Below are 57080 nucleotides of genomic sequence, written 5' to 3'. Positions count from 1 at the left end.
ATTATTCTTAGGGTCAAACATCCTGCATGCCATCTTAAAGGACATAGGGCTTCCCACAAGGCACTCCAAGGCATACGCAAAGCAGAACTCCACAATTACAACGGCCCATATAGGAAGCATCCTTCCAAACATATACACGCCACCCTGAGTTTTAATAGCTCCAAGCACACTATCTGCCCCTGTTATCTCCATAAGTAGTTTCCCGTTTACAACGTATAAGCTGTAAAACACATACCCATGTACAGTAATAATTACTGTAAGTAGGGCGAAGATCATTCTTTGAAATTGATTTCTCGGCATTAGTTATCCTCCCTTTGACATAAAAAAACATGTAGCCATAGCATTATCTAAAACGGCTTGATATGTTCTAACATACGTACCGTGATCAGATTTACGTGCTATGCACTACATGTGTCGTTTATGTTTCTCTGTTTAATTTTCAGATTTTAAAATACCACAATTTTCTCTATATTTTCAAATGATTTTTTCCATTGAACATAGCTAATAAAAAAGATATGCGCCAGGAGAACAAAGTCTCTTGGCGCAGCCACATTATTTTCCGCAATATACCTTTATAGCTTCAAAAACAAACTCTGCAGTTCCTTCTCCCCCCATCTTATTGATGTTATCCGTAAACTCACCGCCTCCGGCATACATCTTTCCAAGGCTTGAAAGGATCTCGTTTGAACACTTATAAAAATGCTCAGTTATAAAGCTCTGAAGTTTCTTTACCTGATCCTGTACCTCAACCGTGGCAGGAGCCTTATCCTTCAAGCCACCAAACTCCTCAAAGATCTTCATGAAATCAGCCATCATATGCTCTTCATCGCTCTTTGATCTGTTCTTATTCTTTTCTTCAAATTCCTTATACTCAGGGGTCTTGCCCCACTGCTCTTTTGCTCTTTTAGCATACTCATCGAGCTTGCTAGAATCAAATGCTGTAAAATCCAAATGTCTCACTCCTCTCAGTTTTAATCCTTTGCACATCTCGATCAGATTTTCGATATGCTCTTTCTTTAGTTCCAAAAGCCCTATCTGCTGATCCAGTGCTTTACTTTTGTCAAAATCAGATCTGGTTATAATATCCTTTATATCTTTTAACGGAAACTCCAGCTCCCGAAACAGTAAAATCTGCTGCAATTTTTCCAGTGCTGCATCGTCATACAGTCTGTACCCGGACTCCGTATACTCTGCCGGCTTAAAAAGTCCAATTTTGTCATAATACTGCAAGGTGCGTATACTCACTCCTGTCAGCTTACTTACTTCATTTACTGTCATCATGGCTCTCATCTCCTTCACGTGTAACTATACCATAAACTATTACGTAACGTAGGAGTCAACACATTTTTTTAAGAACCCCCTAAAAAAAATGAGCCAGGGCAATTTGCCTTGGCTCACACATATCTCTTCCCACGACAGCATAGGCTGTAATCAATGTTAATCAGCTACTTCTTTATTCTTCTTCCACAAATTGGACAATAGTTGACTTTGATAAAAGACTCTCGTTGTTCCGAAGTCCTTGGGTTAAGCACTACAATTCCAAGTTTCTTTGTATCCGGGTCAATCAAAACCCATATATATTCATCCCCACCAAATCCAAGCTCAATCTTAGCTGTCAATAAACTTCCTTCATAGTAATCCTCATGATTATCACAATATTTGCACATAAGCGTCTCTCCTATCACCTATGCCGCCTTAATTGTATTATTGCATCTTACCTGTCCATTAAACCTCGCCTATTAAAGGGCCATCATGAGCTCTCTATTCGATACCTTTGTAATTCTGTTCCTAAGCTTCAATTTCTTCTTCTGATACCTATCGTGACTCATAATCTCTGATACCGCTGGAGCTATATCCTGATCCTTATAGCAGAAATGTACATGATATAATCTTCCATCATGGCTATGATACAATACCAGCCCCGGGTACCCTTCCTTATCAAATTTCTTTATAATCCAATAGTGCCCTGAATCTATACTTATCACCTCGGCACTATCTATATTCCAATTTCTTATCTTAAAATATCCGCATGTCAAAAGGAACTCATCAAATTCTGTAAACATTATTTTTACCTTTTCTAAAAAAACTAGACCTATCATTACATAATACTTTTCTCATATACATCTAAAATTTCCACATAAAATGCGGCTTTTATCGGCTATACAGATTCCAACCAGGATAAGGATCATCTCCACTGTGCCGATTCCATCTTCCTCATTCCAAAATTCAACCATCTTATTCTTTACATTCATCATTAAATTCTTCATTTTTAATTCCTCTCTTTAATTAATCTGCATTATCGCTGGAACCACCAGCACCACTATCACTATAAAAAGCATTCCGCCCATTGGTATAAGAAGCTTTGTAGACGCTTCCTCTCCGGCTCTAACTGCTCTTTGCTTTCTCATTTCAAAGGCATATTTTTCTTCCTTTTCCAATGAATCCAAAAGATCCCTTGAGCCCTTTCTTAAATTCTGTACCAACAGCATGGAAAGCTTTCTGTACTCTTTGCATTCACAACTCTTTCCCAGCTCCTCAAGAGCCTGTATTTCCCCTCGGCCATCGGCTATTTTTCTATATGTTTTCAATAACTCTTCGTAGCCTGCCTTTTGTTTTTCACCCTGCTTTAAAGAAAGCACATACTTACCTGTGATTCTTTCCAGAGCTTTTCTAAAACTCATTCCAGCTCCCATTAAAATGGACAACTGGCTCACAATCTGCGGATAATCTTTTTCAAGTTCTTCTATGTGCATTTGTCTGGCTTTCTTATCATCCTGTTTTTTTCCTATAGCCAGTCCTGCTACCGTAAGAAGTCCCAGCAAAATAATCTGAAGACCTCTGTAATTCATCTTTTTCTTCCAGGTTAAATCCATTCCGGAAATTTCCTTTGGAAGTTTATACTTTGCATTTTCACGAGTACTTTCATCTGTCTCTTTGACTGTCCTGTTTATTGCCTCGAGCTGGCCATCTAAGGTATCCATTCCTTTGCGGTTAACCATCAGGTCAAAGCTGTATATTCTTTCCGCCTCCTCATAGTAAAGAGTGCATTGCACGTCTACTATTTCTCCACCTTCTGGAATGTTTTCTACCTTTAGCTTTCCATCTCTGGAAATAATTCCATAGGGAGATAATTTCCAGCTTGCCTCAATCAAACCATCCACATATTCTGTTCCCAGGACAAGGTCATATGTGACGTTATTAGCTGATTCGTTCTGCCCCAGATAGGTTTCCTCAATTTCTTTAACAGCCTTATCAAAGCTCTTTTCTATTTCCTTTTCTGAAAGCCTTCTATCAGACACCTCTACTTCAAATTCCTTCTTTTGATCTAAAAATTCCAACTGTAGGTCCTCTGAAATACTCCCTGTGCCTGCTTCATTTCTTTCTATGACCCCGTTAAATTCTAAATTCGTATTTACGAAGTCATAAACTAATATTCCCAGTCCCAAAAATGTTGTGACCGCTAATATTTCTATAAATTCTTTTTTTGTTAAATCATGACTCTTTTGCAAGACATCCCGCCTCCCATTTCTCTTCAGACCTTAATATCAATTATTTTTCTACCTAAAACTATCAGGAATCCGTATGCCACAAGGCATCCACTCATTAGTAAAATTCCTAAAAGATTCCCATATAATGGCTCGATAAAACCAGCCGACGTCAATGAAATATAGGTCAATATCAACATGGGCATGACACACATCACTTTTAGCTCAAGTCTTTTCTCAGTTGTGATTGTCTGTATTTCCTGCTTAACAGCAATGTTGTCCTCAATCTTTAGGGCTGTCTCACGAATATGTCTTCCATAATCGCCACCACATCTTTTCGCAAAAGATATGATTTCAGACAAGCTGACAGCTTCATCAAGACCAGTTGCTTTTGCAAATTCATCAAAAGCTTTTTCCACCTGCATATTCATTGCAATTTTCTGATTCATAATATGCACGGAAGACTCCAATATTGAGCCCTGGGGATATAGCTTCTTTAGCTCTTCCTCAGATTGTCTTAATGCTCTTTCAAGGGAATATCCTGTTTGCAGACCGGCCACAATCAGCATCATAAACTCCTTAAACTCCGCCTCCATTTTTCCCTGAAGCTGAGTTTTGTATTCCTCTGATTTAAGTTTTAACCAAAATGGGATAATCAGTATTCCTGAAAAAATTCCAAAGAAAGATCGATAAAAAAGAAATGCAATAGCAATTGTTATTCCAGCTCCCTGAATCCAGGGAATTATGCTTTGCCGCTTGCCAATAATTTTTCTGTATGCATCAAACTGCCTACTTTTTCCCATTGACCTTTTATCCTTCCATTTTCTTCATTTATTTCCCTGAATCTGTACAGGGGGTTTAGCTTTATTTCTCCTGCCTCGATACCTGCCACTTCTGATATTTCCAGCAGTTTTCGGCTCTTGTCCCTGAGTCTTCCCAGCTGGACAATGATATCTATACCTGATGCAATCTGTTGTCTGATTGCTGGAAGTGGAATCTCCGCTCCCATAAGTACCATTGTTTCAAGTCGGGACAACATATCTTTGCAGGAATTGCTGTGTCCAGTAGAAAGGCTGCCATCGTGCCCTGTGTTAAATGCCTGAAGCATTTCTAAAGCCTCGGCTCCTCTACATTCTCCAACTACTATGCGATCTGGTCTCATACGCAGACTGGATTTCAACAAATCCCTTATACTAATCTCATTTTTTCCCTCGAGATTCGCATTCCTTGCCTCCAGGCGAACCAGATTTTCTACATTCTTAAGCTGTAACTCAGCAGAATCTTCTATGGTTATCACTCTCTCATCTTTAGGGATAAATTCCCCAAGTGCATTTAGAAATGATGTCTTACCACTTCCCGTTCCACCTGATACAAAAATGTTGTAGCCACTTTCTACCAGCTTTTTCAAAAAATCAATTTGCTCCTCATCGATTGAGCCAAAATTCTTAAGCCTCTCCATAGTCATCTGTTCCTTTGGGAACTTTCTTATGGAAAGAATGCTGTGATCCACCGCAGCGGGCTTTAAAACTATGTTTATACGTGACCCATCCGGTAGACGGGAGTCCACGATTGGGTTTGACTCATTTACGATTTTGTTGCTCTGGGCCACAATACTTTGGATGATGTCATTGAGCTTTTCTTCCGATGAAAACTTCTCATCTGAATGAATAACCTGCCCATTCTTCTCAATAAAAATATTGTCCGGCCCATTTATCATAATTTCAGTAATTTCCTCATCAGCTAATAAATCTTCCAGTACGTCCAGCTTGCGTAGAGAATTGAAAACATGATTTTCTATCGTCTGACGCTGGCTCAGTGAAATTGGAAAGGATTTTGATTTCTCCATGATTTTTTCTTTTATTAGCTTTAATATTTCCTCATCGGTAACGTCATAGGATAAGTCAATTTCATTCATTACCTCTATACGTACCTGCTCTTCTATGTTAGCCATAATTTTCTAAAACATTTCTCTCATTGCTGTTCATCAGTTTCCTTACAAATACTCCCAGGTTACCTTGGAGCAGCTCTTCTAACTGGTATGTACCGTCAGAAAGATTTCCTGCAGACATAGGTAAAATTACATTTTCTACCGAAATATTCGCTTTAATCCTATCAAGATAATCTAAAAAGTTTTCCTGGCCCTTTTTGAAATAATCACCTGGTCTTCCTAGAACGAAAAGTCTGTTCAACCTCTCTATATATCTGGCAAATCCATTGATAGCTCTTCCAAAAAGAACAACCACTACATCATAATCAGTCTTCACAAGCATCTCGAAGAACCTGTCCCAAGTATCCTCATCGATTTCACTGATTTCATTTGGATTCCAAAATGGCTCAATATAATCAAAGCCCATAAAGCTTCGAACATATTCGGATAAACTATCTTCCATATCTTCAGCATTAGTATTTAATAGATAAAGAAGATCCATAAGATTCCTTTCACAATTTTTGCCAATAAGATTTGGCATTATAGAAATCTCTTCCAGATCCACGAACAGAACTTTTCCACCTGTTCTGTATGCCTGACCCAGCGCCATGGAAAATGGCAGCTGCAATTCATGATTTACTGGAGAATACACTCCAATAAGCTTAGATTTTTCATTAGAATTTTTCTTACTAATACCGCTTTTTGTGACTTCCTTTAATTCTGTGATTTCATCTAAAATCTTATCCACAGCCTGGAACTTATAAATGAAATCATCCGTCACATTTGCCGAATCCTCGGTAAGGAAGTATTTATGTCCAATCATTCCCTTAGGGCGGAATCCCGAGATTTCCTCAAACTCCTCTGTCATAATTGCAACATCAAAATCTGTTTCATCTGAAAAGAAACCTTCTGGTGTTGTAAAAATATGAACGCCCACATTTGCTTTCATCATTAAACGATTGGCGAATTTTAAAACATAATTTGAATCAAGATCACATAATGCGATTTCCAAATTTTTCATTGTTATCTACTCCATTCTTTTTAATCATTTATTATTTGTAGTAAAAAAAACGCAGCCGTTATATAAAAAGAATAGTGTAATCTTCTCTTTAAATTGATGCCCTTCTCATATAGGAAAAGACCAAGCACGGCGATGCCAGCAAGCATCACTGAGGCAACCATCACATCTGTTGTGTACTCAAAACCCACAAGAGTACTCATCACAGAAAATAGTTTGATGTCGCCAGACCCTATGCCCTTAACTCTATACAGCAGATATAGTATAAGGATGGGCAATGCAGCCTTTATTATGAAAAGAACTACCCCGATCAACTGGAAGTTCTGTATATTCAGGAAAAGTCCTGCAGCGTATCCCAGGATGATCAGCTCATTTGGAACTTTGTAATCCCTGGCGTCAAATAGATTAGCCACGGTCAAAATGCTCCACGTAAAAAACGTCTTCGTTTTCTTCACCTCCGTTTCGATTTGGAATTATAGGTCCTGGCGATCCGAAGTAACATAGCATTTCACGCTATAAAAATATTTGTACAAATTTACATTTTGTTTTTTTGTCAGATGTTAATACACAAACGAGGTATAAATCTCAACCTGTTGTATAATTCTCATGATACTTTTTATAACTAAACATTAAAAAAGAGATTCCCTGTTACGGAAATCTCTTTTTCTATAATATTTACTTTGAATTATGCCCAAAAACCACGGCTGGTTTGATTACCCATTAAGCTCTCATTTAGTGCCTCCCTTCCATAGGTAACACCAGCTCTAACATACTGTGTATTCCGCATTATAGGCGCGGAAGAATCTTTCTTAGCCACTTGGTCAAACGCAATACCTAATTCATCCATGACTCTTTTAGCCTCTAATAATCCTTCGGAGTTTGCCTTATATATGGATTTGGATACATTTCGCTGTACATAATCGTATAGCGCGTACAGATTTGAACTTACCTTATATTCAAAATTTAAATCTCTCTGGAGGTGGTTGACCACATCAGCACACTTCTTCAGTGCAACTATTGCTTCATCCACTTGGCCAGCTGCAAATTTATCCAGCGCTTCAGTCTCATATTCATTATAGATATCATAAAGAATTGATATTAATCCGCTGCCATTGCTGGATGCTATTTTCAAGGTAAAAGCTGAAATCTTATCTCTGTTCATTTACTATTTCTCCTATTAAGTGCATATCCAAGGTAGAAAATGAATCTTTGGCTAAGGATGATATACCTTACTACTGTAATAACTGGAGTGCCAACTGAGGTAACTCGTTAGCCTGTGCCAGCGCCGATACACCTGCCTGTTCCAACACATTTAACTTTGTATATTCAACCATTGTTGTTGCCATGTCGGCATCCTCGATTCGAGAAATGGCAGATGTCATATTTTCTTCGGTGGCATCCAAAGATTTAGTGGTATGCTCCAATCTGTTTTCGTAAGCACCAAGCTGAGAACGTACTGATGTAACGTAGCTTAACGCTTCCTCGAGAGCATCCATCGCATCCTCTGGGCCCTCTGCTCTTGTAACATCCACATCATCAATGTACATAAACTCTGTACTTACTGATGCGATTCTAACCTTCATGCTCTGGCCTTCATTTGCACCTACCTGCAATGCCATTGAGCCGATATCTGTTACGTTAAAGGTAATTAATCCGTCATATACAGTCTGACCTGTCGGGTCAGATGGATCAACTCCGTCTTTTTGGAATCCATCGTCTAAAAGGAAGGACATCTCGAATCCTTTTGTATCTGATACGATGACTCTTCTTCCGTCTGTCTTATATGTAGACTGAGTACCAAATAATGATTCTACAGTGTTGCCTGCGTCATCTTTATTATTCTGGAAGAGAACTATTACTGCATCCTCTCCTGTGTCTGCAATTCTCGGAAGAACTGTTCCTGCCTCATCTGTATTCAACACTTCATCGCCGCCATCATTATAAAAACCAAGTGCTCTTGCGAATTCAACGCTGGAAAACTCAATCTCTAATTCAGCGTCTGCACCATATTTGTAAGAAGAAATCCTCAATCCTTCAGGGTCATCAAAATCAGTTATTACTGCTCCACCTTTTTCGCAGGCTTCACGAAGCATTCCGTATACTGTCTCACCAGATGCTCCCTGTGCGAAAGTTACTGGATAACCGTTTATTGAGATTGATCCTGAGATTCCAAGGCCGTCACCCTCTTTTACCGTAGTAACTATTTTTTCTGGATCAGAATAATCTACTTCGGTAGTCTTCCACTCAGTATTATCAATTAACTCCTTGAAGTTAAATCCACCAGAAAATTTACCTGTTTTTACATGTGTTGTGGTTTTTACTTCTGTGTAAGTATTATCAAATACCTCGTCAAATTCATATTCTCCTGATAATGATGTAGAACTTACAGCACGCTTGGCTGCCTTGTCTACTCTAAGCTGATAGATACCTGCCGGCACGCCGTTTGATGTAGCTACTCTGGTACAGTTATTAGCATAGGTTCTACAATCAAGGGAACCATCTAAAAGATTAATCTTATTAAATTCTGTTGTCTGTGATACTCTGTCAATTTCTGATAAAAGAGATTCAATCTCCTTTTGAATTGCTTCACGTTCTTCGTCTGAGTTTGTTCCATTAGCAGCCTGAATTGAAAGCTCTCTCATTCTCTGAATCATATCTGTTACTTCGTTCAGAGCACCTTCAGCTGTCTGTAAAACAGAAATACCGTCGGAACCATTTGTAGATGCCTGGTCAAGTCCATCGATCTGAGCCTGCATTTTACCTGCAATGGCAATTCCAGAAGGATTGTCTGATGCATGATTAATGTTGAAGCCCGAGCTTAACTTTTCCATTACATCTGAGAGGGAACCTTCGGTACCAAGAAGTTTGTTGTTTGTAATCACCGCTGACATGTTATTGTTGATTCTCATAGTCGCCTCCTAAAGCCGTAACAAAAGTCTAGCATCCGTGCGGTGTATTTTTTAATTGATAAAGATCATCCCTGTCCTTACAATTTTAATATCGGTCCTATCCGTTAATAATTAACCGAACATTTATCAGAACATTTCTCCTATAACACTTAAATAGCTTCTGGCTATGCTATATAGGGACTCTGTCTGAATTTCATTTTTTTCATTTTCATTTGCTTCTGCTACCTGGAAATTTCCAAGCTCCCAGTTGTAAACATCATTTACAGATATTCCTGATTCGCGGGTAAATGAGAAGCTAAAGCTAAATCCTGTTTCAGCCTTCATTTTTTCAGAAATTGAATCTGCAAGACCTGCTAATCTGTCTCGCATTTCTGCAGTGTCACATTCTACATTTGCAGTAACTTCCTGTGCCTCATATCGGAAGGTGGTTTCGATAGTTCCTGTAGACTGCAGATAAATGGCCATCTTAACCAGACCTGTCTCTTCCACACCTCTGACGATTCGAAGATTCATATTGCCCACTTCGTTATCTATCATCATTGGAATATGATAGGTCTCTCCGCTATTTGCCATCTCCTGAATGGCCTTTGCCTGCTGAATCACAAGCTTCATATTTTCCAAATCAACAGTACGAACATCTTCCATTTCTACCATTGATTTCATGACTCTTTCGGCCAAATCACCAAGGGCTTCCTCAGCCTCCTTCATGGCTTTTGGACTATGACATGCCTCATCAAATCTTTCTAATGTAAGATTAATCAGATCTTCTATTGTCATATCTTCCTGCTTTGCCGCTCTGCCATATAAATCCTTGATTACAGTAGAATTATTCTGCATCAAAGCCTGGACTGCGTTAATCATATTTGCAGTTGTTGGAATATTAAACTGCTGCAATACAGATTCCACTTCCTGGCTGGCTGACAATGCTTCCTTAAGCTGACTTGTAAGATACTGATTGTACGCCTGCTCCTGAAGCTTGTCTGCAGAAGTGTCTGTAGAAACAGCCTCTGCCTCCATCGCTGCTGCAAATTCATCAGGGTTCATTCCTAAAATGTTCTCTTCACCCAGAATATGCATCTTGGATGGAGTCATTGCTTCCTTAGCATCTCTACATCTATTAGTAAGGAATACTTTTTCAACCTGCTCTGTGATGGACAAATCCCTTACAACCATTTCATCAAGGGAGCCATATTTATCGCTTACTTCATATTCCTTGCCAGTGTGCTTGCTTGAACGCACTGCTGTCATGAGATTTCTAAGAGTTACCTCTGTACCCTGACTTATCAACGCTCCTATGGCTGCGCCATCAGACTTTTCCACTTGGTGAAGAAGTCTGTACACACCCACATATGCTTCACGTTCTTCAGCACTGATTTCAGAATTATGTTCAGCCTTCCAAAGGAATTTTGCGTAGCTTTCCTCATCAGATGTACTTCCCATCTCAGCCTTGATATTCTCGGCCATCTCTTTAAGGTCATTCATGGTCATATCAAGTGGGTTGTTTCCTCGCTTTATCATTTCAGAAACAACTGCCGGAGTCATACTCTTAAATGTACGGTTCACAAGCTCAGTCTGGGCCTTCATGGAAGTAACAGACTCTTGGGTAATTTCCATCTGATTGTATGCCAATATTCTTACTGCCTTCTGGCTGGACTCTGTAGCCTCTATATCAAGGTCTGCCAAAATATCATCCACATTCTGGAACGCCTTATTAATGCTGTCGCCAAGGTCTTTTCTTACCTCTGTGCCAACAGCTTCATATGTCATTTCCATGCGGGAATATTCAGCAGTAACTGATACGCTGACTTCGTGAACATAGGAGAAGGTTTCCATTCCAATATTTGAAAATCTTCCAAAAGCAGCTGCTGGAGCGGACTGAATTTCCGCCATCTCATTCATAACTTCCTTGAAAAGACTTACATTGGAATCTGTCTTCTCACCTGTTTTGTCCTTCATTAATATCTGAAGAAGATTTGTCTCCTGAAGCTTAAGCTTGTCCAACAAATCTGAGAGATCATTGGTATTTACGGAGATGCCATTTTTCATCATTGTAAATGTGGCTTCCACCGTCATGGTAAGCTGAATCTCTGTAAGCTGGCGCTGAGCAGTAACAGATGCCAAATCATTAACATCCATTCTCATTACTTCTTCAAAGGTCTTCTTAGCCTGATCCATTAGAGAATAACCTTCGATTAAGTATGCTTCTGTCGGCTCTTTTCCTTCAGCTAAAATATCTGATATCGCATTTACGATATTTTCTTCCGATGGTTTTTCATACTGCTCCAACTGAACCATGTACTCAAGATGCTCCTTAGTTACAGGAACATCTTGCTTTAACATGGTCGCCACCATGTTCTTTAATTCAACCGGCGGCACAGGGTTTCGCGCAAACCTAAAATCTTCACTTTCAATTTCTTCTATAAGTGAATGTACTTTACCCTCTACTAATTCAATGAGACTAATGATATCTTCATCATTACTCTCTTCTGGAGCCTTGGCTGGCGCCGAATATGTTGCGTTGTAAATATTGGTGATGGTTGGCTCCAATTCATTTTTTACAAGATAGGCCTGTACCTCCTCAGGAAGTGTATCTGAAAGGCCCTTTGTCATAGCAACTGCCTGTGCAATTGAGCCAGACATTGCTTCTATCTCAGCATCAGAGAGACCTCCCATTTTAGAGACGTCTGCTCCTGCCTTTGCTAAATTCATCTTTATTTCGTCTACAACTGTAATAAGAGTCTCAGGCTCCATATCCATTGGGTCATGACCATCTTCCCTGGTTTTTGCAGTAGCCTCTTCATCCCAGGCTCTCTCCACGTTTTTAATCTTATCAACTGTAGACATGCCAAGAGCTGATGCTTCATTCACTTCCTTAGCGAAATCTTCATCAGTCATGACTCCTTTATTGTTATAGTAAGCATTATCCACCGACAATGCCTTAAGCTCTTTATTTAAATTTGGTTTTTTATCGTCCTTGATACCACTGGTTCCTACGCCCATAAGCTGGTCGCTTGCACCTTCTGTTTTGATGTAATCCGTTACCTTGAGTCCTTCTATTTGCATATAGTTCCTCCAGGGTATTTTGTGCTTACATCTTATATTTCGGACGGACATAAAAAAAAGATTACCCCCTCCCATAAAAGGAAAGAGTAATCCTCTTTTAGATTTCCTAGCCAAAGAAAACTGCTAATAACAGGAATAATATCGTGATTAAAAGAATCAGCTTACCTACGTACTTGCCCTTGCCTTTTGGACCGTCAACATCCCCTTCGATAAAGACTGGTGCCTTCTCAAAGTTAGACCAAATATAAGTAGGTTCACCATATCGTTTTAAATAATAATCCAGCTTTTTATTTGCCTCATATGGTTCTGCTACCCTTACAGTTGAGCCTGCGTTATAGGCATAAAAAACAGTCAAATCATCTTCTATCTGATATGCGCTAAACACTGTAGCCGGATAGCAAGATGCATCCTTTGTGATTACAGAATAACAATATAAATCACATAAGGTCGCAAATATAAATAGCAGTAAATAACATGAACCCGGTATAATTATTGCCTGTAAGAAACTTAGAAGGTCTGCCTTTAAAGCTATCATAGCTATAATCAAGGAAATTTGACCTAATACATGGAACAATTTTGCAAATACTAAAAACCTCTTTATGCCCTTATGGTAATCTGAATAATCTATTTCTTCTTCAGGTTCCTCCTCAAGCTTCATTCCCTGGAAAATACCATTTTCAATTATGTAATTATCATCACAAGTAAAGGCATGCTCATCGAGATTTAATAACTCTGGAATCTCCTGCTGGCTTTTCTCTTCAACCTCTTTATAGGTAATCTTTTCATCCTTTGTAAGTGAAAATGGAACACCGTTATCCTGAAGAAATGCTACAAACATATCATATTTTTTGTAGCCTCTGCCAATACGAGATGGAATCTTTACAAGTTCGCCATCAACATAGATGTCCATTTCCTCCACCTGATAGGAACCGGCTTTTGTATTGTATTTATTCTCGTGTGTGTATACGTATGAAATATCTTTTACGTTAAATACACGAGGCTTTCTTATCAGTCCTCGGATTTCAATCTCCTGGCCGTTAATATAAATAAATTGTGTATATCTAAGAATGAAAAATAGCCAAAATGCAGTGTTAGCAATCATAATTACAAGAACTAGTATAAACGTGCCCTGATCCTCAACACCCTCAATTAAGACTTCTGTTAAAGGAATATCAATGGCCAGAATAAAACCGATAAACATTACTATTCCTAAGACATAGGCCTTCTGAACGAGTTTGAAATTATAGCTATTGTTAGTTGTATTTTCGTTGGATTCAAACAAACCTATACTTCTAACTTTAACCTGATTTTCTCTGGCAGCTCTTGTAACATAGTCTCCTGCTTCTTCTGGAAGATGTTGTAAATTTAAAGTAAGTTCCCTGCCCTTTTCATCCATCAGGGTGATATATCTCTCTGAATTTACATAACATATATCAACATTGTTAAATTTGAACTTACGGCCAATCAATCCGTATTTTGCTGATATATATTCAGGTGTGACAACAAATTTTACTTCGCAACAGGAAACGAATAAGCAGGTAATAATAACTCCAAAAAAAATAATAAGCACCGTTGCAGAAAAATCATCATAGTGTCCAACGCCGCTTAGTATTGCAAATAAAATTGTAAGTCCACCAAATAACAAAAAGATAAGGATATAAACCCAGGCTACTCTGCTATCTCTAAAAGAAACCTTATCCCCTCTTTCATGAATTTCATACCTATTTAAAAACATAGTATTCCTTTCTACAAAACATAAGATTTCGATATCATACTACGATTATCCTTAAAAAACTATAAAAAAAGTACTCCCTGAGGAGTACTGATTTTAAACATTTTCTACAATTCCGTTCTTCCGTCTAAAGCGCGAAGAAGAGTAACTTCATCGATATATTCAAGGTTTCCGCCTACTGGAACACCAGAAGCAATACGGCTTACACGAATTCCCGTTGGCTTAATAAGCTTGCTAATGTAGGCCGCTGTGGTCTCACCCTCAAGAGATGAATTGGTGGCTACGATAACCTCCTCCACATCATTCTGCTGCAGGCGAACCATAAGTTCTTTCAGCTTAATATCTCCAGGGCCGATTCCCGCCATAGGAGAAATGGCTCCGTGAAGAACGTGATACACACCTTCAAACTTTCCTGTCTTCTCGTAAGCAGCCAGGTCTCTGGTGTCCTCCACAACCATTATAATATTTTTGTTTCGCTTTGGATTAGAGCATATCGGACAAAGCTCGTCGTCTGTGAGAGTGAAACACTCCTTGCAGTAACGGACATTTTTTCTGGCCTGAATAATGGCATTGGCCAAATCATTTACCTTGTCCTCGTCCATTCCTAATATATGGAAAGCCAGCCGCTGGGCTGACTTACTTCCAATGCTAGGCAAATCACTTAGCTCCGCTATTAAGTTGCTAATTTCTTTGCTGTAATATTCCATTAATTAAAGTCCTAATCCACCAGTAAATTTAGACATAGAAGCTGCGCTAATCTCATCAACCTTACGAAGTGCCTCGTTTGCTGCAGCCATTACAAGATCCTCAAGCATCTCAACATCATCTGGATCAACTGCTTCTGGATCAATCTTAATCTTTGTGATTTCCTTCTTACCTGAAACTGTAACCTCAACAACACCGCCACCTGCAGTACCTGTCATCTCAGTCTCCTCAAGCTGTGCCTGAGCTTCCTCCATCTGACGCTGCATACGCTGTGCCTGCTTCATAAGCTGGCTCATGTTACCTGGCATACCGCCGCCTGGAAATCCGCCTCTTCCTTTACCCATATCTTCTATTCCTCCTAATCTTCGTCTTGTTCAATCTCAATTCCTACACTTGCGAAGAAATCTCTCACATCTGTCTTAGTGTTCTGCGAGCTGACTCCGCTGGAATTAATTTCTACCTTTATATTCACTGTCTTTTGAAGCATCTGCTCAATGACAGCTGAAATCTCTGCTAATACTTCTGGGCGGTTAACAAAATCTCCACCCATTCTTCCTGAACCTTCAGGCTGGTCAAAAATCAACACCAAATCTCCTGATTCGTTGGTGGTGACTGTGGTAACCTCCTTCAGGTACATCTTAATGTTTACAGGAAGCTTTCCCATCACTGAACCCCAGCTCTGGGCAATCTTCTTAACCTCTTCTGGAACTGCTGCTGGTAGTGGCTCCTTTTTTACAGGAGCTGCACTGGGTGTAGCGCCTGTCTGAACCTGCTGTGGGGCTGCCATAACTACTGGCACACCTTCCTCTACCTTCTTTTCCAGATTAACCATTCTGTTATTAAGTGCTGAAATGTCTGGCTCCATCTGAGGCTTGCAAAGCTTAATCAATGCAATCTCAATCAATACTCTCTTCTGGCTTGCATACTTAATATCGTTAGAAAGCGCAGACAGAACTTGAATGTATCGCATTAACACCTCTGTGTCAACCATCTTGGCCTCTTCCTTGAGAAGTGCAAGATTATCTGATGACATTTCAAGGGCATCTTCCATATCTTCTGAACTCTTAATAAGCATCAGGTTTCGGAGATACCATGTAAAATCTACAACAAACTGATTCAAATCTCGTCCCTGAGTGATAATCTCCTCAAGGATAGTGATGGCTGAAGTAACATTTCCATCAATAATATTTCTAAGGAGTCTTGAGAACACCTCTGTATCGATAGCTCCAAGAACCTTAAGTACATTGTCGTAGGTGAGGGTCTGGCCAATGTAAAATGCAATACACTGATCCAAAAGACTTAATCCGTCTCGCATTGAACCATCAGCGGCCTTGGCGATATAACGAATAGCCTTTTCCTCTACCTCTATTCCCTCCTTTACCATCAGCTCCTGCAGACGTGCTGCGATAGTGTCGATGGAAATACGGTGGAAATCATATCTCTGGCAACGGCTGAGGATGGTGATTGGAATCTTGTGGACCTCAGTAGTAGCCAAAATAAACACAACATAAGAAGGTGGCTCCTCAAGTGTCTTAAGAAGGGCATTGAAGGCTCCAGTGGATAGCATATGTACCTCATCGATGATGTAAACCTTATATTTGCCCTCTGTAGGAGGATATGCCACCTCCTCTACAATCTGTCTGATGCTATCTACACCATTGTTTGATGCAGCATCCATTTCTATTACGTTCATGGAATTGCCAGCTGTAATAGACTTGCAGGTCTGACATTCCATACAAGGACAGCCATTTACCGGATTCTCGCAGTTGATAGTACGGGCAAGAATCTTTGCGATGGTAGTCTTACCTGTTCCTCGTGTACCTGTAAACAGATATGCATGTCCTATACGGTCGCTTTTTATTTGATTTTGAAGTGTTGTAACGATGTGGTCCTGACCCTTAACATCATCAAATGTCTGTGGTCTGAACTTTCGATATAATGCCATGTAGGACATAACAATTACCTGCCTGTTTTATATTTAGTCACCGAAGCTAATACCGATTCTCTTAGCTTCCTGAATCATCTGGCAATCAGGGTCTACAACCTTAAGCTTGCCAGCCACTTCCTCAAGTGGAACTCTCTTTGTCTTACCATTTACCATGGCAATCATATTTCCAAAGTCACCGTCCATAATAGCCTGAGCTGCTGCAGAACCAAGACGTGTACAAAGTACTCTGTCGTATGGATCTGGGCTGCCGCCTCGCTGCATGTGACCAGGAACTGTAACACGCGCCTCGATACCTGTCTCCTTCTGGATGCGGTCTGCAATCTCATAGGAAACTGATGGGTACTTTGAAGATTCAAGCTTTTTCTTATATTCCTTCTTGGAAAGCTTTGCGTCTTCCTTTGAAATAGCACCCTCGGCAACAGCAAGGATAGTAAAGCCCTTGCCTTCCTCGGCACGTTTATTTATAGCCTTTATTACCTTCTTGATATCGTAAGGAATCTCAGGAAGAAGGATAATATCAGCACCGGAAGCCACGCCAGCATAAAGTGTAAGCCAGCCTACCTTATGTCCCATAACCTCTACGATAAACACACGGCTGTGTGAAGATGCTGTGGTATGGATGCAGTCGATTGTATTACATGCAATATCAATGGCACTCTGGAAACCAAAGGTCAAATCAGTGCCGTAAATATCATTATCGATAGTCTTTGGAAGATGGATTATGTTCAAGCCCTCTTCTCTAAGAAGGTTTGCAGTCTTCTGTGTACCATTTCCACCAAGGATAACAAGGCACTGAAGATTCAGCTTGTAGTAGTTGGATTTCATTGCCTCTACCTTATCAAGACCATTCTCGTCAGGCTCACGCATAAGCTTGAATGGCTGACGGCTGGAACCAAGGATTGTACCACCGCGGGTAAGAATACCTGAGAAATCCTGGTTGGTAAGAAGTCTGTAGTCTCCGTAGATAAGACCTTTGTAACCGTTGAAGAATCCGTATACCTCAAGATCCTTAACATTTGCTGCCAAGCCTTTTACAACACCACGCATTGCAGCGTTCAGTGCCTGACAATCGCCACCACTTGTAAGCATTCCGATTCTAAGCATAGTCCTTCTCCTTCCCTAAGAAAAAATCCTATTTAATTATTTACTAGTCTCAATAACTCGTCTTACATAGTTGTAAATTCTCTCTGTAGAAGCAATACCAAGGCGCTCCTTTGGAGTATGAATATCATGCATCTCTGGACCGATTGAAACTGCATCAAGTCCTGGAAGCTTTGAAGCAAGAAGACCACACTCAACACCTGCGTGAAGAGTCTCAACTAATGCCTTCTCTCCTGTCATCTCTTCGTAAAGAGCAACAAGCTCATCTCTGAAGCTTGAATCTCTCTTGTACTCCCATGCTGGGTACTGACCGTGAGTAGAAATCTTGCAACCAAATGCATTTCCTACCATAGAAACCTTTCTCATAAGAGCTGTCTTAGCGCTGTCTACTGAGCTTCTAAGTGCGCATGAGAAGTTAAGTCCATCTTCTGTGAGCTTAAGAATACCAAGGTTGAGTGATGTCTCAACGAGGCCCTCAATATCGTGGCTCATAGCCTGTACGCCGTCTGGCATGCAAGAAAGAAGCTGAATCATTCTCTTTGTATCTGCTGCGCTGACAGCCTCTACTGAAGCCTCTCCCTGGCTCTTAATATCAATCTTCATCTCTGGATCTGTAACTGCGAACTCATTCTTGATAGCTGCAGCCTCTGCCTCCATAGCCTTTACAGCCTCTGCTGTTGTAACAACCTTAGCTGATGTAGCACGTGGGATGGCATTGTCCTTTGTACCACCAACGAAATCTACAAGCTGAACATCAGCAACCTCTGCAGCTGCTGCAAGCATTCTATTAACCATAAGTGTGGCGTTTGCACGGCCCTTGTCGATCTCTGTACCAGAGTGACCACCTGTACAATCGTTAATCTCTACTGAAACAAGATTTCCCTTAACCTGCTCCTTCTTAGCTGGGTACTCAAGCTCCATTCTGCATCCGCCTGCGCAACCTGCAAGGAAATGGCCCTCTTCCTCAGAGTCAAGGTTTAAAAGCTTGCGTCCTTTGATCATTGATACATCGATGCCTGCTGCACCTTCCATACCAACTTCCTCAGAAACTGTGATGATAACCTCAAGACGTGGGTGCTTAAGTGTCTCATCCTCTAAAAGAGCAAGTGCCATAGCTACAGCGATACCGTCGTCACCACCAAGTGTAGTGCCCTTTGCTGTAACGTATCCGTCAACAACCTCAAGATCAAGACCTTCTGTAAGCATGTCCTTTGTGCAGTCAGGATCCTGCTCTGCAACCATGTCCATGTGTCCCTGAAGGATAATTGGAGCTACATTCTCCATACCCTCAGATGCTTCCTTAATCATGATTACGTTGTAAAGTTCGTCTGTGTAATATTCAAGATTGTGTTCCTTTGCGAAATTTACAAGGTATGCACTAATCTTTTCCTCGTGATAACTTGGATGAGGGATGTTACAAATCTCCTCAAAGTAATGAAATACTCTCTCTGGCTTACAATTGCTTAATACTGCCATTTTAAAATCTCCTAACTAATGCTTATTTCTTGTCGTACTCACCGTACTCACAGCCGATGTTGTACGCTTCCATATCATCAACCAATTCCCATTTAAACTCAGCCTTTTTCTCTGAGTCGGTATCTTTGGTCTTTAATATTTTTTTATAGAGCTTTATTTCGCCCTTTCCGTTACCTCCATTCCAGAGGCGATTGTGAAGCTTCTCGCCGTTTGGCGCTTCGTAATTTATGAGCAACATGTCTTTTTTCTGACATGAAATCTCCGCTATCATCTTTGCCAGAGGTGTCTCCTGCTCTACCTGCCAGGTGATTTCATCATCTCCCTCATGGCAATAAAACTTTGTCTTGGTGAGAGTCCAGAATCTAGAGAAATTGAACTCGTAAGGCTCTCCCTCATACCACATGGCACCTAAGATAACATTATCAAAGGTCTGACCTGTTCTAATCTTTGGACGACCACCACCGATATCAAATGCTGTATTTTCAAGCCACTGACCTGAAATCTTGCTCTTTAAATGTGAGCTGGCAAGCCACACCCATGGTGATGTGAAATCCTTACCCCAGTTCTTATCAGCATATCCGTAGCAGGAATCCTTATCTACGATATATTCCTCGCCATCCAGGATAACTGAACCATTATAGAAGGTCTTCATTCCCTCTGCATGCCAGAACATCTCGAAAGCATCCAGCTCTCTTGATGCCCAGCTGGCACCATAGCCTACATTAAAGGCTATGTTCTTTTCTATGTTAAGGTCCCAAACCATCTTTCCTGCATCGCACATCCACTCAGGATGAGCTGCTGCATCTTCTGCTGAAACCTCCACCTTACCAAGTGTACGGCTCTCTGAAAGGAAACAATTATCTGCGCTAATCTGGAATGGTGCATCTTCTTTTATGTTGACCTGCTTCCAGCCAAAAAATCTGTGAAGCTGTCTTGCATTCTCACCCCAGCAACCTGCTTTTATCATCACATAAGATGGCTTAACACCATTTTTCTTGTTAGCTGGCAACTGGCCAAATACTGGCTCATCTCCTCCCAGTTCAGGATTAACTGTAAAAAACTCGATAAAGAAAGCTTTTTCTTCGCCAGTCTTTTTGTTATGACCTGTGAAGCTGTGCCACCACCAGTCATAGCCCTCCGATGCCAATGCACCCTTTAGCATAAAGCGATTGCGCTCTATATCAGAGTGATTAAAACTTCGTTCAAACAGCTTGTCTCTTACATCAAGGCCGTCGATTTTTTCAAGTACTGTTTCTTCTAATTGTGTAAACTTTTCTTTAACCATGATTTTAACCCCATTTTCTACATAATACCCTGTACTTACTATATCATTTTCATTGGTTAAATTCTATATTCCCTATGGTCTGACCCATGACTACTGGAGTTTCTTCTCCAACAGCTGAAGCCTCAAGGAGTTTTTTATCAATATTTGCTACCCCTTTTGGTACAAGCACAATGATAGTAGAGCCACCATATTCGAAATGTCCCTTTTCCTGACCACGGGTAACAGGCCCTGCCTTAGGCTGGTTGTTGACTATTCTACCAACTAACATGGCTCCCACTTCCATCTGGACACATTTTCCGAAATTTTTGGTGCTTAATACTGTGTACTGGCGGCTATTTTCTACAAAAACAGGACCAGCTTCTAAGGCTACAGGCTGCACTGTGTGATATAGGCCTGGAATCACCACATCCTGCGATTTCTCCCCTGACTCAAAGTATGCATACCTGTGATAATGGTTTACACACAGTCTGTAGACCAGACAATATCCACCGTCAAACTCTTTGGCTAGCTCTTTGTCCTTAAGTAAATCAGAAATTGTAAACTTACTCTGCTTTACTGGAAGCACCAAATCATCTGAAATAGGGTAAACCTTCAGCAGACCATCGCATGGTGACATTAGGTGGGCTTCCTCCATATCAAGCGGTCTCAGCTCCGGCTTTATTCTTCGACAGAAGAAATCATTGAAACAGTTAATATCATCTAAGATATAATCCTCCATTTTGATTCCATTTGATTTTGCAAACCCACTAATAATGCACTTGGATGCTTTAGAATCAAGGAGCCAGCCTGAAAAATCAGATACTGGTTTTAATAATAAAGGGCGAAGTATTATTCGCCCCAACTTTGTATTGTATAAAAATTGTAATCCACTCATATTTCTACTCATAAAACAGAATTAATAATGTGCCTATAAGCTCAACAAATCCAATAAGTATAATCACAGCAAACTGTTTCTTGTTAGGCTTTGGAACCTTGAAATTTCCAACAAACAGAATAGCTACAATAAACATTAACCAGAAATAAAAGACTGTTAAATCAGCTCTTGTAAACCAATGAATCACAAGAGTGAGAGGGAAAATCAAAGCTGCTGTAGTAACAGGAAGTCCTGTGAAATAAGCCTTACCTTTAATCTTTGCTTCCTCTGCTCTCTCATCTGTAGTTGCATTGAAATAAGCCAAACGAATAAGAGCTGCAAGTACATAAAATGCTGCAATAGAAATCAACAGAAGAATCATTGAGTAGTGTTCTGGTCTCTCTACATTTCTTCCTAAATCTGTAAGGATACCGCTAACTCTTAGCTGTGCAACACCGATAGATGCTGGAAGCACACCAAAACAAATCAAATCTGAAAGAGAATCAATCTGGATGCCGAACTCCTTCTCCATCTCTGTTCTATCCTTCTTTGTGCGGGCTACCTTTCCATCAAAACCATCAAGCAATCCTGAGAGCATTAAGAATAATGTTCCGCAATATGGATGGCCAATTCCTGTCATTGTAACGATGATTCCAACAACACCTGAAATAGTAGATAAATATGTCAAAATTACTGTATAGTCGTAAACCCCTATCATTTTTTCTTTCTTCCTTTCAAATATCCTATTAAGGTAATCAAACCACTAATTGTGACGCAAACGTAGAATGTAAGTCCACGGCTAATCATATCAAGATTAAATGCCATGTCCTTAGACATAATACTAGAAAAACCATCAATCATCAAATAATCAGCAATACCTAATGCTCCTGGAATTGGAACATAATTATAGCCGATTGTAATCAGACATTGCTTTGAAAATAGCAGTGACCATAGTTTTCCATCTCCTCCAGTGGCTATGAAAACCAGGGCTGGTACTATAATCTGCGATGCTCTTTGAATCACATTCCAGAAGAATGCTTTTATCATGATTCCTCTTTTTCCGGCAATCATTACAGAGCAGTTCTCGTAGTCCCGCTCGATTTTATCCAATCTTTCAAGTTTAGAATCCAGGCGATGAAATACTTTTCTTGAATGGAGGAACTTGAGAAAACGTCTAATTACTCTAAAAATTCTCTCTCCACCCCTCAGCATGGAAAGGAAAACCAGTGATAGCAGGGTAAGTCCCACAAACCCAAGTCCTATAAGTATTTTTGAAGATAATTTAAAATCAAAAAAGCTTCTGGGGGCAATGATAATGGCAATGACGCCCAGGAAAACTATGGCAGCATTGTACATCATAAGATTTAAAACAAGAGCTGCCGATGTTACTCCACCTGGAATTCCATCTCTTACCATGAAAAATGCGCTGGCAGGCTGTCCACCTGTTGCCGAAGGAGTTATTGCAGAAAAATATACGTCTGAAGTACTATAGAGCAATCCTCTTTTAAAGGATTTTTCGTGAGATATAGAATTTAAAATGGAACAAAGTGCTATAGCTTCAAAAATAACATAACTAAATGCGGATAAAATGGCTGCTATCATCCACTTTTTATCTGCGCTCATTATAAGTTTAAATAATTGTTCAATCGACATGCTTTGGTTCTGCTTTAACAATGCCCAAATAGTAAGGATTGACAAGGCCAAGGTAAAGCACATCCAAAATATCTTTTTTGCTACTGCTTTGTTCATTATTAGTCCCTTTAAATCTGAATATTTTTTCCTCTACTATATTACACTTAATTGTCTATATTTGCATTTAAACTTTCAATTCTTTATTATTATTTTATATTTATGAATGGAGGAAACACTATGGGCGAAAGACTTACCCAGGGGGATATTGATAAAATCCAGGCAGAAATAGATGAGCGTAAGCTTGTTATCCGTCCAAAACTTTTGGAAGAGGTTAAGGAGACACGTGCGCAGGGCGACCTTTCCGAGAATTTTGAGTATCACGAGGCCAAGCGTGCCAAGAATATGAACGACAGCCGCATCCGTTACTTAGAGAAGATGCTTAAGTTTGCTGAGGTGGTTGATGACACAAGCGCTGAGGATGAGGTTGGTATTAACAACACTGTTACCATCTACATCCCAGAGGATGACTGTGAAGAAACCTACAAGCTTGTCACTTCAATTCGTGGAAATTCCCTTAAGGGTCTGATTTCTATCGAATCACCTTTAGGCGCAGCCATACGTGGAAAACACGTTGGTGACAAGGCCATGGTAAAGGTAAACGACGATTACTCTTATGAAGTAGAGATTCGTAAAATCGATAATTCCACTACTGATGAAGATGATCAGATAAAGAGATACTAAACACTAAAAAAGGAGCGAAATCTTATGATTTCACTCCTTTTTCTTTTGGGAGTTATTTAACAACCCAATGATTAATTAATACTAATTTTAGGTTGCTAACCAACCGAAAACAGCACCAATTACCCAAAGTACTACAGCACCGATAGCTGCTCCGTACTCGTTGTCTACGCTTGATAAACGTAAACTAGCTGGTGAAGTGTATTCCTGCTTCATAATCATTGCCCTCCTCCCTTTAAAATATTTATTATTAATGCCTAATTTTCATTAAGCATAATAATCATTTTTATTAGATAATAATTTCAAAACCATAACTGAAATTATTAAGAATATTAAACTGGCAATGGCTAGTATAAGTTTGCTAATCATTATGAAACCTGTAAACTGACCCACTACCAAGCCAATAATCGGAAGAATAATAAATACGGCAGATTGCTGTGCTTCTTCAACTGAATCTGATTTATTTGATTTACTAACTACAATACCGGTGGATATAATTGTGATAGCCAGGCTTGTACATAAAATTACAATCAGCCATTTTAATCCTGGTATGAATGCTGGCATTCCTACAGCCAACAGAACTATATTTATGATTACTGTCATTACTATGAATACTGCAAAGTTTAGAATCATACTTAGACAGATTGAAACTACATTTTTTGCTATGAATATATCTCTCACCTTAATCGGTGAATAATATAAGGTTTCTAAGGTGTGTTTTTCCCTCTCACCTATAAATGAATTTGATGAAATAATCGTCGACATCATCGTAGGTATCAACATGAAAAATACTGGAAGTATATTATTCAAAAAGTAGCTGATAATTAGTTGTTTTTGATATGCCAGTTCCACATTTTCTTTTCCAACCACCTTTTCTATGATGGCTTTGAAGTCCTCCATGTTCACCTGTAAATTGCTGATTGCAATCACGAAAATCGACGGCATAATTACTGTTAATACCAAGGGCACTAACAACATCAATGCTATTAGCTGCTTGCTTCTTAATATGTATTTAAGATCTTTTATAATTATTGCCAATACGCTCTTACTCATGATGCCTCCTCATTCAACAACGAAAAATATACGTCCTCTAAGGTTGGCCTCTTTAGTCGTGCCTCATATACTTTTCCTCCATCTACTACAACTGACTTTATTAACTCTGCTATCTCTTCCTCATCAGTAAAAGGAATTTGATAGATTTCCTCCTGGATTTTAAACTGATCCAGCAATTTATTAGGGCATCCTAATTTTGCTTTTAAATGTATGTTATTAGAGAAACTGTTCTTCTCTATTAATTCTGAAAGTGTTCCTGTACAAATAATATGTCCTTTATTAATGAATCCATATCTGTCGCAAATATCCTGAGCATAACGGAGCTGGTGGGTACAAATGAATACTGTTGCATTGTTTGTAGCCACATATTCTTTTATTAAGCTATTAATCTTCCTGGCGTTTTCAGGATCTAAACCAGATGTTGGCTCATCCAAAATAACAAGCTTAGGATAATGAATGATTGCTCTGGCAAGGGCCAGTCTTTTCTTCATTCCTGTTGAGTAATCTCCCACTTTCTTATCCTTGTCATCCAGTAGGTCAACTGCCTCCAGAAGTTCTTCGATTCTGTCTTTCAGAACCGCCTTATCCATGCCGAATACACTTCCGTAGAAATAAAGGTTTTCCTCGCCAGTCATATACTCATACATGTTTGCTGTCTCTGTCAGGGTTCCCATGTATCTATGGGCTACTGCAGGCTTCTCGAAAGGATTGATTCCCTCAATACTTATGATTCCTTCATTAGGAGTAAGTATTCCATTCATCATTTTTACCAGAGTGGTTTTACCTGCTCCATTGGGACCCAAAAATCCGAATATTTCTCCAGAATTTACAGTAAGTGAAAGGTTGTTTACTGCTACCTTCTGGTCAAATCTTTTTGTAACGCCATCAATCTTTATGGCAAATGTCTTATCATTCATTACTGTTCTATTTCCTTTTCTTTAAAAGCTTTTATAGAAATCACTAACAAAAGAATCGTTATTAACATTGATATAACCACTGCTGCAACGGTGTCCGAAACAGTCTTCTTCTGCTCAACGATATATACACAATTGCTCAGCAGGGAAACTGGAAGATACTTTGCTATAGTTGGATGAATACTCATTAATATCTGAAGAATGTTAATGAATATACAGCTGGTAACCGTAGCTAGTTTCGTTCCAAATTTGGTACCCAGGAATATGTTGAGACCAAGGATTAGTAAACCGTATTCAAAGACTATTAGGTTTGAATACAGTAGTGTTGCTATCTCCACCTGGTTGCTCCAAAACACTCCTGTGTAATAACGGAAAATAATAACTGCTGTTATGTAGCAAAACAAAAGCTCTAATGCGCCAGCAATAAATTTGCTTATTATGATTTTGCTTCTGCTTACACCTTTTGTAAGAAGACATACTATTGTTTTCTTTTCGAATTCATCTGCCATCAGCCCAGAACTTACCACTATGAAAACCACCATTCCCAACTGGGAGATGTTCTTGAAAAACTGAAAATACGCTTCTACTTCTGAGGCTTGTCTCACCTTTATTTCATATCCCTCTGGAAGCAACATAGACATTATTTCTCCCAGATATTTAGTACCAATAGGTGACATAAATCCGATAAAAATGAACACTGCCATCAGAATGAATAAACGGTATTTTCTTATTGATTCTATTAACTCTTTTTTTATTATGGTTGCCATGTTCCTCAACATTTTTACTCCTATATCAGATCCTCAACATTTGTGGAAAGACTACGTATGGAAACTGGATAGTGTAATGAACTTTCTTTTGAGAAATAGGTATATATTTCCTTCAGGAAAATATTGTTTGAATCAATTACATAGAGCTCGTTTCCATTTTTCTTACATTCCGCCCCCATGTTTTTCAGCTTTTCTTCCAACAGATTCATTTCATCTTCCTGCTGGAAGTCAAAAGAAATCTCTATCATTTTGCTTTTACCAAAAAGATTTTCTCTTCTATCCTTTTCCATTTTTTTGGTTTCACCATTTTCCAAAATGATTACATCATCACAAAGCTTTTCGATATCAGAAACCAGGTGTGTAGATAGAAGTATGCTGGTTCTTTCTTTTATGCGCTTCATGATTTCTATTACTTCAGCACGTCCTCCTGGATCCAATGCAGACATAGGCTCATCAAAAATGATTATGCTGGGATTTCCGATTAAACACTGTGCTATGCCTAATCTTTGGCGCATGCCTCTGGAAAATCCGCCGATTTTTTTGTCCTTGCTTTCCAACAATCCTACCGCATCCAAGTACTTTGAAATGACATCGCTAATTTTTGTTTTTTCAATTCCCTTTAGCTCGGCCACAAACTTCATGTATTCATATGCAGTCATGTAATCGTAGAAAACAGGCACATCGGACATGAAAGCTATTTTCCCGCTTGTTTCACCGAAAGATACCGTCTCTCCATCGACTGTTATTTCACCCTTATCCGCCTTAAGAAATCCCATTATCATTCGCATCAGGGTTGTCTTTCCGGCACCATTCTTACCAATAATTCCAACAATGGAATTTCTGTTAATGGCAAAAGATGCGTTATCTATTACCTTCTTTTCTTTGAAGTTTTTACTTAGATTTTTTACTTCTAAAACGTAATTTGCGTTCGTCATATTAATCATCCCTGCCAATCAAGAAATAGCTTAATGGTCCCAGAATTTGTACAAATATTACCAGTACAATCCACATTGCTTTATTGCCGTGTTTGAATTTTCCATTCCTGAAGATATCCCTGAGAGATACCACGATTAAAACAATGTTAAAGATAAGCAAAGGTAATATTAGCTTTATTACACTTGAACTAATCATTGTTATTTCCTCATACTACCTGACGTATTTTTCCCATGATTACCATGTCATCCTCTGATACAAGTCCCTTAATACATCCTTCAACCAGGTAATCCTTGTAATCAAATACTTTTGCTATTGGCTCATTGCTCTTGTTAACAGAAATGTTTACTTTGAAGTTACTGTGGCAATTCTCTGCTATAGATTTTTCAAGCTCTTCAACAAGACTCTTTGCAATGCCTTTATTTCTGTATTCCTCATCTACATAAAGGACGCCAATGGCCCAATAGTTTTGCTTGTTAGCTGTAATAGCTGTGATTACACCTACAACCTTTCCATCTGCAATACAGGCAATTCCTGTCTCAATATTTCCTCTTAATCTCTCGCTTACCATACGACTGAAGGTGTACATAGAAACAACCTGCTGATTGTTTCTATGATTATCGAGGATAAACTCACATACACTGTCCATGTCGCATTCCAAAAAGTTTTTGTACTCCATGCTATCTCCTTTTAAACTAAAAACAGAATTTCTTCCTTCTTAAGGTAATTAATGAACTGGTCTACATCATTGCTAATGATCTTCTCATCTACACCTGTGAAAGTATCCTTGATAATGTGACAAATCTCCTCAACAGTATTCTTGCCGTTACAGTTAGCAAAAATGATACTTGCTACTGGGTTCAAAATATCTAACATTCCTGTAATTGGGTGCTGATAAATGATGAACTTTCCTTCTCCTTCATATCTCCACTTGATGTTTAATAACTTTGGTACTTCGTTTGTATACATTTTTCTTTCCTCCTAATATTTATGAAACATATAATCTGCTTGTTAATGGATCTAATAATGTGCCGTTTTCTCTTTCATTCATAACCTTTGCAAGATCAAGCATCTTCTCATTGTGCCAGCCAATCTTCATCTTGTTCCAAGCCTCTGTGAATGATTCCTCTTTTAAATCACCGAAGAATACATCGATGTATGGTGTGATACCTACCAAGCCCTCTGAGTTAATTCTCATTACTGTTGCAAATCCATTCTTGATACCGAACTCTACGTGCTCAGATGGACTTCTGTATTCGATCATTAATGGAGCCTTCTTGGAGTTGATGTACTCCTCAAGCTTCTCAAACTGCTCCTCTGAAGCGTAGATTGCGTCTTCCTTACCCTTTACTCTTCCTGAAACAGATAATCTCTGAGTTCTTAATGAACTAACACCAAGCTTTGCACAAAGCTCTGCAGTATTTGCAAAATCATCAATGTTGTACTTAGTTGTTGCAAATGAAACCTTTACCTGCTTTCCAAGGGCTACAAACTCCTTGATTGCAAATACAGCTTCATCAAATGAACCCTCTCTCTGTCTTACCTTATCGTGAATCTCAGCGCGTGAACCGTCCAAACTGATCTGAACCATATCGATGTACTGAGCAATCTTTCTAATCTTCTGCTTATCTAAATTAGCGCCACTGAGGATTGTTCCGATTTCAATTCCATTTGTTCTAAGGTATCTCATTAAATCGAAATACTCTGGGCAGCATGTAGGCTCACCACCTGTTAAACATACCTGGAAAACCTTTGCCTTAATTAAGCTGTCTGCAATCTCGAACTTTCTCTTACGGCTAAGCTCGTTCTCTCTCTTGAAATGAGAATCATTGTAGCAGTACATACACTGGTTTGGGCACTTGCTTGTTAACTCCCACATAACGTAGAGAGGAGCATCAAAGCCGCCTTCAGGAATCAGTTTTGCTTCGATCAAATCGCCAAAGTCTTCTGCCACATCCATGATGTCCTTTTTGGTATTTGTTTCACCAAATAAATTAATAAATTTCTTCATACATTTACTCCTTTATACATATAATTTTTTAATATCGTAAACACTGTTAAGACTTGTAATTTCGCTTTTCTTTCTTACATCAAGCCATGCATTTGCAAATTTCTTATCCCAGGACTGCTTAAAACTGCCTTTCTGATATACATTTCCAAGATTTTCTGGCAGATAAACGCTAAGCAGGAAATTACCCTCTGGTGTAATTACACCGCCCCATGTTCTACCTGTTTTCAAACCAGTCTCAATAAGCTTGAACTGATTAATAAATCTGACGCAGGTATTTACAGTCCTTTCATCAACATTCATCTTGGCATTGTATTCCTCGATGAAATCATTAACTGCCTTCTGGCATTCCTGGAATTCTTCCTGATGAATCTCAAGTCCCTTCTCTACAACCTTTGTATTCATTGTTACTACAGGCTGAATTCTCACCTCATTGATTCCGTATTTCTCATTGAAGAACTTCACCAACTCTGCCATATAGGTATAGTTTTTCTTTGTGGCTACTGCTTCTATACTGATAAATGATGGTACCCTTTCATTTTTTCTGATGTAGTCCACCAGATTTATAGCTGCATCATAAGCACCATTTCTTCCTCGCTGATAGTCGTTTATACTTTCTCTTACAGAATCGATAGAAATGTTGAAAGCAATTCTTCCCATCTTCAATAATTCATCAAGAATCTTGTAATCGATCATGTATCCTGAAGTACAAACCATTACATCAACGTTGTTCTCTAAAAATATAGGAACAATATCCAGCAAATCTTCATTTGTGAGTGGCTCTCCGCCAGACAGACAAATCATAAACACACCCATGTTGCAGATTTCCTTAGCCAACTCAATTTTTTCCTTTTTGGAAAGCTCTACAACCTTTATTGGGAAAGATCCAGAACAATAAACACAATTTGAATTGCATTTTCCTGTAATCTCCCAAATAAGGGATATTGGTGCTACAAATTTGTCAGGGAGGTCAAAAGCGACCTTATCACAATCTATTTTTAGATATTCTGATAAATCCTTTTCTAATAAAATTCTTCCCATGTTCTACGCTCCCTTTTCACACTCATATTCATATGAGCCCTCTAACTCTGTACGTGTAATAGGGCACTGTCTGTTACATTCGCTATCGCAATGAACGCACTTCTTAAAATTAGAACTTCTAACATTCTTAAGTACTCTTGAATTTCTCCAGATTTCTCCTAAATCATGTGTCACAGCGCTATTGTTCTCTCTGACAAGTAGGGACTCGTCTGATGGGCACATCTTTACGATTCCGTATGGATTAATAGTGCAATGAATAAGGCCGGCACCACATCTAGGCATGATATTTGCAATATCGAACAGCTTTGTAAATCGACCCTCTCCCCTGTTAAAGAGATTAGGTGTGAAGAGAACCATATCAGTATCTTTATATTTCTCATCAAACCATTCATTAACATCTTTGTAGAACTCCAATAGTTTTTCCTGATCCTGTTCGCCAAATGCCAACTTATCGTTAGTCTTTGCTCTACCACCATTTTCAAGTGGAATTACGCATACTTCTCTGACGCCGATTTCATAGGCCTTGTCTACAATCTTTTTCAGATTAAATACAGTGACCTTTGTTTCCATAACATTGCATCGCACTGGAATGCCTTCGTTAAGGCAGGCTTGAATTCCTTTAACTGTCTTATCAAAAGAACCCTTTACACCTCTGAAGCTTTCGTATGTTTCTGCATCGTAACCATCCAGATTACTTTCTACCTTTGCACATCCTGTACGCTTCAGCATCTTTGCCTTTTCTTCATCAATTAATGTGGCGTTAGTTAATAAACTGTAGCTTCTTCCCTTCGACTGAATATATTCAGCAATTTTGAAGAGATCCTTTCGCATTGTCGCCTCGCCACCAGAAAGAAGAATTTCGAATACATTGTTTTTCACGATGTTATCAATGACCTTGCACCAGTCTTCATAACCAAGCTCATTATTATGATTCTCAATCTTTGTACAGTAATCTGCATCTGCGAAACAGTGAATGCATCTTAAGTTACAAGAATAAGTTAGCTCTAAAAGTACCTTCAGTGGAGTAGCCAGTTCATATGGCTCCATTCCCAAAACAAAATCTTTATTGCTAAACATTGTTGCTGTATTAGCTGTCTTCTTTGTTTCGGTTTGCTCTGACACTACTTCCTTTTCTGAACGGATATATTTGCTTTTTAGCAAATATTCAATAAAGGCTTTCACATCATTTTTAATAATGTCTTCTTCAACTCCATATTCGTTCTTGAGAGCTTCTACAATCTCTGCTTCGTTCTTATCTTCTTTAAGTAGCTTCAAGATTTCATATCCAACGGAATTTAACATCTCGATAACTAATCTGTCTCTCTCGTAATAAATCCCGCCAAATTTTTCAGGTCTTATAATACCTTCTACGACGTAACCGCTTCCCATGTCATTTCCTCCTTTGTTGTACTTATTTTCTCATGTATTTATCTTTTTTTTCATTTTTGGACTGTATAGCACTCCTTTGGTTATAAACGGCTATTGTTTTTACTTTTTAACAAAAAAACTGGAGTGAACGGTAACCATTCACTCCAGTTTTTGACCTGTTTGGTATTTAATTATTCGATATATATTCTGCGTAAGCATCGCAAAATGACTTATATTTTTGTCTGCTGACCATTACTGACTCTTTATTTGTCAGGATAATATCTGTATGACAGAAGGAATCGATATACTTCATATTTACCACGAATGACTTATGGCAGCGATTAAAACAATTCTCAGTAATCTTTTCTTCAACATCTGATAAGGTTTCATTCACCTCTATTGGCTCTGAATCATTTGCCAGATGAATAATGGCCTTTTTACCATTAGCTTCTATATATGTAATCTGACTCTCGTAAATAATGTGGTTTGTTCCATCCACCTTAATAAGAATTGTCTTGTCCGACTGTATGCTTTTCATATAGTCATCCATTGTTGTGTAAAGGCTTTCCTCGCTCAATGGCTTAATAAGGAATCTAAAGGCTGACACCTCAAAGGCCTCAAAGACTACATTTGTATAGCTTGAAAGAAAGATGATAGTAACATCTGAGTTTTTCTTTCTTATTTCTTTTGCTATTGTCATTCCGTCGGCACCTTTGCCCTCAAACTGATAATCTAAAAATATCAGATTAAAACTATCGATTTCCTCAAGCAAAGCTTCGCCATTATCAAATTGTTTTACACTATAATCCAGATTCTTTTCCAATGAATACTTTAAAAGCAAATCATCAGTCTGCTTTCTCATATATTCTGAATCATCACATATCGCAATTTTTATCATATTATTCTCCTATATCAGTCAAACATAAATGTAACTGAATTTATAAACTTACCGTCTTCATATTTCAAGGTCATTTTTCCATCATATTTTTTGACAGTTCTTTCTATATTTGACAGACCAAATCCATGGATTTCCTTTTCGTCTTTTGTTGTAGCAATCTCATTATTTTTTGGATAAACCGGGTTGCTTGGATTTTCAGCATTTAAAACCCAAATATTTTTTCTATAGACTGAATGTAGAAAAATAGTCTTTTCGCCCTGAAGCTTTTCACAGGCTTCTATAGCGTTATCCAGAATATTTGAAAGTACTACTACCATATCCACGTCGTTAATCTTTTCAGAAGGGATAAAGCCATCTATTTTAATCTCTATTCCCTTTTGCTCGGCCCTGACACTCTTCTCATTTAAGATAGCGTCGGCCATTATGTTTCCTGTATCGAATTTTGCCTTTGAACTGTTACATATTTCAAACAGTTCTTCTATGTACTTTACTGCCTTATCGTTTTGATTTTCCAAGATCATCTGATGGAGCACTATAAGGAGATTCTTAATATCATGTCTGAATTTCCTTGCCTGTCCATCTTTCTCGATTAAATCGTTGTAGTACTCTGTAACTCTTCCTATCTGCTCTTCCAACAAAATATTGATAGTTTCTACAGCTTTCTTTTTTCGAACTATCAAAAGAGTTCTTACCAGCATAATTACGTTTGCAAGTATAGCTAAGACAATTACTGTCTTTATTCTTAACGAAATAGCATTGGTGTGATACAAATAACTTTCAACCACGCCCATTGAAAACAGTATTATTATGGCAATTAAATTATCAGCTACAGATAATTCCACTATATAGATCTTAAGAAGATTATTTCTTCTCAAAACCATTAATATCGATAAAACTATGGCAAACAACATTTCTGAAATCAGTTCCTTCAGAAATCCCGATCCCATATCTATAGGTATAAACGGTAACCACAGTAAAATATTGGTTCCTACAAATGATACGATACCAACAAAAAAAGCAATCAGAGATATATGCTTTACTTTCATATCGAAGAAAGAGCTCAATGCAATACCGGATTTTATATACATAAATATTGTTAGCAATGAGGTCAGAAGTATGGATTTAGAATTTGATTCAATTACTATTCCATAACCTATGACGACTGCCCAAAATACTGCCATTCTAAGGCAAATAGCGATATTGCTTTTCTTTATTTTCCCTAATTCCAATATATAGTTAACTATGATGTACGAGTTAACAAATTCAAGTAAAGACCAAAGAATTAAAATACAAAAAATAGTCATTTCTGTCTCCATTAATCCATATAATTCTTAGATTATAGCATAATACTCTGTTCTTGTATTAAATATATTAATATACTTTTTTACTATATTTTACCTAATGTTTACTAGCACTTTTTTTATAAAAAATCCCTAATATTACATATGTATCTGCATGAAATACAACCATGTAAATTAGGAATTTTCTTTTTTATAAAACACGCTCTTTTGTTTTTAAGTATACGTCCATAATCAGAAAATTATCGTCGAACCTAATCAACTTTATTATGCAGTATCTTTTCTGATTTTCGATCCTATTACTGTCTAACACAGTATCAAGTTCCTGCAATTTTGACTTGAACTCAGAGATATTACTTTCAATTCGTACTTTCTTCGCTGGCCATACATTTATATTTTTTAAGTCCTTCTTTCTGTTGTCGTTGTAATATATCTCTGCCTGTTCTGAGTCAACAATTATCAATATATCCGAATTGAATTTATCCTGGTTCTTTTGAACTTCTTCAATAAAATCTCGTGAGGAACACTGTATCTTATGTGTGTATGTGAAATTCAATTCTTCATATTCTTGTATTCTGATTATGAACACCCCCCTTTAATGTCCGCCGCCAGCGAATATTCCCCAAAAAATATCCATTAGTAATTACCTCCTTCGAATTTGATTTATCTATATATTAATAATTTTTAGCTTATTTTTTCATTTTGGGAGTGAGTGGTACTTTTTTAAGAGTAAGCGGTTAGATAACAAAAATGGCGCCGCAATTTGCGGCGCCACATTCATTTTTGAATAATTATTCTTCTGGTTTGGCTGCAGGCTTACCATGCCTCTGCTGATAGACCATAGCCAGCATGTCAGACTGGTACTTATCGTCATCGCTTAGGACCTTAAGCTTATCCTTGACGTCCGTCTTTCGGGCACGGATGGTGTCAAGTTCCTTTAGCAAGCTTTCTTCCTGGTCCTCATAATATTTCAACTGTCTTTTCAGTTCTTCAATATCTCGCCTTGTATCAGCATCTAACATGGTGTCCTACCTCCCCTTATTACTAGTAATCTTTCTTTAATTAGGCTTTAAGATCCTGGCGTACCAAAGCCTTCTTTAATGCTATCTCAGCTCTCAGCACATCGATTCCGTCGTCCTTGTTTGCCAAGCGCTCTCTAGCTCTGTCTTCGGCGCTGCGGGCTCTTTCCAAATCAATCTCATCTGGCCACTCAGCTATTTCAGCAAGTAAGGTTACCTTGTCAGGCAGAACCTCAGCTAAGCCTGCGTGCACTGCAGCCTTTTTCTCAGACTCTGCCTCATGGATTGTACAAATGCCCGGCGCAATAACAGTAGTCAAAGGGATATGCTTTGGAAGCACTCCTATTTGTCCCTCGACTGTATTAAATTCAACCATTGTCGCCTCTCCTTCATAAAAGGTCCGCTCAGGCGTTATGATTGAAACTTTAAAGGTGTTATCTGCCATAAGCCACCTCCTACTTTGCGTTCATCTTGGCACGAACCTCGTCGATTGTACCTGCATTAAGGAAGTAACTCTCAGGGATATCATCATGCTTACCTTCAAGAATCTCCTTGAAGCCACGTACTGTCTCAGCGATTGGCACATACTTTCCTTCGAGACCAGTAAACTGACCAGCTACGAAGAATGGCTGTGATAAGAATCTCTGAATCTTACGAGCACGGTTAACTACAAGTTTATCCTCTTCTGAAAGCTCATCCATACCAAGGATAGCGATAATATCCTGTAACTCTTTATACTTCTGAAGAATCTCCTGAACACCACGTGCTACTGTAAAGTGCTCCTGACCAACGATACGTGGGTCAAGGATACGAGATGTAGAACCAAGTGGATCTACCGCTGGATAAATACCAAGCTCGGCGATAGAACGCTCAAGTACTGTGGTAGCATCCAAGTGAGCAAATGTTGTTGCTGGAGCAGGATCTGTTAAGTCATCGGCAGGAACGTATACTGCCTGAACCGATGTTATAGATCCGTTCTTTGTAGATGTGATTCGCTCCTGAAGAGCACCCATCTCTGTCTGAAGTGTTGGCTGGTAACCAACGGCTGAAGGCATACGACCTAAGAGGGCTGAAACCTCTGAACCAGCCTGAGTAAAACGGAAGATGTTATCTATGAAAAGAAGCACGTCCTTTCCACCCTTATCTCTGAAGTACTCAGCCATTGTAAGTCCAGTAAGACCAACTCTCATTCTGGCTCCTGGTGGCTCGTTCATCTGACCGAAAACCATGCAGGTCTTGTCGATAACGCCTGACTCCTTCATTTCATAGTAAAGGTCATTACCCTCACGGGTACGCTCGCCTACACCTGTGAATACTGAGTATCCACCGTGCTCTGTAGCGATGTTATGGATAAGCTCCTGGATAAGTACGGTCTTACCTACACCGGCACCACCGAACAATCCGATCTTACCACCCTTCTGATAAGGGCAAAGAAGGTCAACGACCTTAATACCTGTTTCAAGCATTTCTGTTGAAGTTGCCTGTTCCTCAAAGGCTGGGGCTTTTCTATGGATAGGCATTTTCTCAACACCCGTAGGTGCTGGCTGCTCATCAATAGCGTCGCCAAGTACGTTGAAGATACGGCCAAGTGTAGCCTCACCAACAGGAACCGAAATTGGAGCTCCTGTAGCAACTACATCCATTCCACGTACTAAACCGTCTGTAGGACCCATGGCAATGCAACGAACTGTATCATCACCCAAATGCTGTGCTACTTCCACAACCAGTCTCTCGCCGCCCGCTCTTGTAATTTCAAGAGCGTCGTTGATTTCTGGAAGTTCACCTTCTGCGAACTTTACGTCAAGTACGGCACCGATGATCTGAGTGATTTTACCAATATTATTTGCCATTTTTTCACTCCTATCTGTTTTTTAATTACGAAAGCGCCTCTGCACCAGCGATAATCTCGGTAAGCTCCTGAGTAATTGATCCCTGGCGGGCACGATTGTATTTTAATGATAGATCACTAATGATTTCCTCTGCGTTATTTGTAGCTGAATCCATCGCCTGCATTCTGGCACCATTTTCTGAAGCAACAGCTTCTACTAATGCGCCATAAACAAGTGAAGTTACATACTTAGGAACGATGAGATCAAGAGCTTCCTCCTCATTTGGCTCAAAATTCATAAGAGCCTCTGCGCCGGAACTCTTTGCTGCCTCAACATCCTCTTCTGCAATTTCTGCAGGAAGCAGCTTCATAAGCTTAGGAATCTGGCTAACTGTATTTTTGAAGTGTGTATAAACAAGGTAAATCTGTCCGATTTCCCCGCTTGAATATGCTTCAAGGACATCCTTGCAAATAGCCATAGCATCTGCATAGGTAGGTGCCTCCATTACTGGAGAGTAATCCTTCTCTATGGTGTAACCCTTATGAGCAAGGCTGTCACCACCCTTATGTCCTATTACGTAAAGCTTCACATCCTCAGCCTTAAGTTCAGAACCAGTTATCATCTTTACAATATTAGAATTGTATCCACCTGCAAGACCACGGTTAGATGTGATGACGATTACGCCAATCTTATCAGAACCATTGTCTCTAAGGTATTTATTGTTAACTGCTCCTGCCTTGGCAAGCATACTACAAATCGTATTGTACATTGCGTTGAAATACGGTGTAGTCTGCTCTGCCTTAGAGCGAGCCTTCTGGAGCTTTACTGTAGATACAAGCTTCATGGCCTTAGTGATCTGCTGAGTGCTGCTAACACTCTGTTTTCTTCTTTTTATGTCTCTCATTGAGGCCATAACAGATCACCCTCCTTACTTGTATGTCTTTTTACACTCCTCGATAGCCTTAATTAGCTTCTGTTCCATGTCATCCTCGAGAACCTTAGTAGTCTTAATAGCCTCAGGAATCTCTGGATACTTGGTATCAACAAGATCAAACAATGCCTTCTCGAAAGCCTGAATATCTGCTGTTGGAATATCAAGCAAATACTTCTTAGTAGCAGCATAGATAATCATAATCTGATACTCTACTGGCATTGGAGCATATTGTGGCTGCTTTAACATCTCCTTGATTCTTTCACCCTGTGCCAGCTTCTCAGCTGTATCGGCATCAAGCTCTGAACCAAACTGTGCGAAAGCTGCAAGCTCACGATACTGAGCAAGCTCTACACGGATAGGAGCTGCGATTTTCTTCATAGCCTTAATCTGAGCAGAACCACCTACACGGGATACTGAAAGACCGGCGTTAACGGCTGGTCTGAAACCTGCGTTGAAAGCTTCTGTCTCAAGATAAATCTGACCATCAGTAATTGAGATAACGTTTGTAGGGATGTATGCAGATACATCGCCTGCCTGTGTCTCAATGATTGGAAGTGCGGTAAGAGAACCGCCACCCAGCTTATCTGAAAGTCTAGCTGCACGCTCAAGAAGTCTTGAGTGTAAGTAGAATACATCACCTGGGTAAGCCTCACGTCCTGGTGGACGACGAAGAAGTAATGACAGTGTACGGTATGCAGTAGCATGCTTACTCAAATCATCATAGATGATGAGAACGTCCTGTCCATTCTCCATCCACTCCTCACCGATAGCGCATCCTGAGTAAGGAGCGATATACTGAAGTGGTGCAAGCTCTGATGCTGTAGCTGCAACTACTGTTGTCCAGCTCATAGCACCATATTCTTCTAATGTTTTAACAAGGGCTGCAACTGTAGAAGCCTTCTGGCCAATTGCAACGTAAATACACTTTACGCCCTGTCCCTTCTGATTAATGATTGTATCGATAGCGATAGCAGTCTTTCCAGTCTGTCTATCACCGATAATAAGCTCACGCTGTCCACGTCCAATAGGGATCATGGAATCGATAGCTTTAATACCTGTCTGCAGCGGAGTATCTACGGATTTACGAGAGATAACGCCTGAAGCAACACGCTCGATTGGACGGAACTTTGTTGTCTCAATAGGTCCCTTACCATCGATAGGCTGTCCAAGTGCATTAACTACACGTCCAAGCATTGCGTCACCAACAGGAACCTCAACAACACGACCAGTTGTCTTTACCTGATCACCTTCGTTGATGTTCTTATCGTTTCCTAAGAGAACACAACCAACATTGTCTTCCTCAAGGTTTAAGACCATGCCATAAACTTCGCCAGGGAACTCTAATAGTTCGCCCTGCATAGCGTTCTGTAATCCGTGAATACGTGCAATTCCATCGGCAACCTGAATAACAGTTCCTACGTCTGCCACGTCAAGCTGCGCTGCATAGCGTTTCATTTGCTCTTTAATAACCGAGCTAATCTCTTCTGGTTTTAAATTCATGGAGCGCATTCACCTACTTTCAATTGAATATTTGATAACTCGTGTGACAATTTACTAATCTGAGTTTTGACAGAACTGTCAATAACTCTATCTTTAATGCGAATTACCATACCCCCGATTAAATCAGGGTCTACTGTATAGTCCATTACAAATGAACTGTACTCAGTAGTTTGGAGTAAACGCTTCTCGACCTCTGATTTCTGTGCATCAGTAAGCTCGAAAGGTGTTGATACAAAGGCACGTCCGATTTTCTTGAAATCGTAAACCCTGTCGATGAAGTAGTTAAGTACTTCAACTGTATCCTTAATGTGGTCCTTCTCCTCAAGCATGCGAAGAAGTCCAACCATCTCATTACTTACTCTGCCTTTGAAAACGTCGTCGATTATCTGAAGCTTTTCTTCTTTATTGATCTTTGGATGATTCATCATTTGAGAAAAGCCGTCATTTGATTTAACAACCTCTATAACCCCTTGGGCTTCATTTAAGAAGTCGTCGACCTTTCCTGTTTCCACGGCTAGCTCAAACAACGCATCACCATATACGTTTGAGACTAATTTAGCCATGTGTTTTCACCCATTTCCTTAAGAGTTTGCTCAACCAAGGTGTTCTGAATTGTTGTGTCAATGTTTGCAGCTACAACCTTCTGTGCCATGAGAGCGGCTACAGAAATCATTTCCTGCTTAACATCATCAGCAACCTTCTTCTTCTCAAGCTCAGCTTCTTCGTTAGCTCTTGCTACGATAGCTGCTGCTTCTTCCTTGGCTTCGTTAACAATCTTGGTTTCATTCTTCAAGGCCTTTGCTCTTGCTTCGCTTAAGATTTCGTCTTTCTCTTTTCCGATATCTCTAAGCTTTGCTTCATATTCCGCCTTTAGCTTTTCTGCCTCTTCCTTATCTTTCTTTGCATCTGCAATATCCTTTGCAATGCCATCCTTTCTGTCCTTCAACAGCTTTCTTGCTGGATTGAACAAGAGGTTTGACATTATAAGGAATAGGAAGAATACTGCAATGGCTAAAAGCGCAGCATCATTAAGCAATTGAAAGTCCAAGTCAAATAGTCTTTCCAAAACTTTTAGCCCTCCTTTTTATAATATTTCTTCCTAGTGTAAATTAACCAACGAGTGGCTGTACAAAGAGTAACAGAAGGGCGATAACCAAGCCGTAAAGACCTGTTGTCTCGGCAACGGCCTGACCAAGTAACATAGTAGACATGATCTGTCCCTGTGCTCCTGGGTTACGTCCAACGGCTGAAGCACCGTGACCTGCTGCGATACCCTGGCCAATACCAGGTCCGATACCTGCGATAACTGCAAGACCAGCACCGATTGCTGAACAAGCTTTAATTAAGTCTGTACCTGAAATGTTCATAAATGTTTTCCTCCTAAAATATAGTTTTTAAATTTTAAGAATCCCCATAAGACTGGGTTATGTATGTCATAGTTAACATACAGAATACGTAGGTCTGAATTGCACCTGAGAAAATATCAAAGTATACATGCAATGCTGCAGGCCATACTAATGCAAATTTTCCTAGCAATCCATAAACAAGACCCATAATGATAGTTCCTGAAAGAACGTTTGCAAACAAACGCAGTGACATAGATATAGGTACCGCTATATCAGAAATCACGTTGATTGGCAGCCAGATAGGCAACCATGGTGGCAGTGGTGAACATTTGTCAATCCAAATGTCCTTTGCACTCTGATGCCTTACCTTTACTACATGGATGCAAACAAAGGTAATTAATGCAAGTGCCAGTGTTGTACCGTAATCGGCTGTTGGTGGTCTTAGGCCAACTAAACCGGATAAGTTAGATACCAAAATGAAACAGAAAATGGTACAAATCCAGTTTGCAAACACTGGTGCGTGCTTACCCATACTTCCTTCCACTACAGAATCCAGTAACCCGACAACGAGCTCCAGGATGCTTTGGAAGGTATCAGGAACTTCAGTGGCGTGCTTCAGCTTCCTATTGGCAATGATAGAAAAGAGCACCAATGAAAGCCAGACGATTAAAATGCAAACATGAGAGGTTGTAATCCAAACCTCCTGTCCAAACACTTCGTACTTGAACAAGCCTTTTATCATGTCCACAGTATCGCTTGAGGCCAGCAAAATTCCTTCTGTCACACTTTCACCTCCTTTATAAAGTTTTCTAAATTCATCCTCTATCTATGCTTAATGCCTAGATAAATCTTTATTAGCAAAGGCTGTGCGTATGCACTAACCTTGAGCCCAAGAACACCGATGAGCGCCGTAAACATATTTCCTAAGTTAAAAAACGCCATCGTAATCATAATTGCACACAAAACCAGGTATCGCATAACTGACTTGAAGGACAGATACTTTTCGTGTCCCTCGCCAATTCTTACTGACTCTTCGATAATCATTGAAATGTGAATGGCCATACCTACCGCGCATCCAATTCCAATCAAAAGACCAGTTGTGTATCTGATTTTATCGCTGACAAACCAAACTCCAATCAGCTCAACAAGTAGTCCGTATGCTAGTATTCCTAAAACCAAACCCGGAAGGGCCTGATTTAGTCGCTTCATCCATTTAATCATGTCATATCCTTATTCAATTATTCCCCTGAGCTTTCGCTTTTCTTCTCCTTAAGAGCTTCCTCCTCCAGTCGTCTCGCCCGCTGTCCTGGAGATTCCTCGTTTTTCAGGTACCCCTTTACCGACCGGTAAGCTCCATTAAAAGCTGCTAATATACCTATTAGAATTCCTGCTATGGAAAAACCCTTTATCCCTGTTTTTGTCGAGATAAAGGTTCCAACTACCGTGCAAAGCAGGATTGGCACTATTACATTAATTCCAAATTGAAGGACCATTACTAAAGAATTAGCCACTTCACTATTAGTTTTTCTTCTGTCCCTCATTGATGCTCCTTATTCCGGCATTAGAGCGTAATAGAAATCTCTCTACCGGTGTGCTCATATTGACGGAACTCAACACCCGCAGCTCTTAACATTCTCTTTGATGCAATAACCGAAGGTGTATTTTCATATTTATCACTATCGTAGATGATAGTTTTGATGCCAGACTGAATGATAGCCTTGGCGCATTCATTACATGGGAAAAGTGACACATACAGCTTTGAGCCCTCAAGTGAACCACCCCTGTAGTTCAAAATCGCATTAAGCTCGCTGTGTGTTGTATAGAAATATTTATTTTCCAGAGGGTCCCCTGTTCTTGCCCAAGGGAACTCGTCATCTGAACAACCATTTGGAAAACCATTGTAGCCCATAGAAAGAATCTTGTTATCCTGGCTTACAATACATGCTCCAACTTGTGTGTTTGGGTCTTTAGATCTCATACCCGATAATACTGCAACGCCCATAAAGTATTCATCCCAGCTAATATAATCTAGTCTCTTGTCACTCATGGTCTCTCCTCCAATACATTTGTGCCTTATGTTTCTAGTAACTTTATTAATTTCTCAATCGATACCTTCAAAACTTCGTAACACAAACCGTAGGTTTGCACTGAACCACCATAAGGATCCATAACTTCAAGCTCGTCCCCCACGAGCTCGTTGAGAAGTCTGGTGTTCTCCTCGGTGGCATTTGTATATTCACTTAATATCTTCTGCCTTTGGGTTTCCTCCATCGTAATCACCAGTGTGTTCTCGGAAAAATCCGATTCCTGCAACTGTTTCGATGAGTAATCCTTTAGCTCTATACCATTACTGATAAGTACGGCTTCCGCTTTTTGATTTAGCGGCTCAGGAAACTGAACTATTAATCCCCTGGATTCGCAAATAATCGGTCGGCTATGCGGGAAGCTGTGGAAAATCGCTGTCGCCATAGGCGACCTGGACGTCCCGCTACCTGACGCAAAAATCACTCTGTTAATGTTATTCATTTTTATTCTCCCAAAAAATCCCTCCAGCCTAGACCTCTATGGTCTTCTGGCCTGCTGCTTTAAGCAGCCTGTTCATAATCGCCTGCCCCATCTTTGGTGTAGCAAAGCTTTCTGAATAAATTATATCTACATCCAACTCATCAAACTGTCTGAGGATATCATAGAGATTGTGAGCAATGCTCTGCTCTTCTTCTCTGTCACCGATGACCAGTACCTGTCCCCACCCATATCTGCCCGCAGTTGCAGATGTGGCAATAATACCGACCTTCTTTCCGTCTTTTTCAGCCTCAGCTGTAAGTTCATTGATAGTGGAAATAACTTTCTCTTCTTCACCTGAGACGATTGTTAAATCGCCCTTTGGTGCGTAGTGCTTATATCTCATTCCTGGAGCCTTAGGCTTTGCACCCCCTGTTGTGCCTTTGTCGTTGTAGACAATGCCCGGATCCATTCTCACCTCTCCAACAACCTCTTTTAGCATATCCATATTGATATAACCTGGTCGAAGGATAGTCACTACATCCTCTGTTAAATCAACGATGGTGGATTCCAACCCTATATCTACTGTTCCGCCATCTAATATTGCTTCGATCTTTCCTGATAAATCCTCGTATACATGACTAGCCTTTGTAGGGCTAGGTCTGCCTGATGTGTTGGCACTTGGTGCCGCTATCATGCATCCGCTCTCCTGGATAAGAGCAAGTGCTACTGGATTGTTTGGCATTCTGACTGCTACTGTATCAAGACCCCCTGTTGTCTCGTATGGTATAACTTCGTTTTTATTGCAGACCATTGTAAGTGGTCCTGGCCAAAATGCATCTGCCAGCTTCTTAGCTGTCTCAGGTAAATCTTTTGTAATCTGTTCTATCTGTTCAAATTTAGCTATATGTACAATTAAAGGGTTATCCGATGGACGACCCTTTGCCTGATATATCTTTCTAGAGGCTTCTTTGTCGGTTGCGTCTCCGCCTAATCCGTATACTGTTTCGGTTGGAAATGCTACCAAACCGCCATTTTTCAAAATCTCAGAAGCCTCTCTGATATGTTCTATATTGATTGGCTCCTCAGAAACATCCATAATCCTAGTAATCATACTCAAAATTATAACACTTTTCCCTTAGAACACAATCTTTTTAACCATGTGAAACACCCGTATTTATGCGGAAAAATATGATTTTTTTGTGTCTTTCACAGCTTTTTACATGTATTTTGCAATTATGTTCCATACACCTGTGCTGTCAAATCCTTTCTTCCAGAAAGCTGCGCCTGCAAGGTTGTATTTGTCCATAACTTTTAGCTTTTCTTCGATAGAAGTCTCATCTTCTACCCAAATTTTGTAAGTTACATCACCTTTTGTATATTCACCGTAATACTGTCCAGCATTATCATCCCATGCTGTTGATACACCATTTGTCTTAAGATAGCTCTGGATTGCATTCATTCCATAAGCTGTGCTGCTGATGCTACCGTCTGATTTAACTTCCCAAACTCTGCAGTAGAAAGGCATTCCAAGAATAACCTGCTCTGCTGGAACTTCATCAAGTGTAGCTGCCACACCCTGGTCTACCCAGCCAAGAGAAGCAACTGAACCTGCTTCTTCGCTTCCACTATAGTGCTCATCGTATCCCATGATTACAACATAATCTGCATATTTAGCCTGCTCGCTTCTGTTGTAAACACCTGATGATGCAGTAGGAACATAATTATCTACTGAAAGGATAATGTCATTCTTCTCACACTTGATAGAAAGCTCTTTAATAAACTGGATATATCCGTCTCCAGCTGCTCCTGCAAGCTGCTCGATATCCACATTAATTCCATCAAGGCCATGTGTGATAGCCTGAGCTATAAGGTTGTTAACAAGATTATCTCTTGCTGATGTTGTGTTAAGTACTGTTGTTGTATCTACATTTGGATCCTCAAGATTACTAATAAGGCCCCAAACCTGTACGTTATTTGAATGGCAAAGATTTACATAATTGCTGCTGGCAATTGATGCGATACCGCCCTTATTGTCACTGAGGTGGAACCATGTAGGTGAAATCACCTTTACATTTCCTGAGTTTGCAAGGACATTTGCTATATCACCGTTTGCTGCCTGTGATGTCACCTGATGCCAAAGAAGTGAAATGTCACTTCCTGCAGAAATGTGCTTGTACTCACGCTTTGGAAGCTGTGCCTCCACTTTCTCTGTTCCGTTGATAGAAAATGCACGGTTTTTGATGTAACCCATGACACCTTTTTCTGAGATTACAAAGCTCCACTTTCCAGTGTTTCTGAGAACATATATTTTCTCACCCTTTGTCACATCTTCAAGGACTGGGCTCTTAGGACCGTTAAGTTTTCGAATCTGATTCTTACGCTTTACAGTTGCTGTATCCTGTTCTGTACCTAATGTGGTGATAAATACACGGTTTGGCTCTGCAAAATACTCGCTCTTAAAATCTGTAAGAAGATTTAAATAATCTACAGCAATATAAACAGTCTCATCCTGTGCCACAAGAACAGAATGGCCAAGGCTCTGATTATTCTTGTCTACTGTATAATCGCTGCTTCCCAATGTAGCTGAGTAAATCTCTGTATCTGTAGCATATCTAAGGGTAATTTCAGATGGATCATAAACATAACCATCATCCAAAAAATCCTTAACAAATCCAATTTCAAGATAAGGAATTCCTTCATTGACTACTGCATATCCAAAAGCTCCATCCTCAGGAACTTCCTTATATTCTCCATCCAGGATAACTGCAGCCTCATTTTCATGACTTACAGTAAAATAATCTGCAAGCTCCATATGCTCCTTTGTAGGTGCATATTTTTTAATGTAAGCAATTCCTCCCACAAGCAAAGCCATAGCAAAAACTGCCAGGACAATATAAACATACCCTCTAGGTATCCCTCTTCTTCTTTTTCTCTTACGGTAGCTCATAGCATTTCCCTCTTTTATATCTAGTATTCCTTGTAAAGTATAACAAAACAGACCATCAAATTCCACTTTATAAGGTTTTCTGAGTAGTATTTAGGCATTAAAAAAGAGCGGCCGAACCGCTCTAAAATAACCACTTTCTACATCCTAAACATAATCCCTTATTCTCTTTTACCTCATTAGTATAATGGGACTATTTGTACTTTTTTCGTAATGCCCGAAGTATCCGTGATACTGACACTTCCTATGTGGTTTCTATTTACTTTTTTACTCCACAGCTCCTTTCTGCAGCTACCTGACTAGATTCATTAAATCCTTGAAATTTTCTTCTTCTAATGAAAAAGGGTCGTTGATTATTGGCATTTCCTTGATTGTACTATTTGCATGGCTATTGAAATCAGACACGATTTGATTCGTTTTATTCTTATTTATTTTTATATATGTCATTTGACTTGTGTCGTATTCTAATAATCCTAAATTATCTATAAACTCATAGTACTCTCTTTGACACCATGGGCTCAAAGACCCTATTACGATTCTATTATTGCAATTGGTAAATATGGTCTGTGTTTCTTCATTCAGATTGGCTATGTCTACAACAAACCAGGCATTTTCAGTAAGCATTAGATTCCTAATAGCATTGATATCATCGCTAAGAATATACTTAACTCCCTTATACTCGTATGCTAAAAAATCTCCTACTCTAACCTGCTTCATTCCTACTATACTTAGTAGCTGGCTATTCTCTGCAAGCTCCACGTAAATAACTTTTTTACCCAGAACTGAATGTAAAAAATTAGCCAATGCCAGGCTTAGATGAGTGACTCCAACATTAGGAGAAACCCCGACCACGCATATTTTCTTTTTTGTTTTGTTTTTGTTATTTTTATATTTTTTATTATTGACCAATAATAAAATCTTTTTCATTCTTAAAAATCGCCGAAAAAACATTTTCCTCATCCTTTGAAATATCTAATCTGTTAACTATCGGATACCTGTATACTTTCTTTTTTAAGCTCTTTGCCAACAGGATACTTTGTAGTTTGTCAGAGAAATTTGAAATGACATATACTCTGTCATCCTTAATCCACTCTGGTAATTCTTCATCCTGCTGCCATGGTGCACCTGCGGTGACATAAATAATAATATCTGTCCCCATCGGTATAGATTTGTTAGTTCCGCAGTCAATCACTCTAATACCTTCAGGAGGGTTTTGTTTTTCAACAGCCTCTCCGTATTCAAACAGGCCCCTGAAATTTTCGTGGTATAAAACACCCTTTTGTAGCTTGGTATTCTTTAGATTCATCCAAATTTTTCGGACTGTGTTTTTTTCATTATCCTTGTAATAGCAATCGATTTTCCTTTTATTGAAAAACCGGCATAAGGATATAGCTATGCGGGTCGTGCCGACAGCATGACTTCCGCCTATTACTGCGATTCTCTTATCGAGATGCCTTTTTCCGACTTTATCATTAACTCGATTTACTTGTATATTTTCCAACAACCCTTTCAACTCAGTAATAGAACTAATCCTCTTACTGACATCCGGCTCTGTTGCAAGATCTACAATCTGTTTAATCCTAAAATCATCATTAGCATAACTATTCATTTGCATGAAACCAATAACCTTGCCAACGCCATAAACATCACAACGTTCATCAAGGTAGTCGCCTTTTAATTGTTCTGGCGCTGCCCAGCCTTTTGTACCTAGCGGCTTTGCGTTACCGGATTCAGACTTTCTTATAGAAATGCCAAAATCTATCAATCTAACTGTATCACCTTCCATAAAAACGTGTTCAGGCTTCATATCCCTGTATAGCACAGGCTCACTCCCTGCCGTATGTAAGGTTTCTACAATCTTACAAAGCTCAATTGCTATGTATAAAAGCTTTTCAGTTGGTAATTTGGTTTCGGACAAATACTCCCGTAGAGATATTCCCTCTACATATTCTTCAACCAAATATGTAATTTCTTCTGTATCTTCTACTTCAAAAATTGTGGGTATTTGGGATGATTTTATCCCTTGTAAAAGATTTGATTCGGATAGGATGCTGTATACATCGGGATGGGCCTTGTGAATAGCCTTGAGAATCCTCAATGCTCCTATCGGTTTGTAACGGACAAGTAAAACTGCGGTAGCTGCTGTCTCCTGCAGTGTTCGAATAACTTCGTACCTGTCTTCAATACCTTTTGGTATCATAACCTTGCGCTCCTTCCTATTTCGGAAAAAGCATCTCGCGGTTAATTTTATATCACAGATAAAATTATATTGCAACCCCTAATTTGAAATTTATTATTTTTTGGTAACGTTCATTTTATAAAAATTTTATATTTTTCTCACTATTTTTATGGATAGTTTCCTTTACTTTCCGATATAATATATATATAATAGTCGAACAAGAAATGTTCCAGCATCTTTTTCGATTCGGGAGGTGATTTTATGAAGATTGAAAAAATCAACGAGAACCAAATCAGATGCACTCTTTCTAGAGAAGATTTAATTAGCCGTCACATTAAGCTATCAGAGCTTGCCTATGGCTCTGCCAAGGCACGTGAGCTTTTCAGAGAGCTTATGGAGCAGGCTTCATATCAGTACGGTTTCGAAGCGGAAGACATTCCACTTATGATAGAAGCAATACCGCTTTCATCAGAATCCATTGTTCTTTTAGTTACAAAGGTTGAGAGTCCGGATGAGCTTGATACTCGTTTCTCTCGATTCTCAGAATGTGACGACGAATTCGATGACGATGATGTGGATTCACCAGTTGCACCTGTTAAGCCATTTAATGAGGCCGCTGCAGATGATATCTTAAATATCTTCAACAGCCTTATTGAAAAAGCACAGGAAGCAATCAAGGCTTCACCAGAGAAGGCAGCAGCAAATGGCTTGCCAGTAGACATTACCAAGATGTTCGTTTTCGATAATCTTGAAGATGTGCTTAAGCTTTCTGGTGTACTTGCTACTTTCTACAAAGGAAAGAATTCTCTTTATAAGAGTCCATTTGATAATAGATACTATCTTGTAGTCAGCAAATCAGATGACACTGCAGAGAACTACAACAAAGTATGCAATATTTTATCTGAGTACAGCGACCAGCAGAACTTCGTAGTTGGCACTGATGCATATATGTCAGAGCATTACGAGACGATGGTCAAAGGCAATGCTATTCAGCAGCTTGCACTTGTATAATAAAGGAAAAAACCCTCGCTTTTCAGCGAGGGTTTTATATTACGGGAAGGCAGCACCCATTATAATTGCCTTCGGCAAGGGGTGCGCCGTGGCAAACAAAAAGTGACTAGCAATTATGCTAGCCACTTTTAATTTGCATATTAGGCCTTTGAATCAAGGAATGTGTTGATTTCCTCTACAAGGTCATCAGCATCGATACCGTGTACCATAGCTGCCTCCTCGATTGTCTCCATCTGAGATGATGGGCATCCGAGACAGTGCATGCCGATATTAAGTAAAATAGGAGCTACATCAGCATCAATCTGAAGAAGCTCACCAATCATAGTAGCCTTAGAAACTCTTGCCATTTTCAAATCCTTCCTTTCGTAAAATTCTAACAAATAATAACATGCTTCAATCAATTGTGCAATATCAATTCCTGTATATTTGTGTACACAATTTAACAAGTTGTTCGCCACAATCAACGCTAGTTAGTTGAACTGAACAACGGTAAGCCTTGATTTTATTGGTATTTCTAAAAATACAATTCTGTTCTTGATTTAGACACAATTTAGTTGTATGATGTATTCATCAGTTGACTAATTGATAAAATTTATTGATTAGAATTTTAAGGAGGATTTTAATTATGGCATACGTTATTTCTGATTCATGCGTATCTTGTGGAACATGCGAGCCAGAGTGTCCAGTTGGAGCTATCTCACAGGGCGATTCTCAGTTCGTTATCGATGAGGGTGCATGCGTAGAGTGCGGAACATGCGCTGGTGTTTGCCCAACAGGAGCTATCTCACAGGGCTAGTTAATGCAGATTAAAAAAGAGGATTGCTTTTAGCAATCCTCTTTTTTTGTCTGCCACGACGCACCCCATTGCCGAAGGCAATCTTTAATGGTGCGTCTTCCCGTGGCCTTATATTATGTTTATTACTCATCATGATTATGATACTGACTTCTATCTCGATTTGCGAAACGAGTGTATTCAGGAAGCCATGTAAGCTCAATTGTTCCAATAGGACCGTTACGCTGTTTAGCAACAATGATTTCCGAAACACCCTTCATCTCTGAATCGTGATTATAGTAGTCATCACGGTAAATGAACATAACCACGTCCGCATCCTGCTCGATGGCTCCGGATTCACGAAGATCCGAAAGCATTGGACGGTGATCAGGTCGCTGCTCAACGGCACGGGAAAGCTGTGAAAGTGCGATAACAGGTACGTTTAACTCACGGGCCAAAGCCTTTAGAGAACGTGAGATATCTGAAATCTCCTGCTGTCTACTTTCTGATTTTCCAGAACCTGACATCAACTGTAAGTAGTCGATGATGATAATGGAAAGACCAAATTCCATCTTATATTTTCGGCATTTACTACGCATCTGGCTGATAGAAATACCTGGTGTATCATCAATGATAAGTTTTGAATTACCGATTTTTCCGGCACCCTCGATAAGGTTCTCCCAGTCTGCTTCCTGGAGATTACCGGTACGGAGCTTTTGGGCGTCTACTCTTGATTCAAGAGCAAACATACGGTTTACCAGCTGCTCCTTTGACATTTCCAGAGAGAATATAGCTGCACAGAGATTCTCTCTAAGTGTGATGTGCTGTGCAAGGTTAAGTACGAAAGCTGTCTTACCCATTGAAGGACGGGCCGCAATAAGAATAAGATCTGAAGGCTGTAAACCAGCAGTCTGACGATCCAAATCAATGAATCCTGTAGGAATACCTGTAACGGCACCCTTCTGCTTTGACGCCTGATCAATCTTTGCGATAGCGTTCATAACGACCTGCTTGATTGGAACGTAATCAGTCTCACCACGGTTCTGAACCAATGAAAAGATATCCTTTTCTGTCTGATTCAGGATGGTATCAACTTCTTCTGTACCCTCAAAGCACATGTTTTCAATATTCTGATTTACCTTAATAATATTTCTAAGTAATGCCTTGTCTTTTACGATATTGGCATAGCTTTTTGCATTAACAGTGGTAGGAACACCAAGTACCAGCTCCTGAATATATTCAAGAGATGCTATCTCAGGTGAAACTCCCTTTTCCTTGAGCTTATTCTGCAAAGTAACCTCGTCAACAGGCTCTCCCGCATTGTAAAGCTCAACAATTGCCTCAAATAAAATGCCATACTGTTGGTGATAGAAATCATCTTTTAAGAGGATTTCTGAACACTCCACAATCACATCTCGGTCTACAATCATTGAACCGATAACAGACTGTTCAGCCTCCAGTGAGTTCGGCATTTGTCTGCGAATCACATCATCCATAACAATTATTTTCCCCTAATTATTTACCCTCTGAAACATGCACTCTAAGTGTGGCTGTAACCTGTGGGTGAAGCTTTACCTTTACCTCATAGGTACCAAGTCCTCTAATTGGATCCTCAAGAACGATTTTCTTCTTGTCGATTTCCTTGCCGAACTGCTTCTTTGTAGCTTCTGCAATTTCCTTTGTAGATACTGAACCGAATGTTCTTCCGCCTTCGCCAGTCTTGATTGTTGTCTCTACCTTCCAGTCTTCCATTTCCTTTGCGAAAGCCTGTGCTGCTTCAAGATTCTCCTGAGCAACCTTTTCATCGTGTTTATTCTGAAGCTTTAAGTCGTTAAGAGCTGCGTTTGTTGCCTCGATACCAAGCTTTTTCTTGAAAAGCATGTTACGAGCGTATCCTTCGCTAACCTCTACTACTTCGCCCTTCTTTCCAAGTGCCTTAACGTCCTGAAGTAATATTACCTTCATAGTTTGATTTCTCCTTCTTCTAGCATTTTATCAATAGTCTCTTCCAAATCCTTGCGAACCTCTTCAAGTGTGCGGTTCTGAATCTGTGCTCCCGCAACGTTTACATGGCCACCGCCACCAAGGCGAGCCATAATGCTCTGTACGTCAATCTCATCGATTGAACGGGAACTGATATAAATCTTATCCATAAATTTTGTAAGAACAAAGGAAGCCTTAATTCCTACGATATTGAGAAGCTCGTTAGCCGCCTGGGCTGCGATGACTGTTGGAGATTCAATCTGGCCATCTGGCTCACATTCTGAAATAGCAAATGCGCCTCTGAATGTTTGAGCATGACGTACAACCTCAGCTCGTGCCTTGTATGTCTCCATATCTTCTCTAAGCATCTTACGAACTCGTGTAACCTCTGCACCGTTTCTTCTAAGGAAAGCTGCTGCTTCAAAGGTTCTAACACCAGTCTTTGTCATAAAGTTGTTGGTATCAATAAGGATACCTGCGTAAATACAATCAGCCTCTGTAGGGTTCAGTGTAATCTTCTCGGCGAAGTACTGAAGCACCTCAGCTATCATCTCACTGGCTGATGAAGCGTATGGCTCGATGTAAGAAAGAATTGGATTTTCAATAGTTTCTTCCACCTGTCGGTGATGATCAATTACTACGATATTTTTGTTCTTATATAGAAGTGCCGGGCACTCTACAATGCTTGGTCTGTTGGTATCAACTACCATAATAAGTGTGTTATCGTTACAAAGGTTGATAGCCTGCTCACTGGTAATGAACATATCATTTGGATATTCTTCCTTCTCAGTGAAACTCTCAACTACTGGTCTCATTGAGCTTGTAATTGTATCGATAACAATATTTACAGGCTTTCCAATCTCACGTCCTGCGCAGTAAACACCAACTGATGCTCCAAGGCAGTCTGCATCGGAAAGATTGTGACCCATAACGATGATTCTATCGCGGGTCTCCATAATTTCGCGAAGTGCCTGAGCCTTAACACGGGCTTTAACACGTGTGGTACGCTCTACTTCCTTACCATGTGTTCCGTAATATGAAACGTTCTGACCATTCTTAACAACAACCTGACATCCACCACGACCTAACGCTAAGTCGATAGCCATGTGAGCATACTGGGCATTCTGTGTGTAGCTGTCACTACCAAGACCAACACCGATGCTGACTGTGATGTCTCTGTCATTTCCCATCTTTATTGAAGTAATATCTTCAACAAGTGAGAACTTATCTTCTTCGAATCCTGCTAAATACTTGCGCTGGAAAGTAATTAAATACTTATCCTTTTCGAGACGGCGTACGATTGCATCGCCTTCACCGAAATACTTATTAATCTTCCTATCTAAAAGTGCAAGAAGCATCGAACGCTTTGCGTTTTCAACCTGGTCAAATACTTCGTCGTAATTATCAATATATAGAAGTGCCATGACCATAGCCTGGTCATTAATCTTAGCCTTTGTTTCCTGAACGTCTGTCTCATCAAAAAGTATAATTGCAACAAGGCCATCTTCGCTTCCGTCTAAATTCGACAACATACCGCTGCCAGATAGTGGCTCTGTCATATCCAGACGCTGAAGGCTGGCGAGATACTTTCTCTCGTTGTACTCGATATGCATATCAAAGGAATCATCCTTGGCATGCTCGATACCTTCACGTGTAATCTCTGGGAAAATAGTGGTGATTGATTTGTTGTAAGTTTTGTTCTTATCAGCAAGTGTACAAAACTCCTCGTTCATCCACATAATCTTTCCAGAAGAATCCAAAAGCACATATGGCACTCTAAAGTTCTTAAGAAGTTCCTTTTGAACAGTACCATAATGTACGGCATATTCAATTATCGTGTTTTTGAATGCCTTAAGATTCGCTTTGTAATACGCAAAAACAACTACTGCATAAATAAACACAAACATAGTCATCCATGCTGCCAGTCTAGTGTTTACAAAGCTCAAAATGATACAGCCTATTATGAAAATAATAAGCATATACAGAGGAAATCTTAGATAACGCTTTAATCGATTTCTATACTTTAACGCTTCCATTTGCTAATTCTCCCAAAATAAACGTTTGATATAATCGTAATTCAAACGCGACTATTCTCCATAATTATCTAGTATTATAACATATAATTTCTTATTTTAATCAATTATTAATGGAAGTATAGAATAATTATCCAAATTCATCTACCCCTAATTGTGCACCTTTTACATAGGCTTGTTAAAATACCGAAAGGTTTTTGTATTTTTTGGTTATTCTAACATTGTTCACAATTTCTTCATTTTCTATAATCGTTATTAGTTGATGGGGAAACCCAAATTTAAAAGTAATTCAAAAAGAGAGGATTTTTATTATGGCAGACATTCAGTTAAAAAACATTAATAAGAAATACCCAAACGGCTTCCACGCTGTAAAGGATTTCAATCTTGACATTAAGGATCAGGAGTTCATCATCTTCGTAGGTCCTTCAGGTTGTGGTAAGTCTACAACACTTCGTATGATCGCTGGTCTTGAGGAGATTTCTTCAGGTGAACTTCTCATCGATGGAAAGCTTATGAACGACGTAGAGCCAAAGGACAGAGATATCGCAATGGTATTCCAGAACTACGCTCTTTATCCACATATGACAGTTTATGATAACATGGCATTCGGCCTTAAGCTCCGCAAGGTACCAAAGGACGAAATCGATAAGAAGGTTCGTGAGGCAGCTAGAATCCTTGACCTTGAGAAGCTTCTTGACAGAAAGCCAAAGGCTCTTTCAGGTGGTCAGAGACAGCGTGTTGCTATGGGTCGTGCAATCGTTCGTAATCCTAAGGTATTCCTTATGGATGAGCCTCTTTCAAACCTTGATGCTAAGCTTCGTGTTCAGATGAGAACAGAGATTTCTAAGCTTCATGATTCACTTGGAGCAACAATGATCTACGTTACACATGATCAGACAGAGGCTATGACACTTGGTACAAGAATCGTAGTTATGAAGGACGGTGTTGTTCAGCAGATCGATACACCAGCTAACCTTTACCAGAAGCCATGCAACCTCTTCGTTGCAGGATTCATCGGATCACCTCAGATGAACTTCCTTGAGGGTACACTTAATGCTGATTGCTCAGCTATCCAGGTTAATGGTGCAAGCCTTCAGATTCCACCAGCAAAGACAAAGGCTCTTACAGAGAAGAACTACGGTGGAAAGACAGTTATCCTTGGTATTCGTCCAGAGGATATCCACGATTCACAGATCTTCGTTGATACACAGTCATCATCAGTTATCGAAGCTAAGATCTCTGTATACGAGCTTCTTGGTGCTGAGGTTTACTTATACTTCGATTATGCTGGAACTCAGGTTACAGCAAGAGTTGACCCACGTACAACAGCTAGAGGTGGCGACACAGTTAAGTTTGCTCTTGATATGGAGAAGGCTCACTTCTTCGATAAGGATACAGAGCTTACAATTGCAAACTAATCTATAGCGAATAAAAGCTTAATAGACTATAATTAGAGGTATCTTTTTGAAAGGTACCTCTATTTTTTTATGGATTTTGAAGAGAAGAAAAAGAAATTACTAGATCAACTTAATAAAGCTACTGGAATTAATTTTGATATTACAGACTCAGATTTATCTGATGATGAGACATTAAATAAGCTTAAAGAATTAGTTGTACATTTTAATGTTATTGATTCTAAGACAGGTTTGTACAGGCTCTTTCTTTCAAAAGAATTGGCTTATTCTGATGCACTTTCATCACTTAGTAGATTTCATATTGATGAGGAGCACCTTCGCCAGATATTCTATTTAGAGAGTCCTGGTGAATACAGCAAAGAGGCGGTTTCTTTACTAAAAAGCTTACTTCCCGATTCGAAGGATGTTGTCTTAGAGCTTGATTCTAAACACTTAGTACTAATTATTAACTTTGACGTAGCGCCTTCTTCTGAAGATATTCTTCAAACAGCAAGTTCTTATCTTGATATGCTGGAAACTGAAGCGTTTACTTCCTTTAAACTTAGCTATAGTAAATCTGTAATGTCATTTAAAGAACTTCCTAATGCTTATAACGATGCTATTACTGCTATGGAGATTGGAAATACCTTCAATAGTAACGGACGTATTTATTGCTATGAAGATTTAGGCTTAGGTCGGTTACTTTATAATGTTCCACCAGCAGAGATTAAGGCTTATCTTAATAAGCATATAAATGTTGATATTTTATCACAGATTGACGAGGAAACCCTTTCGCTTATCAATGCGTTTTTCGAGAATGATTTATCGCTTGCTGAGACAGCAAGACAGACCTTTATTCATAGAAATACACTGATTTACAGGCTTGATAAGTTTGCAGATTTAACGGGATATGATGTAAGAAAATTCAATGAAGCTATTACTGTTAAGATATCTCTTATGCTTTTCAACTACATAAAAGCACAATAAAAATGACTGACGAGTACACCTCATCAGTCATCTTCGATGACAGCTTCCCCTCAAGGGGAAGCCTTTTTTATGCTATTCTTCTAGCTCCATCGCCTATATCTACTACATAGAACTCTGCATCAAGGTCATATTTCTCCTTGTATGCCTTTCCAACAACTTCCTTGAAGTTCTCTACAGCATCGTTTTCTACGATAGCTACTGTACATCCTCCAAAGCCGCCGCCTGTGATGCGGGCTCCGATAACTCCTGGAACGCTCCACTCTGTCTCTACAAGGAAATCTACCTCCTCGCATGATACTTCGTAGTCATCGCGAAGTGATACATGGCTGGCATTCATAAGCTCGCCGAACTTCTTAATATCGTTATTGTTAAGAGCTTCTACAGCAGTGATTGTACGCTGATTCTCAGCTACAGCATGCTTAGCTCTGCGATAATTTACTTCATCCTTAATAGCTGAGCCATACTTCTCGAATTCCTCGTTTGTAAGCTCTC

64 protein-coding genes (2 of these 64 cut by a window edge) are annotated in these 57080 nt (G+C 39.5%); 5 read left to right on the top strand and 59 right to left on the bottom strand.

Annotation, left to right across the window (positions count from 1 at the left end; genetic code table 11):
- The 23 genes from G592_RS0107450 to G592_RS0107340 all read right to left on the bottom strand — a co-directional run.
- Positions 1–300 carry the 5' portion of a hypothetical protein gene (locus tag G592_RS0107450; RefSeq protein WP_028247278.1) on the bottom strand. The gene continues 393 nt to the left of window position 1, outside the view, so the window shows 300 of its 693 coding nt (coding positions 1–300); the start codon lies at positions 298–300; the stop codon falls past the left edge of the window.
- A gap of 252 nt (positions 301–552) precedes the next feature.
- On the bottom strand, positions 553–1281 hold the full coding sequence (locus G592_RS0107445; protein ID WP_028247277.1) for a MerR family transcriptional regulator: 729 nt from the start codon (positions 1279–1281) through the stop codon (positions 553–555).
- Between the two features lie 164 nt (positions 1282–1445).
- Entirely contained in the window at positions 1446–1667 is a 222-nt protein-coding gene (locus tag G592_RS0107440) for a hypothetical protein (RefSeq protein WP_028247276.1), read from the bottom strand.
- 72 nt (positions 1668–1739) lie between these two features.
- Entirely contained in the window at positions 1740–2063 is a 324-nt protein-coding gene (locus G592_RS0107435; RefSeq protein WP_143001130.1) for a hypothetical protein, read from the bottom strand.
- Between the two features lie 51 nt (positions 2064–2114).
- The gene (locus G592_RS17515; RefSeq protein WP_155942169.1) at positions 2115–2267 is read right to left on the bottom strand and encodes a hypothetical protein; all 153 of its coding nucleotides are present in this window, start codon (positions 2265–2267) and stop codon (positions 2115–2117) included.
- 15 nt (positions 2268–2282) lie between these two features.
- Positions 2283–3509 (bottom strand): type II secretion system F family protein, encoded by a 1227-nt coding sequence (locus G592_RS0107425; RefSeq protein WP_028247274.1) that lies wholly within the window; start codon positions 3507–3509, stop codon positions 2283–2285.
- A 23-nt stretch (positions 3510–3532) separates the two neighbouring features.
- On the bottom strand, positions 3533–4288 hold the full coding sequence (locus G592_RS0107420; protein ID WP_028247273.1) for a type II secretion system F family protein: 756 nt from the start codon (positions 4286–4288) through the stop codon (positions 3533–3535).
- Positions 4228–5436, bottom strand: coding sequence for a CpaF family protein (locus G592_RS0107415; protein WP_028247272.1), 1209 nt, complete (start codon positions 5434–5436; stop codon positions 4228–4230). Before G592_RS0107415 ends, G592_RS0107420 begins: the two co-directional genes overlap by 61 nt.
- The gene (locus tag G592_RS0107410; RefSeq protein WP_028247271.1) at positions 5429–6433 is read right to left on the bottom strand and encodes a hypothetical protein; all 1005 of its coding nucleotides are present in this window, start codon (positions 6431–6433) and stop codon (positions 5429–5431) included. Before G592_RS0107410 ends, G592_RS0107415 begins: the two co-directional genes overlap by 8 nt.
- 20 nt (positions 6434–6453) lie before the next feature.
- On the bottom strand, positions 6454–6885 hold the full coding sequence (locus G592_RS0107405; protein ID WP_278244631.1) for a prepilin peptidase: 432 nt from the start codon (positions 6883–6885) through the stop codon (positions 6454–6456).
- A 230-nt stretch (positions 6886–7115) separates the two neighbouring features.
- Positions 7116–7592, bottom strand: coding sequence for a flagellar protein FliS (locus tag G592_RS0107400; protein WP_028247269.1), 477 nt, complete (start codon positions 7590–7592; stop codon positions 7116–7118).
- A gap of 70 nt (positions 7593–7662) precedes the next feature.
- Positions 7663–9339, bottom strand: coding sequence for a flagellin (locus tag G592_RS0107395; RefSeq protein ID WP_028247268.1), 1677 nt, complete (start codon positions 9337–9339; stop codon positions 7663–7665).
- 126 nt (positions 9340–9465) lie between these two features.
- Positions 9466–12402 (bottom strand): DUF6240 domain-containing protein, encoded by a 2937-nt coding sequence (locus tag G592_RS0107390; RefSeq protein WP_028247267.1) that lies wholly within the window; start codon positions 12400–12402, stop codon positions 9466–9468.
- 106 nt (positions 12403–12508) lie between these two features.
- Positions 12509–14137 (bottom strand): hypothetical protein, encoded by a 1629-nt coding sequence (locus G592_RS0107385; protein ID WP_028247266.1) that lies wholly within the window; start codon positions 14135–14137, stop codon positions 12509–12511.
- 104 nt (positions 14138–14241) lie between these two features.
- The gene (gene recR / locus G592_RS0107380) at positions 14242–14841 is read right to left on the bottom strand and encodes a recombination mediator RecR (RefSeq protein ID WP_028247265.1); all 600 of its coding nucleotides are present in this window, start codon (positions 14839–14841) and stop codon (positions 14242–14244) included.
- A 3-nt stretch (positions 14842–14844) separates the two neighbouring features.
- A complete protein-coding gene (locus G592_RS0107375) occupies positions 14845–15183 on the bottom strand; it encodes a YbaB/EbfC family nucleoid-associated protein (protein WP_028247264.1) in 339 nt (112 codons plus the stop codon).
- A 14-nt stretch (positions 15184–15197) separates the two neighbouring features.
- Complete coding sequence (dnaX, locus tag G592_RS0107370) at positions 15198–16793, bottom strand: DNA polymerase III subunit gamma/tau (RefSeq protein ID WP_028247263.1); 1596 nt, start codon at positions 16791–16793, stop codon at positions 15198–15200.
- A gap of 24 nt (positions 16794–16817) precedes the next feature.
- Complete coding sequence (locus G592_RS0107365) at positions 16818–17891, bottom strand: 6-phosphofructokinase (RefSeq protein ID WP_028247262.1); 1074 nt, start codon at positions 17889–17891, stop codon at positions 16818–16820.
- A 36-nt stretch (positions 17892–17927) separates the two neighbouring features.
- Positions 17928–19364: an aminoacyl-histidine dipeptidase gene (locus G592_RS0107360; protein ID WP_028247261.1), complete on the bottom strand. Its 1437-nt coding sequence runs from the start codon at positions 19362–19364 to the stop codon at positions 17928–17930.
- A gap of 22 nt (positions 19365–19386) precedes the next feature.
- A complete protein-coding gene (locus G592_RS0107355; RefSeq protein ID WP_196801824.1) occupies positions 19387–20649 on the bottom strand; it encodes a hypothetical protein in 1263 nt (420 codons plus the stop codon).
- A 49-nt stretch (positions 20650–20698) separates the two neighbouring features.
- Positions 20699–21523: a phosphatidylserine decarboxylase gene (locus G592_RS0107350; RefSeq protein ID WP_036952179.1), complete on the bottom strand. Its 825-nt coding sequence runs from the start codon at positions 21521–21523 to the stop codon at positions 20699–20701.
- Positions 21524–21527: 4 nt separating this feature from the next.
- Positions 21528–22220, bottom strand: a complete 693-nt coding sequence (locus G592_RS0107345; RefSeq protein ID WP_028247258.1) for a CDP-alcohol phosphatidyltransferase family protein — start codon at positions 22218–22220, stop codon at positions 21528–21530.
- Positions 22217–23251, bottom strand: coding sequence for a lysylphosphatidylglycerol synthase transmembrane domain-containing protein (locus G592_RS0107340; RefSeq protein ID WP_028247257.1), 1035 nt, complete (start codon positions 23249–23251; stop codon positions 22217–22219). The genes G592_RS0107345 and G592_RS0107340 overlap by 4 nt, the downstream gene beginning before the upstream one ends.
- A 120-nt stretch (positions 23252–23371) precedes the next feature.
- On the opposite strand from G592_RS0107340, the gene G592_RS0107335 reads away from it, so the two are divergent.
- Entirely contained in the window at positions 23372–23875 is a 504-nt protein-coding gene (locus tag G592_RS0107335; protein ID WP_028247256.1) for a GreA/GreB family elongation factor, read from the top strand.
- A gap of 87 nt (positions 23876–23962) precedes the next feature.
- Here G592_RS0107335 and G592_RS17940 read toward each other — a convergent pair whose 3' ends face one another.
- The 31 genes from G592_RS17940 to G592_RS0107180 form a co-directional block, all read right to left on the bottom strand.
- A complete protein-coding gene (locus tag G592_RS17940; RefSeq protein WP_278244630.1) occupies positions 23963–24094 on the bottom strand; it encodes a hypothetical protein in 132 nt (43 codons plus the stop codon).
- 45 nt (positions 24095–24139) lie between these two features.
- Positions 24140–24925, bottom strand: coding sequence for an ABC transporter permease subunit (locus G592_RS0107325; protein WP_028247255.1), 786 nt, complete (start codon positions 24923–24925; stop codon positions 24140–24142).
- Positions 24922–25842, bottom strand: a complete 921-nt coding sequence (locus tag G592_RS0107320) for an ABC transporter ATP-binding protein (RefSeq protein ID WP_028247254.1) — start codon at positions 25840–25842, stop codon at positions 24922–24924. Before G592_RS0107320 ends, G592_RS0107325 begins: the two co-directional genes overlap by 4 nt.
- Complete coding sequence (locus G592_RS0107315) at positions 25842–26618, bottom strand: ABC transporter permease (RefSeq protein ID WP_028247253.1); 777 nt, start codon at positions 26616–26618, stop codon at positions 25842–25844. The genes G592_RS0107320 and G592_RS0107315 overlap by 1 nt, the downstream gene beginning before the upstream one ends.
- 8 nt (positions 26619–26626) lie before the next feature.
- Positions 26627–27541 (bottom strand): ABC transporter ATP-binding protein, encoded by a 915-nt coding sequence (locus G592_RS15895; protein WP_051194806.1) that lies wholly within the window; start codon positions 27539–27541, stop codon positions 26627–26629.
- A gap of 1 nt (position 27542) precedes the next feature.
- A complete protein-coding gene (locus G592_RS0107305) occupies positions 27543–27737 on the bottom strand; it encodes a PLDc N-terminal domain-containing protein (protein WP_036952175.1) in 195 nt (64 codons plus the stop codon).
- A gap of 10 nt (positions 27738–27747) precedes the next feature.
- On the bottom strand, positions 27748–28218 hold the full coding sequence (locus G592_RS0107300; protein ID WP_028247250.1) for a GNAT family N-acetyltransferase: 471 nt from the start codon (positions 28216–28218) through the stop codon (positions 27748–27750).
- An 11-nt stretch (positions 28219–28229) separates the two neighbouring features.
- Positions 28230–28508: a PqqD family protein gene (locus G592_RS0107295; protein WP_028247249.1), complete on the bottom strand. Its 279-nt coding sequence runs from the start codon at positions 28506–28508 to the stop codon at positions 28230–28232.
- 19 nt (positions 28509–28527) lie between these two features.
- Entirely contained in the window at positions 28528–29550 is a 1023-nt protein-coding gene (locus G592_RS0107290; RefSeq protein ID WP_028247248.1) for a radical SAM protein, read from the bottom strand.
- 12 nt (positions 29551–29562) lie between these two features.
- The gene (locus G592_RS0107285; protein ID WP_028247247.1) at positions 29563–30588 is read right to left on the bottom strand and encodes a radical SAM protein; all 1026 of its coding nucleotides are present in this window, start codon (positions 30586–30588) and stop codon (positions 29563–29565) included.
- A gap of 3 nt (positions 30589–30591) precedes the next feature.
- The gene (locus tag G592_RS0107280; RefSeq protein ID WP_028247246.1) at positions 30592–31977 is read right to left on the bottom strand and encodes a PqqD family peptide modification chaperone; all 1386 of its coding nucleotides are present in this window, start codon (positions 31975–31977) and stop codon (positions 30592–30594) included.
- A gap of 166 nt (positions 31978–32143) precedes the next feature.
- On the bottom strand, positions 32144–32854 hold the full coding sequence (locus tag G592_RS0107275; protein ID WP_028247245.1) for a LytR/AlgR family response regulator transcription factor: 711 nt from the start codon (positions 32852–32854) through the stop codon (positions 32144–32146).
- Positions 32855–32868: 14 nt separating this feature from the next.
- Entirely contained in the window at positions 32869–34158 is a 1290-nt protein-coding gene (locus tag G592_RS0107270) for a sensor histidine kinase (RefSeq protein WP_028247244.1), read from the bottom strand.
- Positions 34159–34345: 187 nt separating this feature from the next.
- The gene (locus tag G592_RS18130; protein ID WP_028247243.1) at positions 34346–34741 is read right to left on the bottom strand and encodes a DUF5975 family protein; all 396 of its coding nucleotides are present in this window, start codon (positions 34739–34741) and stop codon (positions 34346–34348) included.
- Positions 34742–34943: 202 nt separating this feature from the next.
- On the bottom strand, positions 34944–35174 hold the full coding sequence (locus G592_RS0107260; protein WP_028247242.1) for a hypothetical protein: 231 nt from the start codon (positions 35172–35174) through the stop codon (positions 34944–34946).
- A 40-nt stretch (positions 35175–35214) separates the two neighbouring features.
- Positions 35215–35616: an ATP synthase F1 subunit epsilon gene (gene atpC / locus G592_RS0107255; protein ID WP_028247241.1), complete on the bottom strand. Its 402-nt coding sequence runs from the start codon at positions 35614–35616 to the stop codon at positions 35215–35217.
- A gap of 10 nt (positions 35617–35626) precedes the next feature.
- Entirely contained in the window at positions 35627–37021 is a 1395-nt protein-coding gene (gene atpD / locus G592_RS0107250) for a F0F1 ATP synthase subunit beta (protein ID WP_028247240.1), read from the bottom strand.
- Between the two features lie 25 nt (positions 37022–37046).
- Positions 37047–37913: an ATP synthase F1 subunit gamma gene (gene atpG / locus G592_RS0107245; protein ID WP_028247239.1), complete on the bottom strand. Its 867-nt coding sequence runs from the start codon at positions 37911–37913 to the stop codon at positions 37047–37049.
- A gap of 15 nt (positions 37914–37928) precedes the next feature.
- A complete protein-coding gene (atpA, locus tag G592_RS0107240) occupies positions 37929–39434 on the bottom strand; it encodes a F0F1 ATP synthase subunit alpha (RefSeq protein ID WP_028247238.1) in 1506 nt (501 codons plus the stop codon).
- On the bottom strand, positions 39431–39997 hold the full coding sequence (gene atpH, locus G592_RS0107235; protein WP_028247237.1) for an ATP synthase F1 subunit delta: 567 nt from the start codon (positions 39995–39997) through the stop codon (positions 39431–39433). Before atpH ends, atpA begins: the two co-directional genes overlap by 4 nt.
- Positions 39985–40500: a F0F1 ATP synthase subunit B gene (atpF, locus tag G592_RS0107230; RefSeq protein ID WP_028247236.1), complete on the bottom strand. Its 516-nt coding sequence runs from the start codon at positions 40498–40500 to the stop codon at positions 39985–39987. Before atpF ends, atpH begins: the two co-directional genes overlap by 13 nt.
- Positions 40501–40543: 43 nt before the next feature.
- A complete protein-coding gene (atpE, locus tag G592_RS0107225; RefSeq protein ID WP_028247235.1) occupies positions 40544–40801 on the bottom strand; it encodes an ATP synthase F0 subunit C in 258 nt (85 codons plus the stop codon).
- 34 nt (positions 40802–40835) lie between these two features.
- Positions 40836–41564: a F0F1 ATP synthase subunit A gene (atpB, locus tag G592_RS0107220; RefSeq protein WP_028247234.1), complete on the bottom strand. Its 729-nt coding sequence runs from the start codon at positions 41562–41564 to the stop codon at positions 40836–40838.
- Between the two features lie 38 nt (positions 41565–41602).
- The gene (locus tag G592_RS0107215) at positions 41603–42001 is read right to left on the bottom strand and encodes a hypothetical protein (protein WP_028247233.1); all 399 of its coding nucleotides are present in this window, start codon (positions 41999–42001) and stop codon (positions 41603–41605) included.
- A gap of 17 nt (positions 42002–42018) precedes the next feature.
- Positions 42019–42321 (bottom strand): AtpZ/AtpI family protein, encoded by a 303-nt coding sequence (locus G592_RS15890; protein WP_051194805.1) that lies wholly within the window; start codon positions 42319–42321, stop codon positions 42019–42021.
- Positions 42322–42341: 20 nt separating this feature from the next.
- Positions 42342–42827 (bottom strand): deoxycytidylate deaminase, encoded by a 486-nt coding sequence (locus G592_RS0107205; RefSeq protein ID WP_028247232.1) that lies wholly within the window; start codon positions 42825–42827, stop codon positions 42342–42344.
- A 26-nt stretch (positions 42828–42853) separates the two neighbouring features.
- Entirely contained in the window at positions 42854–43306 is a 453-nt protein-coding gene (locus G592_RS0107200; protein ID WP_028247231.1) for a low molecular weight phosphatase family protein, read from the bottom strand.
- A gap of 28 nt (positions 43307–43334) precedes the next feature.
- Positions 43335–44396, bottom strand: coding sequence for an L-threonylcarbamoyladenylate synthase (locus G592_RS0107195; RefSeq protein WP_028247230.1), 1062 nt, complete (start codon positions 44394–44396; stop codon positions 43335–43337).
- Between the two features lie 105 nt (positions 44397–44501).
- Complete coding sequence (locus G592_RS0107190; protein WP_028247229.1) at positions 44502–46232, bottom strand: glycosyl hydrolase family 18 protein; 1731 nt, start codon at positions 46230–46232, stop codon at positions 44502–44504.
- Positions 46233–46520: 288 nt separating this feature from the next.
- The gene (locus G592_RS0107185) at positions 46521–47156 is read right to left on the bottom strand and encodes a hypothetical protein (RefSeq protein ID WP_028247228.1); all 636 of its coding nucleotides are present in this window, start codon (positions 47154–47156) and stop codon (positions 46521–46523) included.
- Positions 47128–48429, bottom strand: a complete 1302-nt coding sequence (locus G592_RS0107180) for a serine/threonine protein kinase (RefSeq protein WP_028247227.1) — start codon at positions 48427–48429, stop codon at positions 47128–47130. The genes G592_RS0107185 and G592_RS0107180 overlap by 29 nt, the downstream gene beginning before the upstream one ends.
- 240 nt (positions 48430–48669) lie before the next feature.
- Here G592_RS0107180 and G592_RS0107175 point away from each other — a divergent pair, with 240 nt between their 5' ends.
- Positions 48670–49419: an adaptor protein MecA gene (locus G592_RS0107175; RefSeq protein ID WP_028247226.1), complete on the top strand. Its 750-nt coding sequence runs from the start codon at positions 48670–48672 to the stop codon at positions 49417–49419.
- Positions 49420–49559: 140 nt separating this feature from the next.
- Here the strand turns inward: G592_RS0107175 and G592_RS0107170 are convergent, their stop codons facing one another.
- Complete coding sequence (locus G592_RS0107170) at positions 49560–49766, bottom strand: DUF1858 domain-containing protein (protein WP_015550586.1); 207 nt, start codon at positions 49764–49766, stop codon at positions 49560–49562.
- Positions 49767–50044: 278 nt separating this feature from the next.
- Between G592_RS0107170 and G592_RS0107165 the strand changes: the two genes are divergently transcribed.
- Positions 50045–50215, top strand: coding sequence for a DUF362 domain-containing protein (locus G592_RS0107165; protein ID WP_028247225.1), 171 nt, complete (start codon positions 50045–50047; stop codon positions 50213–50215).
- Between the two features lie 122 nt (positions 50216–50337).
- On the opposite strand, the gene dnaB is transcribed toward G592_RS0107165, so the two are convergent.
- From dnaB to G592_RS0107150, 3 genes are read right to left on the bottom strand one after another with little or no spacing between them, the layout of a single operon-like run.
- Positions 50338–51687 carry a replicative DNA helicase gene (gene dnaB / locus G592_RS0107160; protein WP_028247224.1) on the bottom strand — a complete coding sequence of 450 codons (1350 nt, stop codon included), beginning with the start codon at positions 51685–51687 and terminating at the stop codon, positions 50338–50340.
- A 19-nt stretch (positions 51688–51706) separates the two neighbouring features.
- Positions 51707–52156 (bottom strand): 50S ribosomal protein L9, encoded by a 450-nt coding sequence (gene rplI, locus G592_RS0107155; RefSeq protein WP_028247223.1) that lies wholly within the window; start codon positions 52154–52156, stop codon positions 51707–51709.
- On the bottom strand, positions 52153–54210 hold the full coding sequence (locus G592_RS0107150) for a DHH family phosphoesterase (RefSeq protein ID WP_028247222.1): 2058 nt from the start codon (positions 54208–54210) through the stop codon (positions 52153–52155). The genes rplI and G592_RS0107150 overlap by 4 nt, the downstream gene beginning before the upstream one ends.
- Before the next feature lie 308 nt (positions 54211–54518).
- Here G592_RS0107150 and G592_RS0107145 point away from each other — a divergent pair, with 308 nt between their 5' ends.
- Positions 54519–55625, top strand: coding sequence for an ABC transporter ATP-binding protein (locus G592_RS0107145; protein WP_028247221.1), 1107 nt, complete (start codon positions 54519–54521; stop codon positions 55623–55625).
- A gap of 69 nt (positions 55626–55694) precedes the next feature.
- Positions 55695–56588, top strand: coding sequence for a PucR family transcriptional regulator (locus tag G592_RS0107140; protein WP_028247220.1), 894 nt, complete (start codon positions 55695–55697; stop codon positions 56586–56588).
- 67 nt (positions 56589–56655) lie between these two features.
- Here G592_RS0107140 and G592_RS0107135 read toward each other — a convergent pair whose 3' ends face one another.
- Positions 56656–57080 carry the end of a galactokinase gene (locus G592_RS0107135; protein WP_028247219.1) on the bottom strand. The gene runs 745 nt beyond the window's last position, so the window shows 425 of its 1170 coding nt (coding positions 746–1170); its start codon lies beyond the right edge, outside the window — the gene reads right to left on this strand; its stop codon occupies positions 56656–56658.

Source organism: Pseudobutyrivibrio ruminis CF1b (assembly GCF_000424005.1).
In the GTDB taxonomy this organism is placed as follows: domain Bacteria; phylum Bacillota; class Clostridia; order Lachnospirales; family Lachnospiraceae; genus Pseudobutyrivibrio; species Pseudobutyrivibrio ruminis_C.
This window is presented reverse-complemented; position numbering and strand designations above follow the sequence as displayed.

Excerpts from the sequence above, each read along its gene's own strand:
- G592_RS0107145 (WP_028247221.1), top strand. The coding sequence starts at position 54,519 with ATGGCAGACATTCAGTTAAAAAACATTAATAAGAAATACCCAAACGGC.
- G592_RS0107170 (WP_015550586.1), bottom strand. The coding sequence starts at position 49,766 with ATGGCAAGAGTTTCTAAGGCTACTATGATTGGTGAGCTTCTTCAGATT.
- G592_RS0107290 (WP_028247248.1), bottom strand. The coding sequence starts at position 29,550 with ATGAAGAAATTTATTAATTTATTTGGTGAAACAAATACCAAAAAGGAC.
- G592_RS0107150 (WP_028247222.1), bottom strand. The coding sequence starts at position 54,210 with ATGGAAGCGTTAAAGTATAGAAATCGATTAAAGCGTTATCTAAGATTT.
- atpC (WP_028247241.1), bottom strand. The coding sequence starts at position 35,616 with ATGGCAGATAACACCTTTAAAGTTTCAATCATAACGCCTGAGCGGACC.
- G592_RS0107445 (WP_028247277.1), bottom strand. The coding sequence starts at position 1,281 with ATGATGACAGTAAATGAAGTAAGTAAGCTGACAGGAGTGAGTATACGC.
- G592_RS0107375 (WP_028247264.1), bottom strand. The coding sequence starts at position 15,183 with ATGGGTAAAGGAAGAGGCGGATTTCCAGGCGGCGGTATGCCAGGTAAC.
- G592_RS0107335 (WP_028247256.1), top strand. The coding sequence starts at position 23,372 with ATGGGCGAAAGACTTACCCAGGGGGATATTGATAAAATCCAGGCAGAA.
- G592_RS17515 (WP_155942169.1), bottom strand. The coding sequence starts at position 2,267 with ATGAAGAATTTAATGATGAATGTAAAGAATAAGATGGTTGAATTTTGG.
- atpD (WP_028247240.1), bottom strand. The coding sequence starts at position 37,021 with ATGGCAAATAATATTGGTAAAATCACTCAGATCATCGGTGCCGTACTT.
- G592_RS0107420 (WP_028247273.1), bottom strand. The coding sequence starts at position 4,288 with ATGGGAAAAAGTAGGCAGTTTGATGCATACAGAAAAATTATTGGCAAG.
- atpG (WP_028247239.1), bottom strand. The coding sequence starts at position 37,913 with ATGGCCTCAATGAGAGACATAAAAAGAAGAAAACAGAGTGTTAGCAGC.
- G592_RS0107190 (WP_028247229.1), bottom strand. The coding sequence starts at position 46,232 with ATGAGCTACCGTAAGAGAAAAAGAAGAAGAGGGATACCTAGAGGGTAT.
- G592_RS0107415 (WP_028247272.1), bottom strand. The coding sequence starts at position 5,436 with ATGGCTAACATAGAAGAGCAGGTACGTATAGAGGTAATGAATGAAATT.
- G592_RS0107205 (WP_028247232.1), bottom strand. The coding sequence starts at position 42,827 with ATGAGTGACAAGAGACTAGATTATATTAGCTGGGATGAATACTTTATG.
- G592_RS0107340 (WP_028247257.1), bottom strand. The coding sequence starts at position 23,251 with ATGAACAAAGCAGTAGCAAAAAAGATATTTTGGATGTGCTTTACCTTG.
- G592_RS17940 (WP_278244630.1), bottom strand. The coding sequence starts at position 24,094 with ATGATTATGAAGCAGGAATACACTTCACCAGCTAGTTTACGTTTATCA.
- G592_RS0107350 (WP_036952179.1), bottom strand. The coding sequence starts at position 21,523 with ATGAGTGGATTACAATTTTTATACAATACAAAGTTGGGGCGAATAATA.
- G592_RS0107260 (WP_028247242.1), bottom strand. The coding sequence starts at position 35,174 with ATGTTAGATGCTGATACAAGGCGAGATATTGAAGAACTGAAAAGACAG.
- atpE (WP_028247235.1), bottom strand. The coding sequence starts at position 40,801 with ATGAACATTTCAGGTACAGACTTAATTAAAGCTTGTTCAGCAATCGGT.
- dnaB (WP_028247224.1), bottom strand. The coding sequence starts at position 51,687 with ATGGATGATGTGATTCGCAGACAAATGCCGAACTCACTGGAGGCTGAA.
- G592_RS0107275 (WP_028247245.1), bottom strand. The coding sequence starts at position 32,854 with ATGATAAAAATTGCGATATGTGATGATTCAGAATATATGAGAAAGCAG.
- G592_RS0107435 (WP_143001130.1), bottom strand. The coding sequence starts at position 2,063 with ATGTTTACAGAATTTGATGAGTTCCTTTTGACATGCGGATATTTTAAG.
- G592_RS15895 (WP_051194806.1), bottom strand. The coding sequence starts at position 27,541 with ATGACGAACGCAAATTACGTTTTAGAAGTAAAAAATCTAAGTAAAAAC.
- G592_RS0107325 (WP_028247255.1), bottom strand. The coding sequence starts at position 24,925 with ATGAGTAAGAGCGTATTGGCAATAATTATAAAAGATCTTAAATACATA.
- G592_RS0107215 (WP_028247233.1), bottom strand. The coding sequence starts at position 42,001 with ATGATTAAATGGATGAAGCGACTAAATCAGGCCCTTCCGGGTTTGGTT.
- G592_RS0107300 (WP_028247250.1), bottom strand. The coding sequence starts at position 28,218 with ATGGAGTACAAAAACTTTTTGGAATGCGACATGGACAGTGTATGTGAG.
- G592_RS0107390 (WP_028247267.1), bottom strand. The coding sequence starts at position 12,402 with ATGCAAATAGAAGGACTCAAGGTAACGGATTACATCAAAACAGAAGGT.
- G592_RS0107165 (WP_028247225.1), top strand. The coding sequence starts at position 50,045 with ATGGCATACGTTATTTCTGATTCATGCGTATCTTGTGGAACATGCGAG.
- G592_RS0107385 (WP_028247266.1), bottom strand. The coding sequence starts at position 14,137 with ATGTTTTTAAATAGGTATGAAATTCATGAAAGAGGGGATAAGGTTTCT.
- G592_RS0107195 (WP_028247230.1), bottom strand. The coding sequence starts at position 44,396 with ATGATTACTAGGATTATGGATGTTTCTGAGGAGCCAATCAATATAGAA.
- atpA (WP_028247238.1), bottom strand. The coding sequence starts at position 39,434 with ATGAATTTAAAACCAGAAGAGATTAGCTCGGTTATTAAAGAGCAAATG.
- G592_RS0107295 (WP_028247249.1), bottom strand. The coding sequence starts at position 28,508 with ATGTATACAAACGAAGTACCAAAGTTATTAAACATCAAGTGGAGATAT.
- atpH (WP_028247237.1), bottom strand. The coding sequence starts at position 39,997 with ATGGCTAAATTAGTCTCAAACGTATATGGTGATGCGTTGTTTGAGCTA.
- G592_RS0107355 (WP_196801824.1), bottom strand. The coding sequence starts at position 20,649 with ATGGTTAAAGAAAAGTTTACACAATTAGAAGAAACAGTACTTGAAAAA.
- G592_RS0107280 (WP_028247246.1), bottom strand. The coding sequence starts at position 31,977 with ATGGGAAGCGGTTACGTCGTAGAAGGTATTATAAGACCTGAAAAATTT.
- G592_RS0107315 (WP_028247253.1), bottom strand. The coding sequence starts at position 26,618 with ATGTTGAGGAACATGGCAACCATAATAAAAAAAGAGTTAATAGAATCA.
- G592_RS0107365 (WP_028247262.1), bottom strand. The coding sequence starts at position 17,891 with ATGCTTAGAATCGGAATGCTTACAAGTGGTGGCGATTGTCAGGCACTG.
- G592_RS0107175 (WP_028247226.1), top strand. The coding sequence starts at position 48,670 with ATGAAGATTGAAAAAATCAACGAGAACCAAATCAGATGCACTCTTTCT.
- rplI (WP_028247223.1), bottom strand. The coding sequence starts at position 52,156 with ATGAAGGTAATATTACTTCAGGACGTTAAGGCACTTGGAAAGAAGGGC.
- G592_RS0107180 (WP_028247227.1), bottom strand. The coding sequence starts at position 48,429 with ATGATACCAAAAGGTATTGAAGACAGGTACGAAGTTATTCGAACACTG.
- G592_RS0107320 (WP_028247254.1), bottom strand. The coding sequence starts at position 25,842 with ATGAATGATAAGACATTTGCCATAAAGATTGATGGCGTTACAAAAAGA.
- G592_RS0107140 (WP_028247220.1), top strand. The coding sequence starts at position 55,695 with ATGGATTTTGAAGAGAAGAAAAAGAAATTACTAGATCAACTTAATAAA.
- G592_RS0107270 (WP_028247244.1), bottom strand. The coding sequence starts at position 34,158 with ATGACTATTTTTTGTATTTTAATTCTTTGGTCTTTACTTGAATTTGTT.
- G592_RS0107440 (WP_028247276.1), bottom strand. The coding sequence starts at position 1,667 with ATGTGCAAATATTGTGATAATCATGAGGATTACTATGAAGGAAGTTTA.
- G592_RS0107200 (WP_028247231.1), bottom strand. The coding sequence starts at position 43,306 with ATGAATAACATTAACAGAGTGATTTTTGCGTCAGGTAGCGGGACGTCC.
- G592_RS0107360 (WP_028247261.1), bottom strand. The coding sequence starts at position 19,364 with ATGGCAGTATTAAGCAATTGTAAGCCAGAGAGAGTATTTCATTACTTT.
- G592_RS0107305 (WP_036952175.1), bottom strand. The coding sequence starts at position 27,737 with ATGATTAGTTCAAGTGTAATAAAGCTAATATTACCTTTGCTTATCTTT.
- G592_RS0107185 (WP_028247228.1), bottom strand. The coding sequence starts at position 47,156 with ATGAAAAAGATTTTATTATTGGTCAATAATAAAAAATATAAAAATAAC.
- G592_RS0107395 (WP_028247268.1), bottom strand. The coding sequence starts at position 9,339 with ATGAGAATCAACAATAACATGTCAGCGGTGATTACAAACAACAAACTT.
- dnaX (WP_028247263.1), bottom strand. The coding sequence starts at position 16,793 with ATGTCCTACATGGCATTATATCGAAAGTTCAGACCACAGACATTTGAT.
- G592_RS0107410 (WP_028247271.1), bottom strand. The coding sequence starts at position 6,433 with ATGAAAAATTTGGAAATCGCATTATGTGATCTTGATTCAAATTATGTT.
- G592_RS0107285 (WP_028247247.1), bottom strand. The coding sequence starts at position 30,588 with ATGGGAAGAATTTTATTAGAAAAGGATTTATCAGAATATCTAAAAATA.
- G592_RS0107400 (WP_028247269.1), bottom strand. The coding sequence starts at position 7,592 with ATGAACAGAGATAAGATTTCAGCTTTTACCTTGAAAATAGCATCCAGC.
- G592_RS0107345 (WP_028247258.1), bottom strand. The coding sequence starts at position 22,220 with ATGATAGGGGTTTACGACTATACAGTAATTTTGACATATTTATCTACT.
- recR (WP_028247265.1), bottom strand. The coding sequence starts at position 14,841 with ATGGAATATTACAGCAAAGAAATTAGCAACTTAATAGCGGAGCTAAGT.
- G592_RS15890 (WP_051194805.1), bottom strand. The coding sequence starts at position 42,321 with ATGAGGGACAGAAGAAAAACTAATAGTGAAGTGGCTAATTCTTTAGTA.